Raw genomic sequence first — 47,964 nt, 5'->3', positions numbered from 1 at the left:
TTAGAAATTCTTGGTGGGAAACAGCCCTGAAAATGGAGAGATTTTTGGATTCCGAATCCAAAAATCAACTGACCCAGCGCGAGAAATCATCGGATTTCTCGTGATGTGTCAGTGGGGCTCCATTTTCAGGGCTGTTTCACGCCTAGAATTTCTTAGGTCCGCGGCCGCGTTTTTGAAAGGACATGGATGTTCTCCGGGAGGTTTTCGGCTTTCCCTTTATGGAGCGTCCCCCATCCGCGCCGAAACTAAAGCTCGTCGCTAAATCCCGATGGGGGTTTCAAGAACTTCTTGTTTATGGTACAATATTAAAATATTGTTTCAGGATGACACTACATCTGAAGAAAGGAATACACCATGGCATTTGATGGAATTACCGTGGCCTCTCTGGTCCACGAATTGAAAGAACAGCTGCTCAATGGAAGGATCACCAAAATTGCCCAGCCCGAGACGGACGAACTGCTTCTCACTATTAAGACACCGTCAGGACAGAAAAGGTTGTGTATATCTGCTAGCGCCTCCCTTCCCCTCATATATCTGACGGAGTCCACCAAACCCAGTCCTATGACCGCTCCGAATTTCTGTATGCTCCTGAGAAAGCATATCAGTAATGGGCGGATCGTTGATATTTACCAGCCAAAGCTGGAGCGTATTATTCACTTTACGATTGAACATCTGGATGAACTGGGTGATCTTTGCAGAAAAGATCTCGTCGTAGAGATTATGGGAAAACACAGTAATATTATCTTCTGTAACAATGAGGGCATGATCATCGACAGTATCAAACATGTCTCTGCACAGATGAGTTCGGTGCGCGAAGTGCTTCCGGGGAGGGAATATTTTGTCCCGGATACCATGGACAAGTCGGATCCTTTGTCCACGGTTGAATCTGCTTTTATCGAAAAGATTACGGCGAAGCCCCTGCCCCTGGCAAAAGCTATTTATACCGCCTTTACAGGGGTCAGCCCGGCGGCCGCCACAGAGATCTGCTATTTATCCGGTATGGACTCTTCTGCCTCTTTGGATGACCAAAGCGGAGAGACCCTGCGGAAATTATATGAGCAGTTTTCTATTTACTTTTCTTATGTAAAGGAAGGCTGCTTTACTCCTGCTATCTATTACGACGGCCAGGAACCGAAAGAGTTCTCTGCTCTGCCTATGGCCCATTTTGGAGCATATACCCGGAAAGATTTCACTTCTATGTCCCAGGTGCTGGAGACCTATTATTCTTCTAAAAATACTCTGACCCGCATCCGGCAGAAATCAGCCGATCTGAGGCATATTGTACAGACGGCCCTGGATCGCAGCCGTAAAAAGTGCGATCTGCAGCTCCGGCAGCTGGACGATACAAAGAACCGCGAAAAGTACAGGTTTTACGGGGAGCTGATTCATACTTATGGATACAATCTGGAGGAAGGGGCCCGGCAGCTTGAAGCGCTGAACTACTATACCAATGAGATGGTCACCATTCCTCTGGATGCTGCAAAAACACCCCAGGAGAATGCCCAGCGCTATTTTGATAAATATAATAAGCAGAAAAGGACTTTTGAGGCGCTCTCCAAGTTCGTCCAGGAGACACAGGACGATATCGCTTATTTGGATTCTGTAAGCACAGCCCTGGATATTGCCCGTACGGAGGAAGATCTTGCGGAGATTAAGGAAGAACTGATCGGTTCCGGCTATATGCGCAGGAAGTTTACAAAAAAGAAGGTCAAGATTAAAAATGCGCCGCTGCATTATCTTTCCAGCGACGGATTCCATATGTATGTGGGGAAAAATAATTTTCAGAATGATGAACTCACTTTCGGCTTTGCTGTGGGCAATGACTGGTGGTTCCACGTCAAAGATGCCCCTGGGTCCCATGTCATAGTTAAGTCAAACGGCGCGGAACTTCCCGACAGAACCTTTGAGGAGGCCGGTAGGCTCGCTGCTTATTACTCGAAGGCACGGGGTGGAGAAAAGGTAGAAATTGACTATGTTGAAAAAAAGCATGTGAAGAAGCCCAAGGGTGCCAAGCCAGGATTTGTAGTCTATTATACCAACTACTCACTGATCATTGACAGCGATATCTCCCAAATTCAGGAGCTTTAGGCAGTACGCCCCTGAGAAGCAGGCATATGTTCTTTGGTTCAGATAATGGGGCGTGTATGAAATATCTCAATCGCACACGATCCGGTAAGGCAAAACTGCCCTGACCGAACGGAAAACTGACGCGGATCACCGTCAGCCTTCCACCCAGTCAGGGCTTATTCTTTTTTTATTTTGTATTCTTAATAATCAAAAATCTTCTGTATCTGACACATATTCAGACTATCTATCCTGCCTGGCTGCACACCTGCTGTACTTCCTGAGGCACTTCGATCTTTTCCACCTGATTGAATCCCGTATACGAAAGCTTGATTGTGAAGTCATTTACATTTGTGCTTTTATTATATTTATCATACAGATCATTCATAACGTCCGTCATGTCTACGATAATCCGTGCAGGGAGCATTTCTTCTTTATATATATCGATCGTAATTGGAACCGAAAGTCCTGAGATTGCATCTTCTTCGGGGAGTTCTACCAAGCCAAAGGCTCTCATCATGTCCAGGCCCATAAACTTTAAGAGCTCTTCACCGCTGATATCTCCATACATCTCATAACATTCTTTCTCTTCCACCTGAATCGTTTCCTTAGCTATATGAAAGGATTCGATGGAATCTCCGGCCTCCTGGAACAGATTTCCGTTAAATGTGCTCTTTTGGGAACCAGCCGCCGCTTCCCTGCTCCACTGCCCATACATACTGCTGTATGTGACAAATTCATCCCCTTCCGTCACCTGATAGATCTCCATATCGCTTGCTACCTGCGTGCCGCTGAAATTCACTTCCGCCGACCCTTTCGCATGTCCGGCTTTCGGCTTTGTTGTATTCTCCATCTCCATGTCCATTGAGATTTTTGTTAAATCAAGCACATCTTCCAGCTCAATATCCATCTCCAATGAATTGGAGACTGATTTTACTTCCGCAAGGTTTTCTGTGACTGCTGACATCATCTTTTTCGGCGTCAGTTTCCCGCTGCATCCGGTCACCGTGCCAATACAAACTGCCAGCATTGCCAGTGCGGATACCGTGTATTTTATCCTTTTATTCATGAATTACCTTTCTTTATTCCTGCCCAAGCAGATAATCGATAAACTGCTGCGCTGTCCTTCCTGACAGGCCGCCGTGGGTAAGTTCCCACTGATTTGCCTGAAGAAGCAGTTCATCTTCCGGCATGGCAATCTGATTTTGTTTTGCCAGCTCTTTTACAATCTGCTGATATTCTTTTTTATCGGGAGACCCAAAATAAATTGTCACACCGAATCTTGCGACGAGAGACAGCTTTTCCTGCACCGTATCATTGGTATGCAGTTCCTCATCCCTGTCCGCCTTATCCTTAAATGTTTCGCGCACCAGATGGCGACGGTTTGAGGTGGCGTAAATCAGCACATTATTAGGCTTTTTCTCCAGACCGCCCTCAATGACTGCTTTCAGATACTTATACTCAATCTCAAATTCTTCAAAAGACAAATCATCCATGTATATGATGAATTTATAATTTCTATTTTTAATCTGCGCGATCACGCCGTTCAAATCCTGGAACTGGTGTTTGTAAACTTCAATCATACGCAGGCCCTGTCCATAGTACTGATTCAGTATGGCTTTGATGGAGGAAGACTTGCCGGTTCCGGCATCCCCGTAAAGAAGGCAGTTATTGGCTCTCCGCCCTTCTACAAAGGCTTTCGTATTATCAATCAGTTTTTTCTTTGCAATCTCATAACCCACAAGGTCGTCCAAATGGACATGAGCGATATTGGTGATCGGTACAATCTGCACTCCAGTCTCCTCCGGGTGCTCCACCCGGAAAGCTTTATGAAGTCCCAGCTTCCCAACACCGAATTCTTTATAAAACTGCGTCAGGATCTCCTGGAAAGCTTCCACATCCCCCGCATTCCCCAGGGCGTGACCCAGTCCGCAGATCCTGTCGCGGATCCGCTTGTTAAAAACCTTGCTGTGCTCATTGATATTCTGATAATTCTCCAGGATAGTGAAGCATTTGACATCCAGTTCTTCTTCCATTTTATCGAAATCGTAATCAAACAGCTCTTTAAATACTCCGAAATCATGTTTAGCGATCTCGTTGATACTTCCGCTCACCGGCCCGACGATTTCACAAGACGTACTGTACGCATTTTCATCGCTGGCCAGAAGAAATGCCAGGTATGTATGCCACAGATTGCCCTCGAACCCATGGCTCGCTGAAAGCTCCAGCAGGGCATTCATGCACTCGAAAAACAGGCTCCTCAGATCTTCTCTGTTATAATATTCATTATGAAAATTCTCCATAAGAAAGGTCATATCCTGCAGGATCTCTCCATATTCCATATTCTTATACAGCATTAATTCATTTGTCCGCATTGCATCTTCCTCTTTATATTCTAATAATTACCAAGAATCTTCAGATTTCTGGCCTCTTCTCTTAAACCCCTGATTGCATTTTTGACCGCAGGCTGAGCCATGTTGCCCTCGAAGTCTACAAAGAAACGGTACTCCCAGTTTTTGCCCTCCACCGGACGGGATTCGATTCTGGTCATATTCAGGTCATTATATATAAAATGGGACAGTATACGGTACAATGATCCGCTTTTGTGAGGCACTTCAAAACAAATGCTGATCTTGGAAGCGTCCTGCAGGAAAATCTTTTGATTGGTCACCACAATAAATCTGGTAGAGTTGTTCGGCTCATCGTTGATGTTGTCCTGTAAGACGGACAGCCCGTGCACTTTTGCGGCATATGCGCTGCACACCGCGGCCTGTGTCCTGTCCTGATCCTCTAATATCTTCTTGGCGGCAATGGCTGTATTCACAACGCTGATTTGCTGCCAATTACTATGCTCGTCCAGGAAACGTGAGGTCTGCATCAGCGCCTCCGCCTTGGAATAAACCCTCTCCAGCTGGTTTAAGCTGGTCCCGGGAAGTCCCGACAGCGTATGGGTAATGGGGATGATCGTCTCCCCAACGATAAAGTTTTCAAATTCCACCAAAAGGTCGTACATCTCATTAACGGCCCCTGCAGAAGAATTTTCGATTGGAAGCACGGCATAATCTGCCGACCCTTCCTCGATTGCCTCCATGGCCTCACGGAACGTCCTGACATGAAATCCGTTGCAGTTTTCTCCAAAGTAATGCTGCATTGCGGCCTGGCTGTAAGCTCCCTCTACTCCCTGAAATACCACTCTTGCATTCTGCCCTTCCAGTGATTCCACCTCGATAAACGGCAGTCTGCCCAGGGCCCCGGCCTCCACCAGCAGCTGATACTGGAGTTTCCGGCTCATGGACATGAGCTGTTCAAACAGTTCCTGGATCCCTTTTTTATTGAAATCACCCGTCACCTTGCCGGAGACATCTGTCAGCTTCTCCTTCTCACGCTGCTTATCAAAGACCTTTCTCCCTGTATTTACCTTCAGTTCGCCGACTTCCTTACACACCTGCATCCTGTTTTCATATAGCTTTACAAGCTGGTCGTCAATCTCATCCAACTGCCGCCTCAGTTCTTCCAATGTTGCCATTTTTACTTCTCCTTTGCACAAACTAAGAAACATTATAATACATTTCACGTATAAAATCTACGTTTCTTAAACATACTTTTCATTATGAAGAATAAATTTATTATCTGCGGCACCCTGGGCTGGTGCATGGAAATCATTTTTACGGCCCTCCACTCCTTTAAAAAGAGAGAATTTACGCTCATCGGACGCACCTCCATCTGGATGTTCCCCATTTACGGCGCGGCATGCCTTCTCACTCCTGTCTGCCGGCTGTTAAAGGGGAAAAATCCCCTTCTGAGAGGCGGCGTCTACACCTGCTGTATTTTCTTCGGCGAGTTTCTCTCCGGCAGCTTTCTGAAAAGGCACCATGCGTGTCCCTGGGATTACAGCAAAGCAAAATACAATTTAAAGGGCATCATCCGATTTGATTATGCTCCCCTGTGGTTCGGCGCCGGCCTCCTGTTTGAGAAAATCCTGCGATGAACCGCCAGAGCTCTCTGTTACGGATTACCTCCTGCCGGGACGAACAGGAGCACTCCCTTTCAAAATTCCTGTTGAAAATCAGCCTGTTTTAGTATATGATTAGTTGAAGAGAATTTTGAATAGGGAGGTTTACAAATGAACACTATTGAATGTATTAAGGGTCGAAGAAGCATCCGCCGGTATAAGCCGGATCCCATTGACCATTCTTTGATTGATTCTATTGTTTCTGCAGCATCTTATTCTCCTTCCTGGAAAAACACCCAGATTACCCGTTATATTGCAATTGAAGATTCTTCCGTTATTGAAAAAGTCACAGCTGATTTTACGTTTGAGCACAATGCCAATATTATCCGGCAGGCGCCCATGCTAATTGCGGTTACTTTTCTGAAAGGAAGATCCGGTTTTGAACGCGATGGTTCCTATACTACGAAAAAAGGAGACCGATGGCAGATGTTTGACGCCGGAATCGCCACCCAGTCTTTCTGCCTGGCTGCAAAGGAGTACGGACTTGGCACCGTTATTATGGGAATTTTCGACGAAGACGGTATTTCCGGGCTTCTGGAGCTGCCTGAGGATCAGGAACTAGCCGCATTGATTGCCATCGGCTGGCCTGCCGATGAGCCGGAAGCGCCCACACGTAAATCTGTAGAAGATTTACTGCAATACAGATAGATTAAGAATGCCCCTATTCGGCATATAAGGAGGTTATTTATGAGACACTTAATGAGTCCTCTGGATTTTTCCATTGAGGAGCTGGACGAACTGCTTAGCCTGGCACAGGATATTGAGGCACATCCGGACAAATATGCCCATGCCTGCGACGGGAAAAAGCTTGCGACTTTATTTTACGAACCAAGTACACGTACAAGACTGAGCCATGAGGCGGCTATGCTGAATCTTGGCGGCAGTATCATGGGATTTTCATCCGCCGAATCAAGCTCGGCTGCGAAGGGGGAGAGCGTATCCGATACCATCAGAACGATCTCCTGTTATGCGGATATATGCGCCATGCGTCATCCGAAGGAAGGCGCTCCAATGGTTGCCTGCCAGCATTCTTCGATCCCGGTAATCAACGCCGGTGACGGAGGACATCAGCATCCGACGCAGACTCTTACTGACCTGCTTACGATCTTAAACGTAAAAGGACGTCTGAACAACATGACAATAGGACTCTGCGGGGACTTAAAGTTCGGCCGTACCGTCCACTCCCTGATTCATGCATTAGTGCGTTATGAAGGAATCCGATTTATTCTGATTTCCCCTGAAGAATTACGTCTGCCCGATTACATGCGCCATGATGTGCTGGACAAGCAGAATATTCCTTATCAGGAAGTAGTCCGCCTGGATGATGCGATTCCCAAACTGGATATCCTTTACATGACCAGGGTTCAGAAAGAGCGTTTCTTCAATGAAGAAGACTACGTACGCATGAAAGATTTCTATATACTGGATAAGAAAAAGATGCGTCTCGCACCGGAAGACATGTATGTACTTCATCCGCTCCCAAGAGTAAATGAGATATCTGTTGAGGTGGATGACGATCCAAGGGCTGCCTATTTCAGGCAGATGCAGTACGGAGTTTACGTGCGTATGGCGCTAATACTCACTCTGCTGGACATCCATGTGGATTAAAAGGAGGAGGATATCACTATGGTTAAAAATACTTTAAATGTCGGCCGCATTTCAGAAGGCTTTGTGCTCGACCATATCGAAGCCGGCAAAAGCATGGAAATATACAAATACTTACATCTCGATAAGCTCGACTGCTGTGTTGCCATCATCAAAAATGCAAAGAGCAGCAAGATGGGCAAAAAAGACATTATGAAAATCGAATGCCCGATCGACTTTATGGACCTGGACATTCTGGGCTTTATCGATCACAACATCACGGTCAACATCGTTCAGAACGAGGAAATTGTAGACAAAAAGCGCCTGACACTTCCAAAAGAGATCCGGAATGTCATCCGTTGCAGAAACCCGCGCTGTATCACCTCGATCGAGCAGGGGCTGGATCACGTCTTCGTCCTCACGGATGAAGAAAAACAAATCTACCGCTGTAAGTACTGCGAAGAAAAATACACAGAGAATCAGTAAAAAGACGCAAAGGGGTCTGACCCCTTTGCGTCCCTTATTCAGAATATTCCAACAACTTGTTTATATATTCTTTTTTGCAAAAATCGTATGAATGAGCCAGCATTTCTGCCATCATCTGCTCTTCTTCTGTTTTATCGGCTTTTTTGTTCATCATCCCGGTGAACATCTTCATCATCACTTTGTACTTCAAGCTCATTTTCTCGTAGTTTAGACCGGACTGGAAATAGAATGCCGGAATCTTCTTTTTTTCCTCTGCTGTAAAATTAGCATCCATTGCCCCCTTTATGATCTCTTCTGCCTCCATCGGGGTGGCGCCGGTGCCGAATACAATCAGTCTCAAATCCGGATAGTTTTTCATTTGCTCTTTGATCTTTTTTAACCCTTTGATCTTCCCTGCATAAAAGCCTCCCCCATAGATTATCGTCTGGTAGTCCTCTGGCTTCCTGCTCTTCCACTCTTTTATGTCCATGGCTTCACATTTTAATGTCTCCGCGATCCATCCTGCATATTTTTTTGAAAATCCGGTTTCTGATGTATAAACGACTACTTTATCTTTTCCCTTATTTATGTCCATGTCTATCCTCCACATAATTTTCTATCTCTGAAATATTCTCCTGCAGTTTCATGATTCCCTGATATAACACACTTGTTTCATTATCTGAAAAGCCACGAAATAAAAGTTTCAATACGCCTTGCTGCATTTCTCCGACACGATCCGTATATGCTTTCACTTTCTCATCCAAAACTACGCATACGGCCCTGGAATCACCCTCCCGCCGCTCTAATCTGAGAAATCCTTTCTGCTCAAGGGAGTGGGCAATTTTTTTGACATTCTGCCTGGAACACCCCATCAGCCGGCCCAGATCGGTGAGCGACATGGGGTTTTCTGTGGTTCCTGCCATCGCCAGAAGCAGCCACTGCTTCATAGTGATTTCCTCGTCCAGTTTATCACAGGCTGTCTGCAGGCGGTTTTGTATGATGAAAATGCTTGCAAAGATCCCCTGCCTTCTCATGATTTCACTATCCGCATATTCCTCTATTAATTGTTTTAATTGCATTTTTATCTCCTCTAAAAAGCGCAACAAGTTACTATTATAGTATAGTAACTTGTTGCGCTTTTGTCAACTAGTATATCGTAAAATAAGTAACTGGCTCATAAGCTGAGATAAATTTTCGAGAGTGCTGCTCCACAAACACAGGCGTAGTGGGCTACGCTGAGGCTTGGGGAGCAGTGCTATCGGAAAATCAGGCCAGCGAAACAGTAAGGTATTTATTCTATGTTCCTTTATATGGGCGGCTCAACCTTAATCTTTACAAGTTCATTGGCCTTCACCAGCAGATTGTCTTTGTACTGGCGGTTGTGATATTTTTGTATCTGTGTCTTTGTTATCCCCATCTGCTTTGCCACTTGCCCCGGTCCGGCTCCGTATGCAAACATGGACGTACCGCATGTGGTGCGGATCTTTTCTGCACTGTAAGCAGGAATCCCAGCCTTCTGTGTATATTTTTTCAACATCCGGCAGATATACATTTTATTTAAGGGGCCTCCGTTTCTGTTATAAAACAAATATTCCACCGGCTTCCTCTCATTTATATAGCGTTCTAGTATAACCGCCGCGTCTTCCGGAATATAGCATACAGTCTCTCTTCCCTCAATATATGCAAACGTTCCATTATCATAAACTGCCAGGCTGTCCGGCTTCAGGGACGCGATTTCATTGGAAGACAATCCGGCTCTGTGGATCAAGGATATCATTGTGTAGGCCATCAGATCCTCCTGCACAGCCTGATAGAGCGCATCCATATCTTCTACAGGAACCGAATGGACGAACTTCTCCTGTTGTCTTAGTTTCTTCAGCCAAGGGAAAAAATAATCTTCAAACGCTCCAGGCAGTCCGAACTCTTCTTTATGATCTGCGGCATACGCAGCAAAAGAATGAAGCTCCCAGAACTTTTTGCTCAAGGTACTCATACTCAGCTTACCTGCCGCTTCTTTTTGGCGCATATTTTTATAATACAGCTCGACGTCCTTGCTGCTCATATGAAAGAAATCTGTCATGCGTACATTCTCAAATTCCAAGATCTCCTTCAAATATGCCAATGCAGTATCCTGATTCTTAAAGTGTTTTGCAAATTCTATCCAGACAGCTTGTTCTGCTATCTTGGTTGTCAGATCTGGCATGCCATCCCTCCCTCTTCCTTGTTTGTAACCGCGAAGCGGAATCTTACTTACGTTACCAGTATAATTCCTACTGTAACATAATGCAATGCTTTTTTTGCAAAAATTTCCGAATTCAGTTGTGCCCCGGCTTTCATGTTAAATCTCAAGTTAAATAAAAAACCAGGAAAAAAGTACCTGACCAGATACTTTCATCCTGATTGAAAAACTTCATAAATCTTCTGTCCCGGAAATCCTTTCGGTTCCGATTCACTTCTTGGCTTAACAGCTCTCTGCTATTTTATAAATCAGCGATTCCGTATCTTCCCAGCCCAGACAAGGGTCTGTGATGGATTTTCCGTATTCCCTGTCGCATTCTATACTCTGGCATCCCTCCTGAAGGTAACTCTCAATCATGACACCCTTGATCAGTTTCTTCAGATCAGGATTGTAATTTCGGCTGTGCATCACTTCGCTTACGATTCTGATCTGCTCTTTGAACTGTTTATTTGAATTTGAATGGTTCGCATCGATCACTGCGGCAGGATTCTGGAGATCCTTTTTCCCATACATATCCAGCAGCCTCACGAGATCTTCATAATGGTAGTTGGGAATGCATGTGCCATATTTGTCAACGCCGCCCCTTAAAATCACGTGGGCAAGGTCATTTCCATCTGTTGTAACGTCCATTCCCCGATAGATAAAGTTGTGGGAATTCTGTGCGGCAATTACGGAATTCAGCATAACAGAAAAATCACCGCTGGTTGGATTTTTCATTCCAATCGGAATGTCCATACCGCTGGCCGTCAGACGGTGCTGCTGGTTCTCGACAGAACGGGCTCCGATTGCCTCGTAAGATAAAATATCGTCCAGGTAGCTCCTGTTTTCCGGGTACAGCATCTCATCGGCTGCAGTCAGACCGCTCTCTTCTATTGTCCTGATATGCATTTTCCGGATCGCGATGATTCCCGCAAGAAGATCCGGCGCTTGGTCAGGCTCCGGCTGATGAAGCATTCCCTTGTACCCTTCTCCCGTCGTCCTTGGCTTGTTGGTATAAACCCGCGGGATCAGCACCAGCCTGTCTGAAACTCTTTCATTGACCCGGGACAGCCTGCGCACATATTCGCATACCGCATCTTCATTGTCCGCTGAACAGGGGCCAGCCAGGACAAGAAATTTATCTGATTTTCCGGTGAATACATCGCGGATTTCCTGGTCTCTCTTTTTCTTCAACGCTATGATCTTGTCTGACAGCGGATATTCCGCCTTTAAATCTGCCGGCAGCGGCAGCTCCGCATTTACTTTCATTCCCATTTCACTACCTGCTTTCTTATGGTATCTGTTTTCATTGTTCCTTGCGCGTGTTTAAAAAAGAAATGACGCCTGTAATAGAACGGCGCCATGACTTACTTCCAATTCCTGTACGGCATATCATTTCCGTCAGCCGTTATCATTCCTCTGATTCACATTATCGTTGCAACTTATATCAATACTGTGGTTAAGCAAGACGATAAGCCGGGTTATGTCGTTGGACAATCATCTATCTAGGCCTGATGTCGCCACCAGGCTCGAGCGACCTACCTAAAGCGTGACGGGCCGCCACGTGGCTTTTATTCGGTCTTGCTTCGGATGGGGTTTACATGTGCCCTCTCTGTTACCAGCGAGGCGGTAGTCTCTTACACTGCCTTTCCACCCTTACCGGGTTTCCCCGGCGGTTTATTTCTGTTGCACTGGCCTTGGAGTCACCTCCACCGGACGTTATCCGGCATCCTGCCCTGTGAAGCCCGGACTTTCCTCGTCTGCAGCTTTTCAGCTCCCGCAGCCGCGATTGTCTGTCTTACTTAACACAGTTGTATATTATACTATGGATTTTGATATATGTCCAGAATCTATCCTATAAAAATTTCTGCAGCTAAAGCCCTTCATCCACGATCAGGCCGCTGCCGTCTGCTGCCGTAGTGGCCAGTTCATCGCAGCGTTCATTTTGCGGATGTCCGTCATGTCCTTTTACCCAGTGGAATGTCACTCTATGCTGCGATTTTGCTGCCAGAAGCCGTTTCCATAAATCCACATTTTTTACGGGTTCGTTCTTGCCTCTCTTCCAGCCTTTTTTGAGCCAGCTGTCTACCCAGTGCTGGTTAAAAGCATCCACCACATATTTTGAATCGGAATAAACCTCCACAATACATGGCCTGTTGAGCGCTTCCAGTCCGCTGATCACGGCCATCAGCTCCATCCGGTTGTTTGTAGTCTTTACATACCCCTGAGACAGTTCCTTTGTGTGCAAAACCCCCTTGCTGTCCACATATTCCAGGACGGCTCCATAGCCCCCCGGACCGTCCGGGTTTCCTCTTGCGGCACCGTCTGTAAATAATTTAACCTGCATAATTTCCTATCACTCCATATTTTAGTCTGTTCTTCTGATCTGCCTTCCTTTCGAAGGTTTCTCCTGCTGCATACTATTCCTGACACTTCCCTTAGAGGACCTGCCCGCCTTTTTCCAGTTCAAACACCTGTCCTTCTTTTTCAATCCGGTGTATTTTATCTGCATATTCTCCGGCATTCTTTTCCAGCGCAAGACGGTCAAATATCCCGTAATTGCCCCAGAAATGCATGGGAAATACGGCCCTGGTCTCTGTACGTTTCATAAAGCAGTCCAGCCCCCAATAATACTGCTCCCCAAGCCTGGGGTCAACCGGCACAAACGCAACATCAATCCTAACACCATGCAGCTTATTGATCTCATGCTGATAATTCCGCCGCATCATGGTATTGTAAGCCTTACTTTCTTCCTCCCAATGCCACCAGTTAAGATCTCCGGCATGATATAGAATCCTCCCGTCATACTCCACCAGAAATGCAACGCCTTCATCCGTAGAACGAAGCGTACGAATCTTGCAGCCATCCAAATTCCGCTCTTCATTAGGGCCTATATGCATAACATCCCCGCCCCCATCGGGCTCGGCATCGTTGGACAGGATAAAGTAAACATCCGGCAGATACTCCCTCAGTTTAAAAATATCTTTTTTAAAATGATCGTAATGGGCATGACTGACAAAAACATAAAACTTTTTCCCCGTATTCAGCTCGGGCAGATCTCCTTTGTAATAATCGAACAATAAATATGCTGTTTCCAGCTCCACTAGAAATCCACTGTGGCTTAAATATGTAATCCGCATCATAAACTCAGCATCTCCACAACATGTACTAATTCCGGCAGGATGTACTCCAGGCTCTCCTTTGCCGACTTTGCCCCCTCCGGCAGATTTACCATCAGCGTATGGTTCCGAATCCCCGCCGCTGAGCGGTCCAGAATCGCTTTTTTCGAATACCGTATATTATAAGCGCGGATCGCCTCGGGAATTCCCGGAAGAAGCCTCTCTGAGACTTCTATCACCACGTCCGGCGCACAATCTCTTTTCCGTATTCCCGTTGCCCCGGTAGTCAAAATCAACTCCACTGCCCCCGTGTCTGCCAGCCTCTTCAGTACTGCCAGCGCCACCTTCTTATCCTCCGGCAGGACTCCCGACGCCTTCACCTCAAACCCTACCTGCTCCAACATGCGTTTCAATGCAGTGGCTGCGGCGCTGTCCTTTTTTGCTTTATATAAACCTGTATTTAACGTAAAAATTGCTGCTTTCATCTATAAGTACTCCTTTCCATAGGGGTCTGACCCCTTTGCTGTCCGTTTTCTGAATATTCGCAAAATAAAGAGAATGGTTTTTACCATTCTCTTTATTATACGTGCATTTCTTCTGTTAAGCAACATTTTTTCCTTTGTTATTTCTCTTGTTATTTCTCATCATCTCTTAACATCTGCCATCAATTATCTGATAATTACCCCAAAATGCGCCGTGCAGATTCGTTTGCCCTTGCAAATATTTCTTCTTTTGTTGAGTCCAGGTAATATTTTCCATCTTCGTAAAGTACTTTTCCCGCTACCATAGTAAGCTTCACGTTCTGTTTACTTCCGCTATAGACCAGATTCTTCTCCAGATTCTGGATCGGCTGCATGTTTGGCTGCTGAAGGTCAATGAGGATCAGATCGGCCTTCTTGCCTTCTGCTATAATATCACACTCCGGCAGTCCCATCGCATGTGCGCCGTTTACTGTAGCCATCTTCAGAACTTCCAGGGCAGGAACGACTTCCGCATCATCACAGAGCACCTTCTGAAGCCCCGTTGTAAGGAACATTTCACGGAACATATCCAAGCAGTTGTTGCTCGCCGGCCCATCCGTACCTATGGCTACCGGAATATTCATGTCCAGATACCGTTTTACCGGTGCAATGCCGCTTGCCAGTTTCAAATTGGATGCAGGGTTCGTCACGATATAAAGCCCACGCTCTTTCACAATGTCAAAATCAGCGTCATCCAGGTGTACGCCATGAAACAGCCCGCCGCCGTGCGCAAACAACCCCAGCGAATCCATATAGGCCACAGGCGTCATGCCTGTCCTGCTGCGGCAGTCCTCCACTTCTCTTTTCGTCTCTGAACAATGTACATAAACCGGAATCTTGTACTTTTCGGAAAGCCCTGCCAGCCCCTCCATCATCTCCCGGCCGGTCGTATACTCCGCATGAAATCCCAACTGATAGGAAACCAGCCTGTCCGGATCCTGATTATATCGCTTATAGTCCGCCTCTACCTCTTCCAGCGTCCCGCCGAAATCGTTGATGCTCTCACAGATCACCGTTCTGAATCCTGTATCTACTGCCGCGCGTTCTCCAGCCGGTTTATTGATATACATATCAAAAATAGAAGTAATACCGCTGGTCAGATATTCCATAATTGCCAGCTTATTGAGCCAGTAAATATCTTCGCCCGTCAGCTTGGCCTCTGCCGGAAATACCCTGGTGTTCAGCCATTCATCCAGCTTCATATCGTCCGCATGTGAACGCAGAAATGTCATGGCAGAATGCGTATGTGCATTTTTAAAACCGGGCATCAAAAGATTCCCCTGACCGTCAATCTCCCTGTCCCATGTTTCCTTTGCATCCAGAACAACCGGCCCTGCATAGGCAATCTTATCGCCCTTCACCCATACCTCACCTCTGAAAATGCCTTTTCCTGCTTCCATCGTCAGAATTCTCACATTATAAATTCGAATATTCATATCCTTATCCCTCTTATCTGAAATTTTTCCATCCAATATCTTCTTAATATCCGCTTCACTGGAACCATGTTATATTTTTTCGATTATCTTCGTTACCAGCCGTTCAAACTCCTCGGAGCGCTTGTCCGCCACAGCCTGCACATCCAGATGGCTCAGTTCTTCCCCTGTAATGCCACACGCCATATTTGAAATACAGGAAATCCCACACACCCGCACACCGGCATGGCGCGCAGTAATCGCTTCGCAGGCAGTGCTCATACCGACCGCATCTGCCCCTATGGCCGCAAACATCCTGATCTCAGCAGGACTCTCAAAATTCGGTCCCGAAGACTGCACATAAACCCCTTCCTGAATCTGTATCTTCTCCTCTTCGGCCGTGGCCCGGATGACTTCCATCAGCTCCACATCGTAAATGTGTGTCATATCCGGAAACCGGGTTCCCAGCTCCGCCACATTCTCTCCGATCAAAGGCGAAGGCACAAAATTCGAAATCTGATCCGTAATCATCATAAAATCCCCAACATGGAAGGACCGGTTGATCCCGCCCGAAGCATTCGTGAGAAACAAAACCTCAATCCCCATCATCTTCATCAGCCTGACTGGAAGCACAACATCTTCGATCGAATACCCTTCATAGTAGTGCACCCGTCCCTTCATAACAACAACCGGCACCGTTCCAATATACCCCAGCAGAAACCTCCCGTCATGCCCCTCCACCGTGGACACCGGGAATCCCGGGATATCTCCGTACGGAATCTCACACTCCACCTGCATATTTCTGGCATAATTGCCCAGCCCGGAGCCAAGAATCAATCCCACACGCGGCTTAAATGCTGTTACGGACTGATAGTACTCATAACACTTCATCACCTTTTCAAATTGTCTGCTCATAACGACTCTCCTCATCATTAATCCAAAATAAATACCTGAAAATATTATACCCCGTCCCCCCAAATCCCACAAGAGGAATTTTGGGGAGCTGGACGGCGGAGAAGGCGGTACGCCAGCGGAGAGAGGGACTTCCGAAGGGCAGGAGAACAGGAAGGGGCCCTATCGGGATGCAGTCCATTTGCTAAGAACGGCTAAATGGAAATCCTGCCGGATGTTGAGGCATCAGAGGCATTCACTGCATAATCTTGATGATTATGCAGCTCAGGCCTCTTTGAAATCGGCTTTGTGAGCCGATTTCAGCCTCAACATCCGGCAGGATTTCCATTAAGCCGTTCTAACGCGCATTCTATGCATCCCGATAGGGCCCCTTCTTGTTCTCCTGCCCTTCGGAAGTCCCTCTCCCGCTGGCTATGTGCTTCAAGGCGCGGGGTTAGCTCCACGGGAGGGAATTCTGACGGTAGCAGCGGATTGAGCTGGATATGCGGGTAATAATGCCTCAAGCAAGAATCTTGCTGTCCGCATATCCAGCTCAACGTCCCCAGCCAACTTCCCCCACAAATCCAGTCTGATCCACTGCCCCCGCCTCATGCCCCACGAGGCGGGAAAATCAGTGGTTGGATGAATGTAGCTGTATGGAATAGTAACAGGGCTCTTTTGGATGCGTGTTTCGGGGATTACTGTCCCTTCATCAAAATGAAAGCCGGCATATGAACTTTCCGCAGGACCACCAGTCCTGCGGAAAAGACGACTTATACGGGAATGCATCTTGCATTCCCGTGTTTGTCGTCGGTGTTCATCATGCCGGCTTTCATTTTGATTAGGGACAGTTATCCCCGAAACCCGTATCCAAAAGAGCCCTGTTACGATTCCATACAGCGGCCCCCTTCCTCCACTAACCTCTCCCAGCCATCATATGATAATGCAGACAAGTCCTCCGTTGCTGTCGTTGACTATTTTCTGCATGGTATCCTGCAGTTTTGCCTGGCTTTCGTCGTTGATCATGGTGATTTTGTTACGCATTCCGTCCATGACCAGTTCTTCGATCGATTTTCCGAAGATGTTGGTTCCCCATACGCCCTCGGGGGTCTCGCTTTCTGCTTTGATGTATTCTACCAGATCCTGGGCCTGTTTTTCATTTCCTACAATCGGCGCAATCTCTGTCTCTATGTTGGCTCTTATCATATGGATCGATGGTGCTTCCGAGTGGATCTTCACTCCGTACTTATTGCCCTGCTTGATGATCTGCGGCTCATCCAGTGCAATTTCCTCTTTCTTCGGGCTGACCACCCCGTATCCCTTCATTTTTACGTCTGCAAATGCGTCTTTGATCTGCGTGTACTCTTCTTTCATGGCAGCCAGTTCTTTCATGGCCGAGATCAGTTCATACTCGCCCTTGATGTCTGTGCCTGTCAGCTCGCTGAGTACCTCATAATAATATTGTTCTGCAAAGCCGATCCGTATCTTGACCCTTCCGGTATCCATCTCGATCTTTTCTACATTCACCTGGTCTATGTAGGGGCTATCCGTCTGCGGGGCTTTGCTGGCCGCACTGCGGATATCTTTCATCTCTCCCATAACAGACTTTACATTCTGAAGCAGATCTGCCTTGATCCGATGTTCTCTTGAAAGCATTTCCACCCATTTGGGAATGTAGAACTCCACTTCTGCTATCGGGAACTCGTACAGCACCTGGCGCATAATGTTGTGGATATCCTCTGTCCGAAGCTGCTCACAGTTGGCAGGCAGCACGGATACCCCGTATTTTTCCTCCAGCTCTTCTTTCAGTGCTTTCGCCTCATCTGTATAAGGCTTCTGCGTATTCAGCAATATGATAAATGGTTTGCCGATCGATTGGAGCTCCTTAATTGTCTTTTCTTCTGCCGCTATGTAGTTTTCTCTCGGAAGATCACCGATGCTCCCGTCCGTTGTAACCACAATACCGATCGTCGCATGATCGTGGATTACTTTTTGTGTACCTATGGCTGCCGCTTTGGTAAATGGAATCTCATACTCAAACCAGGGTGTCTTCACCTGTCTCTCTGTATCATTTTCAATATGCCCTGAGGCGCCGTCTACCATATACCCCACACAGTCGATCAGGCGGATCTTGACTTCCACGTCGTCCGACAGCTTGATGGCAGCCGCTTCCTTCGGTACAAATTTGGGTTCCGTAGTCATGATTGTGGTGCCGGACGCGGACTGGGGCAGTTCATCCTTTGTCCTTTCTCTTGCATGTTCATCTGTCATATTGGGGAGTACAAGTAAATCCATAAAACGTTTAATAAAGGTTGACTTGCCTGTCCGAACCGGACCAACCACTCCAATATAAATCTCTCCGTTTGTTCTAGCTTTCATGTCTTTGTATAACTGAAATGAATCCATAAAAATACCCCCTTGTTCTGCTGATACCAATTTATGCGCAGATAAGGGGGTTTATGCATCTTTCTTTTTATACATGCCAAAATTTCTCCGCAGGCGCTACGCCCCGGCTTCGTCTTTCCACTTCCGGTCTGTCCTGCTTCCTGACTGTGCGGCATCCGGACTGAACGTCTTATTTGTCTTCCGGCCACGGCAGAGCCGAATGCTCGCTTTTCTGTTCCCGCAGCATCAGTTCGTCTACCGCCTCCGCAGGGTTCTTGCCCTCAAATAGCACCGCATTAACCTGCGTCACGATCGGAAGCGGCACATCGTATTCAATGGCTAGCTTTGCGGCCGCTTTCGCAGAATACACACCTTCCACGACCATCTTAACTTCTTCCATTGCCTCTTCCATAGTTCTTCCCTGCCCGATCAGATACCCAGCCTTTCTGTTGCGGCTGTGCACGCTGGCACAGGTCACGATCAGGTCGCCGATCCCGGTCAGCCCGGTAAATGTCTCGATCTTGCCTCCCATCTTCACGCCCAGCCTTGCAATTTCCGCAATGCCTCTCGTAATCAGAGCTGCCTTTGTATTATCCCCATAGCCCAGTCCGTCCGCAATACCGGCCGCTAACGCTATGACATTCTTTAAGGAACCACCCAGTTCAATCCCCAGGATATCCGGGCTCGTGTAGACACGGAAGACACGGCTCATAAACATGGACTGGAGATACTCCGCAGTCTTCCTGCTCTTTGCTCCGATCACACAGGTCGTCGGCAGCTTCCTGCCCACTTCCTCCGCATGGCTGGGGCCGGACAGCACCGCCACATCCGCCTGCGGAATCTCCTGCTCAATCTGCTGGGAAAGCGTCATCAGCGTAGTTTCCTCAATCCCCTTGGCGACATCCACAATGATCTGCCCCTCTTTTACGTACGGACTCATCTTCTTTGCCGTAGCCCTTGTAAATGGGGACGGCACCGCCAACACCAGGAAGTCTTTTCCGTCGATTGCCTCTTTTAGTTCATTTGTAACCACCAGATTCTCCGGCAACCTTACGCCCGGAAGCTTTGCTGCATGCTCCCGCTTTTCGGTCAGCATCTTTACTTCCTCTTTGTCGATTGACCACACGGTAACCTGATGCCCGTTCTCGCTGAGCAGAACCGACAGCGCGGTCCCCCAGCTGCCAGCTCCTAATACACCTACATTTGCCATAATGTTCCTCCCTTTTTCATATCTGTTATTTTGCTTCTTTTTTCTTGCCTGAACCAAATCTGTTCTCCGTACCGGCAAGCAGCCGGCCGATATTTGCTTTATGCCTGTACCATGCAAGTATTGTGAGCAGAAGTACTAAGATATACAGCTCATATGTATAAGGGGCAGCCATATGGAATTCACCCAGGTGCCCGAATAATAGTATCTCGAGAAAAAACAGTGAAGATGCAAGTAGTGAGCCCAAAGACACGTATCTTGTAAAAACAGCCGCAATCAGGAACCCCGCAAGCGGAATCGGCACCAGCAGCGGATTCGTCGAAACAACCAGCCCTGCCAGCACAGCAATCCCTTTCCCGCCTTTAAAGCGCAGATAAAATGGAAAATTGTGGCCCAGGGTAGCCCCCAGCCCGGCATACATCGCTAAGAGAGGAAGATACTCGCTTCCCCTGTAAATATAACGGACAATAAAAATCGCAACCATACATTTTACAACATCCCCGGCGAATGTCAGCAGCCCGGCCTTCCACCCCATGACGCGCACCGCGTTGGTGGAGCCGGCGTTGCCGCTTCCCTCTTTTCTGATGTCGATATGATTGATCTTCCCCACAAGATAACCTGTCTGCAGAAGCCCGCAGACATATCCTATGCAAAGGCAGATAATACGTTCCATAACTATTGCTCCTTTTCTTTTCTCTCCCTGACAAAGAATTTCAGCGATGTTCCCCGGAAACCAAATGCCTCCCTGATCTTATTCTCCAGATATCTGGTATAAGAGAAATGCATTAATTCTTTATCATTTACAAATATAACAAATGTCGGCGGCTTTACGGACACCTGCGTAATATAATACAGCTTCAGCCTCTTCCCCTTGTCCGACGGCGGCTGCTGCATAGCCACCGCTTCCGCCATGATCTCATTGAGAACTCCTGTCGCCACTCTCAGAGTCTGGTTTTCGATCACAATGTCAATCATCTCATAGAGCTTGTTCAGACGCTGCCCGGTCTCTGCGGAAACATACATAATCTCCGCGTAAGACAGATAGGATAACACCTGGCGGATCTTATTGTCGTATTCGCGCATCGTCTTATCATTTTTCTCTACAGCATCCCATTTATTTACAACGATAATAATCCCTTTTCCGCGTTCGTGGGCAATCCCTGCAATCTTCGCATCCTGCTCCGTCACGCCCTCTGCGGCATCAATGACCACCAGGACCACATCAGCACGCTCCACTGCAGTAACTGTCCGGATGATGCTGTAGCGCTCCAGCTCTTCCTTGATCCGGCTCTTTCTGCGCAGCCCCGCCGTGTCAATAAAAATATACTCCTTGCCGTCATGAAGAATCTCGGTATCAATGGCATCCCTTGTGGTACCCGCCACGTCAGAAACGATCACCCGGTTCTCGCCCAAAAGTTTATTGATAATAGAAGATTTCCCGACATTCGGCTTGCCCACAATGGCAATCCTCGGCCTGTCATCCTCTTCCTCTTCCCCCGAGCCTTCCGGGAAATGTGCCGCAACTTCATCCAGCATGTCTCCCAGCCCCAGCCTGGAAGCGGCTGAGATCGGAACCGGATCACCGATTCCCAGATTATAGAATTCGTATACATCCGGCATAAACTTGTCAAAATTATCGACTTTATTTACAACAAGGATCACCGGTTTTGCCGACCTGCGCAGCATGTCCGCCACTTTAGAGTCGGAATCTACCAATCCCTGTTTTACATCTGTTATAAAAATAATAACATCCGCCGTGTCAATGGCGATCTGTGCCTGCTCCCGCATCTGTGACAGAATCACATCCTTACTGTCCGGTTCAATTCCTCCGGTGTCAATTAAAGTGAACTCCCGGTCCAGCCAGCTCACATCCGCATAGATACGGTCCCTGGTGACACCAGGCGTATCCTTTACAATCGAAATCATCTCGCCTGCCAGAGCATTGAACAATGTAGATTTTCCAACATTCGGCCTTCCTACAATCGCTACTACTGGTTTACTCATATTTATCTGCTACCTTTCTCATTTTCAAATTATCAGTTTCGGCCCAGAACTGCGTCGATCAGATCCTGCCCGCTTGATTTTACAATATCTACCGGCACTTGTAAAGCCTTCTCCACATCCTTCACGGTAAAATCATCTAGAAATACATCCTCGCCGGTCCTTAACATATTGCAGGGGATCAGCAGTGTATCGCCAAGCTCCCTGCCTTTAAGCTGCGCGGCCAGATCCTGCCCGGTGATCAGCCCGGATACCGTAATCAGTTCTCCGAAAAAGTCATTCCTTACCTCATAGAGGTGCAGGGTTATATTAGGAAACTTCTCTTTTAGTCTGCTTAGCATGCGCTCTAAATAGGGGTAAGCAAGCCGCCCGGTTGCGAATGACAGCTCTCTCTTCCTGTCGTCCCCTTTGATGCGCTCCAGTCCTTCCCCGAATTCATCCATTAGCAGACGCAGCATACCCACGCCGTTCTCCAGCTGGAGATAACCGTCGTATCTTTCCTCCCGGGGCAATTCCTCCCCTGCCAGGATATACCACTCATCCCCTGCATGGATGAAATGAATCCCATGAGCCTCATATATCTGCTCCTGCCACTTATGGATCACCCGGAGGACTTCCTTTGCATCATCCTTCGTAAATGGCTCCAAAGGATACAGACCGTCCCTAAACTTCGTCAGCCCCACAGGCACCACGGAAACACTCTTGAGATACGGCAGATAGCCGGTCAGGTCACGGATGCTTCGCTCCAGCTCTGCCCCGTCATTCACGCCCTTGCAGAGTACAATCTGCCCGTTCATCTCAATCCCTCCCTGATACAGGATATCCACTTTCTTCAGGGCATCGCCTGCAAAACGGTTATGCAGCATCTTACAGCGCAGTTCGGGATTGGTTGTGTGGAATGAGATGTTGATCGGTTCCAGATGGTACTTCACAATCCGCTCCACATCATGATCACTCATATTTGTCAGGGTAATATAATTCCCCTGCAGAAAGGAGAGCCTGGAATCATCGTCCTTAAAATACAGCGTCTCTCTCATTCCTGCGGGCATCTGGTCTATAAAGCAGAACATGCATTTATTCCGGCAGGAACGGTACTCGTCCATCAGGCTCTGCCCGAACTCCAGCCCCAGTCCTTCGTCCTCGTCCTTTTCAATCTCCAGCTCCCACTGTTCTCCGTCGGGTTTCTCTATCAATAATACAATATTTTCATCGTCAACGTAGTAGTGATAATCAAATACATCCTCTATCGTATTGCCGTTGATGGCCAGTAGCCTGTCCCCGGGCTCGATCCCCATCTCTTCCCCAATGCTTCCCGGATGTACGGTACTCACAATATGCTCATGTTTCATCTTCTATCTCCTCAAAGTCCGGAATAGACTTGTCCGGCTCGCTTTTCATCATGTTACTGTTCAAATCCTGCGGGTGCGCACAGTAACCTCATTATATCATAATTCGCGGTTTGCGCAAGCTGTGCTTGAATTTCAGCATAAAAAATGATATAACCATATATAGGTAGCAGGCTGGATTCCAGCCCGTCAAATTCGTCAAACATAGGAGAAAATCATGTCAAATATTGAATTATTAGAAAAAACGCTTCCCGTTGCCCCCCTCAAGCTGGCGGCCATGGAAAGCTGTGAAAAACTGGGGAAAAAGGTCAATGACTACCTCGTATCCTTCCGGGAGAATACGATCTGCGAAGTAAAATCCTCCTCCCCCCTCTATGTGAACTATGAATCACGTAACTATCTGGTGGACTGCTGCTGTCCCCGTTTTGGCTCCGGTGAGGCAAAGGGGGTCCTGAAGGAGACAATCCGGGGCACGGATCTGTTTATCATGACCGATGTATGCAACTACAGCCTTACGTACACGGTCAACGGACATATCAATCACATGTCCCCGGACGATCATTTCCAGGATCTCAAAAGGATCATTTCCGCGGCTACAGGCAAGGCAAAGCGGATCAATGTCATCATGCCATTCATGTATGAGAGCCGTCAGCACAAAAGGACCAAAAGGGAGTCCCTCGACTGTGCCATTGCCCTGGAAGAACTGACCGCCATGGGCGTCACCAACATCGTGACCTTTGACGCGCACGATCCCAGGGTTCAGAACGCGATCCCGCTGAAAGGGTTCGACAGCTTCAATCCGCCCTATCAGTTTATGAAGGCATTGTTCCGCTCAGTGCCAGATTTACGGGTAGATAAGGAACATCTGATGATCATCAGTCCTGACGAGGGAGCCATGCACCGTGCAGTCTACTTCTCCAACATCCTCGGCGTAGAGATGGGTATGTTCTACAAGCGCCGCGACTATTCTACTGTAGTCAACGGCAAGAACCCCATCGTGGCCCACGAATTTCTCGGCGACGATGTAACAGGAAAAGACGTCATCGTCGTAGACGACATGATTTCCTCCGGTGAAAGCATGCTGGATGTAGCCAAACAGCTAAAAGACCGCCACGCGGCCAGAGTCTTCGTCTGCACCACATTCGGCCTCTTCACGGACGGCTTCGAAAAATTCGACGAATACTACGAAAACGGCTACATCGACCGGGTAATCACAACAAACCTCACCTATCTGCCGCCGATCGTAAACGAAAAACCCTACTTCGTAAAAGCAGATATGAGCAAATTCCTGGCACTCATCATAGATTCATTGAACCACGACACCTCCATCGGATCCGTACTGAATCCAACAGACAAAATCCACGCACTCCTCGAAAAAAAGCGCAGGGGGTAGGAGGGTGTCGACTCACGGGGCCGTCTCAGAGAAGGGGCAGGTGTTTTCGGGGACGGAAAGCAGCGGATGTCTACCGGCGGATGCGTATCTATATGCCTAATGCCAGTGTAAATAATGTCTCCAAACCAGACAACCAAGATCCACCTCCCCCGTAAAAGGGTGCGTCGGCTTCAGGATCAGGCATTCCGGCGGGAATGTCCAGCGTCAGTCCTGCTGTGCCGGTGCGGGGGCTTCAGAGGGCTTATTACGTTTTCTTAGCGGAAAAACCGGGCAGGATGCGGACTGAATCGTGATTTCCAAATCACGATTCAAGCTGACCTGAGACGTGAAACCATCCAGGTTTCACGTTGAATGTCAGTGGTGTCCGCATCCTGCCCGGTTTTTCCGCTTAGAAAACGTTCACGCCCGGCCAGCCCCCGCACCGGCACAGCAGGACTGACGCGTCCCCATACCAGCCACATTCCCGCCTTATCTAAGCCTCCCCGTCTCGTACTTGATTTTCATTCGCAGGCAATTGATGACTCCCTCAAACTGCAGTTCGGGTGTTTTTCCTGTTTCTGTGTATCCCAGGCTTTCGGCCGCTGTACTCAGGAAGTGCTGGTTCAGCTCCGCCCTGTGGCGCTGGAGGAACTTAAGTTTTTCTTCATTGGAATCCAGATCCAGGAAGCGGATGATCAGGGGGACTTCTTCTTGTACCGGCTCTTCTTCGGATAACGGCTCCCCTGGCTTTACAATGCCGGTCAGTTCGAAGCGGTATTCCTGGAGGGCATCCGGATATTTTTCATGGTCCACCGGGCTTAGGAACATGTCCAGAGGACGTGCATAGATGCCGTGTCCGCCGTAGAGGGCTTCATACACCACCAGCTCCTCGTTTGTTTCCGTGTGCACTGCTAAGTGCAGTACTTTGTAGCATTTTCCTTTAAAATGTGTGTAAATTTCTCCCTCTTCTGGTCTTTTGCGGCTCATATGAAACTCTCCTTTTCTACTCTTTAATTCCAGTAGTAAGAACTACTGGTTCTTGGACCTTACATCCCGCGGGACAAAAGCAGTGCTACGAAAGTCGGGCCTGCTGTTTATCAAAACTGCCGGCAAATCAATTTACATTCATCTGCCGGCTGCTGCTATTTCAATATCATTTTTTCTTTAGTATAACTTTGCGCTGATCAGTTTCGGACGGAAGCCTTTTTTCTCAAGGGCATTTAGTATCTTATGTTTGTGTTCTGTGCCGAAAGCCTCCATTGTTATACGAAGTTCCACCGCTGCGTTTCTGTTTGTGCTTACAAACTGGTTGTGCTCCAACTTGATCACATTGCCCTGCTCGTCCGCAATTGTAGCGGCCACACTCACCAGCTCACCCGGCTTGTCCGGAAGCAGTACGGATACGGAGAAGATACGGTCTCTTTGGATCAGGCCGTGCTGTACGATGGAAGACATGGTTATGACATCCATGTTGCCGCCGCTCAGAAGGCAGACAACCTTCTTGCCCTTGCACTCGAGCTGTTTTAATGCAGCTACAGAGAGCAGCCCGGAATTCTCCACGATCATTTTGTGGTTCTCCACCATATCCAGAAAGGCGCCGATCAGCTCGTCGTCCTCAACCAGAAGGATATCGTCCACATTTTCCTGTACGTAGGGCAGATTCTGAACTCCGACGGCTTTCACCGCAGTGCCGTCCGCTATTGTGTTGGCGCTCTCCAGTTCCACCACTTCCCCGGCCTGAAGGGCCGCCGTCATGCTGGCTGCCTCCGCCGGCTCCACACCGATCACTTTGATCTTCGGATTCAGCATTTTTGCCAGCGTGGCCACTCCGGATATGAGGCCGCCTCCCCCTATGGGGACGAGGATATAGTCCACCGTCGGCAGTTCCTGGACGATCTCCATGGCAATGGTTCCCTGGCCGGTTGCAACGTCCAGGTCGTCAAATGGATGGACGAAGGTATAGCCGTGCTTTTCGGCCAGTTCTAAGGCATAGGTGCAGGCATCGTCATATACATCCCCGTAAAGAATGACCTCGGCCCCGTAACTCTTTGTGCGGTTTACTTTGATCAGAGGTGTAACTGTCGGCATGACAATCGTTGCCTTGCATCCGTATTTTTTAGCGGCGTAGGCAACTCCCTGGGCATGGTTGCCGGCGGATGCGGTAATCAGGCCTTTCTGCCGGGCTTCCTCAGACAGGGTACTGATCTTGTAATAGGCGCCCCGGAGCTTATATGCACCGGTATGCTGCATATTCTCGGGCTTCAGATATACCTTGCCGCCGCTCGCCTCGCTCAGATAATCGCTGTAGATCAGCTTGGTCTGGTTTGTTACCTGTTTTACGATTTCGCTTGCTTCTTCAAACTTCTCTAATGTTAACATTTTACCCCTTCTTTCTTAGGCTATTCCCCGCTGTTCTCTTCTTTTGAGTCACTATAGAATAGCGCGTTTACAAATTCATCCGCATCAAATTTCTGTAAATCATCTATGGTCTCGCCCACGCCGATATATTTAACGGGGATTCCCAGCTCCGCCTGGATTGCCACTGCAATTCCGCCTTTTGCAGTTCCGTCCATCTTCGTGAGTATGACTCCTGTAATATCGGATACTTCGTTGAATTCTTTTGCCTGCGACAGTGCGTTCTGCCCTGTGGTGGCATCCAGAACAACCAGCGTTTCTTTATGTGCCTCCGGATATTCTCTGTCGATCACCCGGTTGATCTTTTTCAGTTCCTCCATCAGGTTTTTCTTGTTGTGGAGGCGTCCCGCCGTATCACACAGCAGGATATCGGCCTTTCTTGCCCTTGCTGCCGCCACTGCGTCAAAGACTATGGAGGCGGGATCCGCGCCCTCCTGACCGCCTATCATCTCTACCTGCGCCCGGTTCGCCCACTCTTTCAGCTGCTCTCCCGCTGCCGCACGAAATGTATCCGCAGCCGCCAGTATTACTTTCTTGTGCTGCTCACGGAACTTGCCGGCCAGCTTTCCAATTGTAGTTGTCTTGCCGACCCCATTGACCCCAATCACGAATACGACCGAAGTGCGGTTCTCGAATTCGTACGCAGTCTCCCCCACATTCATCTGCTCCTTGATACTTTCAATGAGCAGCTCCCTGCATTCGATTGGTTCTTTGATATGCTTTTCCTTCACTTTTGCTTTCAGGTCTTCCATGATCTCCATGGTCGTGTGGACACCCAGATCTCCCATGATCAGTGTCTCTTCCAGCTCTTCGTAAAAATCATCATCTATTTTTGAAAAGCCATGGAAAATGCTGTCCATGCCGGAGACGATATTATCTCTTGTTTTGGTCAGGCCGGATACCAGCCGTTTAAAAAAACCCTGCTTTTCCTCCATTTTCTTCTCCCTCGCTATCTTTTTTTAACAGTTCAGATAAGTCGGAACTGCTGTCTATTTTTCCAGTTCATCCTCCAGAAGATCCACGGATACCAGCGTGGACACCCCCTTCTCCTGCATGGTGATCCCGTACAGCCTGTCCGCAGAAGTCATGGTTCCTCTTCTGTGGGTAATGACAATGAACTGCGTGTTCCTGGTCAATTTGTGCAGATACTGTGCAAAACGCACTACGTTGTTGTCATCCAGGGCCGCCTCAATCTCATCCAGAAGGCAGAACGGAGAGGGCTTCAGGTTTTGTATCGCAAACAGCAGAGAAATTGCTGTGAGCGCCTTCTCCCCGCCGGAGAGCTGCATCATATTCTGAAGCTTTTTGCCCGGCGGCTGTGCAATGATCCGGATCCCTGCTTCCAGGATATCCTCGTCCTCCATCAGTTCCAGCGTTCCTTTTCCGCCTCCGAAAAGCTGTTTGAATACAATGTCAAACTCCTTGGAAATCAGCGCGAACTGTTCTTCAAACTGCTTTCTCATGGCAGCATCCAGCTCATCTATGATTTTCATCAGCGTCGCTTCCGCCTCCACCAGGTCATCGTGCTGCCCCTTGAGGAACTCGTAGCGCTCCGATACACTTTTATAGTCGTCGATTGCATTGACATTTACGGAACCCAGTTTCTTAATCTCGCCTTTCAGCACCTGGATCTGGCGCTTCATATAGGAGAGATCCGTCAGATTTTCATTGCGCAGCTCCATCGCATGGTTGTAGGTCAGTTCATACTCATCCCACATATAGTTGATCTGCTTCTCAGAGGCCTCCTCATAGGATTCCCTGCGGCTGCTCAGCCGGAAGCACTCCTTATCCAGTTCGGACATGTGTTTGGAGAGTTCCTCCCGCTTTCCGAGAAATGCCTTATGCTTCTGGTTCAGCTCCTCCCGCTTGGCGACCTGGCTCTTGATCTCTGTGTTTATCTCCTCAAACAGCTCTTTTGAATTTTCAATGGTCTCTCTAAGGTCCTGAATCTTGTCCTCTTTTTCCTGAATTTCTTCGGAAGCATTGCCTTTATTGATGTCCAGTTCCTTTAATTCTGTCTCGAACTTTTCCGTCTCTTCCTGAATTCGCGTTATGTTTTCCAGAATAAACGCATTCTGCTGTTCCAGGCTCGCATATGCCAGGTGCACTTCTTCCGAATGTCTCAGCTGGACGGTCTCCTTTTCCTTGTCGGATTCCAGGCTTTCCTGCAGCTCGCCGATCCGGTTGTTCAGTTCCTTCTCCAGGGCTTCTGACGTCTCTAGTTCCATCTGAATGGAGTCCTCATTATCCAGGATCTCCTGCAGCCTTAGTTCTAAGCCCTCCTGCTCCCTGAGATACCCTTCACAGCGTAATTTCGCTTCACGCTGCCGGTTCTGAACCTGCTCCACATTCATCTTCGCAGTGTTCTCTTTGACGGATGCTCTTCTGAGCTTCTGCTGGATCTCATCAATAGCGCTGTAGCATGCGGTACGTTTTGCCTTGATCTCGTTTACCGACTGCTCACAGTCATCCATCTCTTTTTTCAGCATCCTGACCGTTTTTTCGAATTCTTCTATCTCCCGCCTTCTGCTCAACAGGTTGCTGGAATTCTTGAAAGCGCCCCCGGTCATGGATCCTCCGGGATTCATGAGTTCCCCTTCCAGAGTGACAAGCCGGAGCGACTGTTTGTATTTTCTGGCCAGGCGGATTCCATTATCTATGTTATCCACTACAATGGTTCTGCCAAGCAGCTGTTCAGCCAGCCCCATAAATCGGTCTTCAACCTGCACCAGCGTGCTGGCAAGGCCGATCACACCGGGCTCCTTCAGTGCTTCCTGCTGGCGGATCCCGCCGCCTCCATGCATGCTTGTCAGAGGCAGGAACGTGGCACGCCCGAACTTGTTCTGCTTAAGATAGGCGATCATCCGCTTGGCGGTCTCCTCATTGTCGGTGACAATGTTCTGGATATTGCCTCCCAGAGCCGTCTCCACGGCGATCTCATATTCTTTTTCTACTTTAATAATATCCGCAACAACACCGATCAGTCCCTTTTCCCTGTCCTTATTGCTCATGACCCTGCGGATGCTGTTGCCGTATCCGTCATAACGCTCGGTTATGTTCTTTAAGGATTCCAGCCGGGAAGACTCTCTGTGGTAAGCGGTCTGCCCAATACGCAGCTGCTCCTGCTTCCCGGACAGTTCCTGCTGGAGCTTATCGATCTCCTGCTCATTCGTGCTGATCTGTTCCGTATAAGCATGGATTCTCCCGGAAATCTGCTGCAGCTCTTCTTCGTAAGCGGCGAGTACTTCATTCTGTTTCTCCGCCTCTGACGATACCTCCAGGATCAGCCTGCCCAGTTCAGATTTTCTCGTTGTAATCTGCTCCTGTGTCGTTGCATAATGCTGGATTTTAGCCTTTGTGGAAGCCCTGTTATTCAAAAGCTCTATGATCTCAGCCTTACTATGTTCTATCTGCGCCGTACCCGAGGCAATCCGGCTCTGCACATCCACCAGCGCTTCCTTTGCCTGTGCATCGCTCTTTGCAACTTCCGCGAGCCTGGCCCTTACGGAGGTCTGCTCCCTGGCAAGTTCCGCCCGCTGGGCCTGTCTGGTCTCTATCTCCACGCGGATCGTATTGAGACGGTTATCATAGTGCTCGTCATTCATCCGAACCGTATTGATCTGTTCTTTCAGGACATTGATCTGTCCCTCCAGCTGCTGCTTGAGAAGGGTCGTCTCATTGAGCTGGCTCTTTGCCTTTTCAATGGAGAAGTCGATGCTGTCCACTTCCTCCTCAATGGCCTCGTACTCCGTCTTCATCTCTTCATACCGGACGTTTGCTTCTTCAAGCTCGTCCGAAGCGATTTGATACTTACTGTCCAGATCACGAATCTGTTCTTTGATCCGCTCCGTCTCCAGCAGAAACATGTTAATATCGTAAGTCTTGAGTTCTTCCTTTTTCTTAAGATACTCCCTCGCTACCTCGGACTGCCGTTTTAATGGCCCGATCTGTTTTTCAAGCTCTGAGAGAATATCATTGACACGGGTCAGGTTCTGTCTTTCCTCATCCAGTTTTCTGACCGACAGGTTCTTGCGCCGCTTGAACTTAACAATCCCCGCAGCCTCGTCGAACAGCTCTCTTCTCTCCTCCGGCTTTCCGCTCAGAATCTTATCGATCTGCCCCTGTCCGATAATCGAATATCCCTCTTTCCCGATGCCGGTGTCATAAAACATCTCATTGATGTCCTTCAGACGGCATCCTGCGCCATTTATCAGATATTCGCTCTCACCGGACCTGTACAGCTTTCTCGTAACCGTAACCTCCTCGTAGTCTACCGGGAGCTGATGATCCGAATTGTCCAGCGTAATGGCTACCGATGCATAGCTCAGCGGCTTTCGGTTCTCTGTGCCGGAAAAGATGACATCCTGCATGCTCCCGCCCCGAAGCTGCTTTACCCGCTGTTCACCGAGAACCCAGCGTACCGCATCGGCAACGTTGCTCTTGCCGCTGCCGTTCGGGCCGACGATGCCGGTTATTCCGTTGTGGAAGTCGAATTTGATTTTGTTGGCAAAAGACTTAAAGCCCTGTACCTCAATGCTTTTTAAATACATATAACACCTGCTCTATTTTTCTTTTCTCAATGCTAGTATTGCTTTATATGCAGCTTCCTGTTCCGCGGCCTTTTTGGTTCTTCCCTTTCCTATGCCGTAGCCATTTTCCTCAATCATGACCTCCACGAAAAAAGCCTTATTGTGATCAGGCCCTTCTTCCTTGATCAGGCGGTACGAAATACTCCCCGCCATTCTTGCCTGCACAATCTCCTGCAAAATAGTCTTGCTATCGAAAAAGAGCTTTTTATCTTCTAAATCCGTCAGTATAAACCGATGAATAAACTCTTTTGCATTAGTAAAACCACCGTCCAGGTAAATCGCCCCGATCAGGGCTTCCAGTGCGTCCGATGTGATGGAATCCCGGTGCCTTCCGCCGGTTGCCTCTTCTCCCTTGCCAAGCAGCAGATAGGAGCCCAGGTCTATATCCCTTGCACAGAAAGCCAGGGACGGCTCACATACCATGCTGGCCCTTGTCTTTGTCAGTTCCCCCTCCGACACCTTCGGAGATTCCAGGAACAGATATTCGCTGGAAACCAGTTCAAGCACCGCATCTCCAAGGAACTCCAGGCGTTCATTGCAGTGGTACTTCTCAAGATGCTTCTCGTTCGTATAGGAACTGTGCATCATGGCCCGGCGCAGCAGAGAAAAATCCCGGAACTTATAACCGATCTTACTCTCCAGTTCTTTTAAACTATCTTTCATATTTTTCACCTTTCAGTTAAAATGAAAAAGCCCATAGGGGCTTTTTCATCTGTTACCACTTATTCTACAGCCTTTCTAATCTGCTCAACAGCATCTCCCACTGTTGTAATCTTCTCTGCCTCATCGTTGTCAATCTCAATGTCGAATTCTTCCTCAATACCCATGATTATCTGGAAAATGTCCAATGAATCTGCCCCTAAATCATCTACAAATGTTGTTTCCATCGTAATATCCTCAGTAGAAACATTTAATACGTCTGCAATAATTTCCTGTAATTTTTCAAATTCCATAGTCCTCTTCCCTTTCTTCGTTACATTAATTTGTCGTTTTTTCTTCCTGCGCCTGGATGGCAGCCTTTATCTTCTCATTGATCTGCTGCTCCTTAAATGTGACGCATTGAATAATTGAATTACATACTTCTTTTGAAGTAGAGCTTCCATGTGTCTTGACAACTAGTCCGTTTAATCCCAGCAGCGGCGCTCCGCCGTATTCGCTGGCATCAAAGTCTTTCAGTGTGGATTTGAGCGCCGGTTTGACCAGAAGCGCGCCTATCTTTGTCCGCAGTGAGGTCATCATACTTCCCTTAATCTTGCTGATCAGAGTTCCGCCTACGCCTTCAAAGAGCTTCAGGATCACGTTGCCCACAAATGCCTCGCAGACGACTACATCCACAGCTCCCGCCGGTATATCCCTTGCCTCTACGCTCCCCACAAAATTAATATCCCTGCATTCCTTGAGCAGCGGAAAGGTCTCTTTCACAAGAGCATTCCCTTTTTCTTCCTCTGCCCCGATATTCACAATGCCGACGGTGGGGTTCTTCTTTCCGATAATATTCTCCATATAGATGGATCCCATCTTAGCAAACTGGACAAGATGCGACGGCCTTGCATCCACATTGGCCCCGCAGTCTATCAGCAGTGATACGCCCTTTGCAGTCGGGATCAGCGGAGCCAAAGGGGGTCTCTCCACGCCCTTTATGCGACCTACAATCACCTGGCCTCCGACCAGTACCGCACCAGAACTTCCCGCAGATACAAATGCATCTGCCTCGCCCTTTTTCACCAGATTCATGGCTACTACAATGGAAGAGTCTTTCTTCCTGCGAATCGCCATAACCGGTGGTTCTGCAGTCTCAATAACCTCTGTTGCATTCACAATCTCAATCTGATCTGTCGGGTAAGTATATTCTGATAACGTCTTCCTAAGCAGTACCTCCTGTCCCGTAAGCAGAACCTTAATATCTTTCCTCTGCCGGACAGCCTCTACCGCGCCCTTAATCATCTCGCCGGGGGCATTGTCCCCACCCATGGCATCTAACGCGATTCTTGTAATATCAGACATTTTCTTTCCTCCTAACGCTACTGCATTAATTCTACTAGACATCAATCTAAAAATCAACAAGAAATTGGAAATAGTTGTGAGGGGATTCGCTGCTTTTGTGGTCGGAGGGGGACGCTCCCAATGGTCGGCGTACCAGACCCGGATGGGTGCAGTGGATGGGGGTTGGCTGAAATTATTTTAAGCCACACCTTGCATATAGCTCCTTTATGCAAGGAGATTTGTATGCTATATATTGGTCCATATCATACGGGAATAATTGGGCGGCTTTTTCTTTGATCTTGCCATACTTTTTTGCTGCATCCGGATTCCGTCTGAGAAAATCTCTAAATGTGATATGACGGTATAATTCTTCGGATGTTTGCGGACACACATATAAATGGTGGGTTTGCAGATGTGGTTTATCCCAATATCGAAAAGCTTCTCTGTCTTTTATTCCAAGATCGCCTTCATGGATATAGCCGATTGTTTCTAATCTGCTGACAACAACATGAAAAACCGAATAATCCTTGATCATCACATCAATATCAATACAGGGGTTAGCAGAAAGCCCTTCCACTGAAGTGCTGCCAACATGTTCAATGCCAATAATCAAACCGCCAACAGCATCTACAATTTCCTTCCTGATATTTTCAAAATCCGTTTTCCACTTAGCATCATAAGGCAAAACAATAACTCGTGTCATCTCCATACTCAATCTCCCTTCCAACTTCATTCACAGCCAAACTCCTCCTAATCCCCCCATAAAGTCATCCCCATACGCCGCCACGGTCCAAGCTCCCCCGGAGCGCACCCCCTTACCTGCCGCTTGGAAGCACCAACTTACCGACAGCCGTGACGTGCTGAGAAAAGCCCCTGTCCTGTTGGAAATGCTTCCAGCGAGCCTAGCAGCAGTTAGTGGAAATCCGCAGAATCAGCCGGAGAAAAGCTGCTCACCAAAGCAGCTTTTCAGAACACCTGAGCCGCTTAATCATCAGATTAAGCGGTGAATGTGTTCGGTTCCGGCTGATTCTGCGGATTTCCACTTACTGCTGCTTGACGCAGCGGCCTGTATTTCCAACAGGACAGGGGCTTTTCTCAGCACGTCACGGCTGCCGGTAAGCGTCCCCCCCATCCTATCCCTCCCGCTTCCACGATATATTTTGTCTGATATGGATGGAGAGCTCTGTTAAATATTGTTCCGACGGTTCTATCCCCAGCCCGATATAATCATACAAAATCTGCAGCGGCAGTGCACCCTGTTTTTCCGGCTGCTGCCCAATGGTTGCGGCTATGACCCCTCTGTCCATAAAGGGTTTCTGCTTATTGATTACGTCGTTGGTGATCATCTTGATTCTTCTTTCTTTATCCAGCTTTTCGACTTCTTCACATATGCTGTAGTCACCCGGGTTGATGATATACAGCGCATCTAAATCTGCATTTTTTTTCACGACCTCAAGTACATTTGAATATTCTCCCTTTTGAAAGACAATATTCGAATCCCTGTTTACAATCTCGATCTGCGGGTATCCTTCATCCAGCTCCTCTATGAACCCATCCAGCCTCTGGAGAAAGGAAGGCGACTGTTCGTCAAAACTGGTTGCCAGGGCGATCTTCCCCTTTTCACGGGTCACAAGCGCGACCAGACCGGCCGCAACTTTTCCGGAATCATGGTAATTGCATCCAACGTAAGAGAGCCTCCTGGCATCTTCCATATCCAGATTAAAAAAGACCATTGGGATATTTTTCTTATTCATCTTTTGAACAAATTGCCTGATGGAGTCCATATTAAGAGGCACTAATGCGATTCCATCCAGTTCATCGTCCTCTGCTTCCTGAAGAAGGGGCGCAATAAACTGATCCGACAATTCTTTGATCAGATAAAAATGGACGGTGACACCAAAGGTCTTCAGCTCCTCTGCCTTTTTCCTTGCCGCCCGGTAAACATCCGCAAAAAACAAATCCACCGGAGTATCACATACTACGAATCCAAGTCTGATTTTTTTCTTTCTGGCCGCCAGCATCTGCCCGGCCATATTGGGCTCATATCCTAACTTGTCTGCTATTTCCTTGACCTTGTGATAGGTCTCTGCATTTACTCCCGGCCGGTTATTTAATACCCGGTCCACGGTTCCCCTGGATACTCCTGCTATTTCTGCAATCTTTTTAATCGTTACCATAGTTCATTCCTCTTCCGGCCAGTGTACTGACACATTTATATTCTACGATATTAGGCTAACTCTCAATGTGTCAGTACACAGTTCATTTTCTTCAAAATGAATTATACCACGCATTCTGCCAATCTTGTTTATTTATTATACAGATTTTTACAAATATTTCCGAAATCCAGGGTCCCATATTTTCTTTTCAAGGAATCCAGGTTCAGAAGTGTCATGCCGTTTACAAAACCATTGCAGGTATCGTTATCATCTCCTTTATTCTTTGCGGCAGCGCCGGAAAATTCTTTATACTCCGTATCCGCCAGCCAAAGGGAGGTCATATATCCCTCGCACTGGACACCAGGCATGGCATATCCATACATGTCCGCGGGCGTTGACAGCCCCTGCTGCATCCCTCTCGTCACGGCCTCCGCCACTCTTGCCAGCCTGCCGTCATGGCAATACTCTGCAATTCTTAGAAATTCCGGGACAACCTCTTCAAAGGAACAGTCTACGTAACTGCCGGCCGGAATCACGTCACAGCCCGCCCAGCCTGTGGTCCTAAAGCCATGCCTTCCGAGCAGCGTATCCGCATCAAAGGGAATGTCCCACAAATACGTCCAGCCCGCAAGGATTCTGGCCGCATCTGCCGCACCCGAAAGATATACTGCATCGCCGCACTGCTCATATAATGCGAGCATACTTCTCATAACAAACATCACACTCGCGGCATCCATCTTTACGGATTTTTTGTGGGAGGTATCGTTAATGCCGCCAATATATGTGGTGTCCCCGATATATTGGCGAAGGATAAACCCGGCCGCCTTTCTGGCTGATTCCAGATACTTTTCTTCCTTTGTATAGCGGTACACTTCTACCAGAAGCGGTATCGGAAATATCGCCCCTGACCCCTGTTCCTTTTCTGACCGCCCAAACCACTCCTGCGGATGCGCCAAAGGCTCTCCTTCCATCGTATATCCTCGATTCCAGGAACCATTGGCATTCTGTATCCTCAGGAGCCTTTCACAGAAATTCAAAACCGCCTGCAGCCACTCCGGATGCCCCTGTCCATTTTCTTTCTCGATCAGATATGATTTCATCAAATAGAACATCGTATCGGTCATGGATCTGAAGTAATTGCCCTCTACCTTTGCAAGCTCCCCGGCGATATCCATCAAAGCCCCCACAATCTGGTTCCCGAGATAATCTTCCAGCTCTTTTCTGTCATGGGAATATTGGAAAGGAAGCAGAATCCCCGTCCACCAGTAGACAATTTCTTCTTTATCTACAGAATAGAGGCCGATCGGCAGCCCCGATTCCTCTACGCAGTTTTCTACGAAATAGTCCAATGTCTTTCGTGCACTCTCTCTGTATTGCAAAAAACGTTCTGTACCGTGCTGTCCTTTTTCCCATGCAGCCGACAGCATGTCATATGCAAGAAGTGTCTGCGCACCACAGAACCCATATTCGAGCAGATTCTGTTCCCCATAACTCTGACGGGGCGAAAAATGGATAAAGTAACCCGCCGGTCTTCCCTTTTTATCCGGAAATTCCCGGAAACTATTGAGGACCATATCCCTCCTGTACTGTATGGATTCCTCTAAGGTAAATGGAAGAGGCACCTCTTCCTGCAGAAGCCGGTCGATCTGGAGGGACGTGGTCTGCCATGAAGCATCCGTAAGCCTCTCTGCTTCCCCCGCCTGCAGCAGATAGGACATTTGTAATTTTGTTCCCTCTTCCACCCCCTGATAAGCCGCCCATTCGGAGCCGTCCACGTTCAGGCAGAATGTATTTCTTTCATAAAAGGGGTAATCACAGCGCAGAATGCATTCTCCTACATGGTATTCCGAGGGGGCGAGCCCTAAGGATCCGATGTCTGTGTCATGAATAAAATGACGCTTCTGGATCTGCCGACGGGTAATTGTCGTGTCTTTGCATGGGATATCTGCCCTGAGCAGTGATAGAAAACATTGGCTTTTTTGTGCATATGCGGTCACGGACATAGATGGGTTTCTGTCATCCTTGTAATCCTGGCTGTAAGTCCCAAGGTAATCCTCCTCGCCGTCTCCGTCTGTATCATTTTTGTTATAAAAGGCCCCCGGAATCACGAATTGATAATCGTCAAAAGAAGATTCCCTGCTGCCCCTGACCCGAAACTCTGTGGTCAGATGAATCCCTGTTTCTTCGGTAAAGCGGGTACATGCCGCCGTTCTGTCCAGTCTGATCAACTGGTTTTCTATTTTCCAGATATCTCTGATCTTATACTGATTGCCATACCGGTCTTCTGCCTGTGCCTCTCCGTAAAAACCATCCTCATATACACCGCAGGCATCATAGCGGATTTTTTTCTTTGCCCCTTTGATATCCTTTAGCACAACAGGAAAGTCCACAAATACTCTCATATCCGGACTGGACTCTTCTCTGGTCTTCCATATGGATATCATAGGAGAATAGGCCTCAAATTGGCGTATAAATTCCAAGTCTATAAACATGGTACTCCCTCCTTTTTATCATGAAAGGGAATATTGCCTGCAAACACAATACTCCCTCTTTCTTCGTCACTCTTCCTCATCGAGCGGCTGATAAATCATATATTCAAATTCCGCCCTGCAGCGCCGCCCTGAAGTGTCCTGGCAGCACAGAACAAGAAAGGTTCCCGTGAACCTAAGTCCATGCACTGCCTCATCATAATAATCATCCGACAGCTGCGAAGCGTCCAGTATTTCCCCTATATTCTGATACCTTTCCCCGTCGGGCGACCAGCAAAACTGCGCCTCCCTGTTTCTCACTTCGATTCTCAGATATAGTTCCTGTGCACTGCCGGCTGGCTGGCGTTCGCCTTTGCTGACCCTGATCTTTCCATGATCGCAGACAAGCACCGATAAGACTCTCCCTTTTTCCTCGTCCCAGCTCAGATTCAGATAAAAATAATTTGTCGTATCATAATACAGCGCCAGGCCTGCTGCCTGCTGATAGTGGACCGGATCAAACTTAAGCTTCGTCTCAGCTGTAAAGTGAAAGTGTTCCCGCCTCATACCAGCCAGGCTCTGCGTATGCAGTGATTCCATAGACTCTTTCCCATAAAGGATCAGAGACTGCTTTTCTCTGTCAAAATCCATCCACCTGCTGTCCAAAGGGATGCGCAATGTCTGGAATTCATCCGGGAGCCTGCCCGGAAAGACCTTCTTTACACTCTTTTTCTGTACTGGAAAATCGGGCAGTTTTGGAGCCGTTACCGCTTCCTTTGGCAGCCCTGATGTCTGATCCAGTACGAACCAGCCGTCCTCCGTCATTTCCAGCTTCTGAATTGCCGTCTCTCTGCCTAACATACACCGGTTCTGGTTCCCGTTGGGCCGTCCGCACAGATGCGCCATATACCATTCCCCATCCTGCGTGCTGACCAGGCTGCCATGCCCGCATTTCTGCAGCGCCAGTTCCGGATGTCCATAGGATGTCAGCAAGGGATGATAGGGGGAGAGCTCGTAAGGGCCTTCGATGTTCCCTGCACGTGCAACTGTTACTGCATGCTCATAGAAGGTCCCGCCCTCGGCGCAGAAAAGATAGTACATTCCATTGATCTTATACAGATGCGGCCCTTCCGTCAGCCCAATACTGCTTCCCTGGAATATCTTCTGCGGATCTCCTGTCAGACATTGTTTCTCTTCGTCGTATTCCTGCAGAACAATTCCATCAAATGAAGCTGATTTATCCCGATGATCCCACCGCTGGTTCAGCAGATACTTTTTCCCGTCGTCATCATGAAAAAAGGACGGATCAAAACCACTGCTGTTCAGATAAACAGGATCAGACCATGGACCGCAGATGCTCTTGCTGCATGTCAGAAAATTGTCCACATCCTTATAGTAATTCCGGTAGGTCTTTACATTGGAATATATCAGATAGAACATACCCTCGTCGTATGTCAGGCACGGCGCCCATACACCGCCTGAGTCAGGCACTCCCGTCATATCCAGAAGTCTCTTTTCATTTAAAGGCCTGCCTGCAAACTCCCAATGTACTAAATCTCTGCTGTGATAGATTTCTACCCCCGGAAACCACTGAAACGTCGAAACTGCAATATAATAGTCGTCTCCCGCCCTACAGATACAGGGATCCGGATGGAAGCCTTTCAGTACCGGATTTTTAATTATTTCTGCCATATATACCTCCGTCGAAACCGCTCATAGTTCTGAACACTCTTTATCCTTCTTTCACTGTTTGTTCTATGATTGTGTCAAAATCCATCGTATGGTACTTCTGTGATAAATAGTCTAAGTTCAACAGCGCCTGCCCGTTCACCAGTCCATTGCAGGTATCGTTATCATCCCCCTTGTTCTTGGCTGCAGCGCCGGAAAAGCCCTTATACTCCGTATCCGCCAGCCAGAGGGAGGTCATATACCCCTCACACTGTACCCCCGGCATTGCATATCCGTACATATTCTGAGGCATGGACAGGCCGTGCTGCATCCCCCGTGTCACGATTTTCGCCAATACTGCCAGTTCCCGGTCCTTGAGGTATCCGGCGATACGCAGCAGTTCCGGAATAAATTCTACAAATTCACAGTCCACGTAACTGCCCGCAGGTATCACATCGCATACTGCCCACCCTGTCGTTTTAAACCCATGCTTTCCGAGGAGGGTATTTTTATCGAAGGGGATGTCCCAAAGGTAAGTCCAGCTTGCCAGTATACGGGCGGCATCCCTTGCCCCTGTAAGAAGCTTCTCATCCTTTGTCTGCTCGTACACCACCAGCATGGTGCGCATGGCAAACATCACGCCGACTGCGTCTATTTTCACCGACTTTTTATGTGTCGTATCGTTGAGGCCGCCGATATATTCCACCTGGGAAGCGTAATTGCCGTACACAAAATACGCGGCTCTTTCGGCAGACTTCAAGTACTTCTCCGACTTTGTAAGCGAATACAGTGCTGTCAGAATCTGGGCCGGGAAGATTGCCCCGGAACCCTGCTCCTTTTTGGACGCCCCGAACCACTGCGGCGGATTTGTAAGCGGTGCTCCCTCCATCGAATATCCGCGGTTCCAGGAACCGTCTTCATTTTGTATCTCAACCAGCTTATCGCAGAATTTGATTACGGCTTCCAGCCATTTCGGATGTTCATTTCCTTGTTCCTTTTCGAACAAATAGCACCGCAGCAAATAGTACATGGAATCGACCATAGACCTGCAGTAGTTACCCTTTACCTTTTTCAGCTCCTCTGCGATTTCCATCAAAGAGCTTACCACCTGGCTGCCAAGATACCCCTCCAGTTCCTCCCTGTCATCCGAGTACTGGAACGGAAACAGGATTCCCGTCCACCAGTATACATACTCCTCCTTATCCACATTGTAAATCCCGTTCGGCAGTCCCGATTCCTCGATACAGTGATCCACAAAATAATCGACTGTTTTAAGCGCCCTTTCCCTGTATTCTCCGGAGCCATTGTCCTTTGCCGCCGCCAGCATGTCCAGGCTCAGGAGCGTCTGTGCCCCGCAGAAGCCATATTCCAGAAGATTTTGTTCCCCATAATTGCTGCGTGGAGAAAAATGTACGAAATACCCCGCCGGCGCTCCCTTCTTTTCCGGGAACTCCCGGAAGCTGTTGTGGATCATTTCACGCCTGTAATACTGCGCCTCCTCTAAGGTAAAGGGCAGTGCTGTCTCCTGATCCAAAATTCTGTCCATCTGAAGAAGTGTCGTATTCCAGGATGCCTCTGTCAGGCTTTCTGCCTCCCCTATGCAGAGCAGATATGTCATGGAAAATTCCTGGCTTTCTCCAATCTCTTTGTAGGCCGACCACTCGGAACCATCTACATTGAGACAGAAAGAATTTCTTTCATAGAAGGGATAATCACACCTCAGGATAAATTCCTGCGTCCGATACTGGGATGGTGCGATTCCCAGAGAACCTATATCCGTATGATGAATAAAATGGCGGGCTTTGATCTGCTCCCGGGTGATGGTCTCATCCTCCTGCGGTAAATCACCTCTGATCAGAGATACCGACCAATTTCCTTTTTTTCCATAAGCTGTGACCGCAAGAGCCGGATTTCTGTCGTCCTTATAGTCCTGGCTGAATGTTCCCAGATAATCGTCTACCCCGTCCCCGTCCGTATCATTATGGTTATACAGGGCCCCGGGTATAATAAATTCATAGTCGTTAAAAGATGCTGCCTTTAAATCCCTGCACCGGAATTCCGAAGTCAGGCGGATCCCCGTCTGCTCTTTTACCTCTTTGCAGGACACTTTTCGTTCCAGTTTATAGCTGCCCTTCTCTGCCGTCCATACGTCCGTGATGGTATAACAGTTTCCATATAAATCCCTGGCTTCTATCCCAGCCTGATATCCCTGTTTTGTACTTTCATAACGGTCGTACCTAAGCTTTGTTTTCGCGCCGGAAATGTCCTGCATAACCACGGGAAAATCGAGAAATATTTCCAGCCCCGGTTCCCCCTTCCCGCAGTTTCCTTTCATCAGCACGGAATATTTTTCATACTGTCTTATAAATTCTATTTCTGTATACATGCCTATCCCCTTTTCTTAATATGTAATCGCTTGTTATTCCTCAGAGTATCCAGATACACTGCCAATAATATAAGAAGTCCTTTTACAATAATCTGCCAGTAGGAGGTGACATGCAGCATATTCAGTCCATTATTCATAAACCCGATAATCAGCACGCCGATCATCACGCCTCCTGCCGTTCCAATTCCCCCGTTAAAGCTGACGCCGCCTAAAACCGCTGCCGCAATCGCATTGCATTCATATCCCGCACCGGATGCAGGCTGCGCCGAATACACTCTCGATGCCAGCATAATGCCAGCCATTGCGCTCATGATGCCGGTAAATATAAAGACGCTGGCGGTTATTTTTTTCACCTTGATTCCTGCATATACAGCCGCGCTTCTGTTCCCTCCTATTGCATACATGCCTCTTCCGAATTTTGTCTTATTAAGCAGGATGCTGGTAAATACAAGGCATACAATAATGACGATCCCCAAAATTGGGACAGGTCCTATATATCCGGTCCCGATCGCACTGAACGTCTCATCATAGCACATGATTGATTTTCCGTTTGTCATAAGATATGCCGCGCCTCTGAAGCACTGCTGCGTGGCAAGGGTTATAATAAAACTCGGAATGGTTGTAAATGTTGCAAGCAGGCCATTGATGATCCCGCAGAAGGCCCCGAATACCAGCGTAATGATAACTGCCGCAGCCGTAGGGATGCCGCTTTCAATCATAGAAACGCAGACACAGCCGCTCAGGGCAAGAACGCTGCCTACGGACAGGTCAATGCATCCGATAATCAATACCATTGCCATTCCAAACGCCAGCACGGAATCCACGCTGATCTGCCGTGTAACGGACAAAATATTATCGGCTGTTAAAAATGTATCTGTGAAAACCGAAAGAGCCAGTACAATCAGCAGCAGCGCGATTAATATCATAAAGTTGCGCTTCAAAAATTTACTAAGGCTCTGACTGACCGGGCTTTTATTGGTGATAAATTTCATGTTCATATCCTCCTGTTGCATAATGCATGATCTGTTCCTGGGTGACTTCTTCCTTCTTCGGATGAAAAAACCTGACCAGTTTTCCCTCACACATGACACCGATTCTGGAGCTCATATTCATAACCTCGGGCAGCTCCGAAGAGATTAAGATGATTGCCACGCCCCGCTCTGCAATCTGACAGATTAAATGGTATATATCTGACTTTGCGCCTACATCTACCCCCCTGGTCGGTTCGTCCAGGATTAAGATCTTCGGGTTCGACGCCAGCCATTTCGATATTACTACCTTTTGCTGGTTTCCTCCGCTGAGTTCAACCGCAAGCTGCTCGGTATCCGCCATCTTTATTTCAAGCTGGTTTACATATTCATCTAAGATCTGCTGCTCCTTTTTGGCGTCTACGGAGATTCCCTTTATAAATTCATCCATTACTGTGACTGTCATATTAAAGGAAATTGAATTTTCCAAAAACAGGCCGTTTTCTTTTCTGTCTTCCGGGACAAGCGCTATCTTCTTTTGGATTGCTTCCCGCGGTGATTTTATGATACATTTTTCACCCTCCAGATAGATACTGCCGGCCTGAACTTCGTCTAAGCCAAACAAAGCTTTTGCAAGCTCTGTCCTTCCTGCCCCCATGAGACCTGTTATCCCAAGAATTTCCCCTTCAAAAAGTGAAAAATTAATATTTTCTACCTTTTCCGTTGTCAAATTTTCAACCCTGAGCACTTCTTTTCCCAATGTCACATCATAATCAGGGTAATAGTCTTCTATTTTATGCCCCACCATATTCTGGATGATCTGCTCATAGCTGATCTCTCTGATAGGAGCTGTTACAATATGGCGGCCATCCCGCATGATCGTGATACTGTCCGCAATCTGATTGATTTCGTCCATCTTGTGGGATATGTAGATAATCGATACCCCTTTTTCACTCAGTGATTTTATTTGTCCAAACAAAAATTCCACTTCTCTGTCGGTCAGCGATGAAGTCGGCTCGTCCATAACGATAATCCTGGCATCAGTGGAAAGTGCTTTCGCAATCTCCACCATCTGCTTCTGTGATATGCTGAGTTCTCTGACTATTGTATCCGGCTTCAGGGTTGAGAGGCCGATCCTTTCCAATATTTCCGCCGCTTTCTTGTACATCTGATGATAGTCCACAAAGCCTGCTTTTGTCTGAAACTCTCTTCCCAAAAAAATATTTTCACCGACTGTCATATCCTGCACAAGCACGATTTCCTGATGAATGACTGCTATACCATGTTTTTGCGCCTCTTCGACAGAACCCAGGCCAATTGGCACACCGTCGATGATCACCTCACCTGTATCACAGTCATAGATCCCTCCCAGTATCTTCATTAAAGTAGACTTTCCCGCGCCATTTTCTCCCGCGAGCGCCCTCACTTCCCCTGCGTGCATGGAAAAATCCACATCATGCAATACCTGCACGCCGCCGAAGCTCTTATTGATGCCCTTCATCTGCAGAATGTTTTCTTCATTCATCATCTATGTCTCCTTTATGGCTGCACACGATGTACCAGTACATCGTGTGCGCTGCCGCAAGTATATATTACGCACCTGTATTTACTCAATTCCCCAATACTCTTTGTATGTATCCAGGTCATCTATTGTACAAAGGCTGAATTTTAAGCGCGGATCCTCACCGCATTTTCCGGTTTCCAGGACCTCAACCGCCTTATCTGCTGCTTCTGCCGCCAGTTCCTTCATCGGGTATACCGCTGTGATATCCAGGGCCCCGTCTTCCATGTTTCTGATATCCCCTGAAAGTCCATCTACATTTGCAACTAAAATATCATCCGTCTTGCCGGCCGATCTGACCGCCGCCGCAATCCCGACTCCGCAGTTCGAATTATTTCCAAAGATTGCCGTAACGTCCGGGTACTGCTGCAGCCAGTCTTCCGTCTTTTTCATGGCGGCATCTTCCGTACACACACCGTCAAAGACTTCCAGTACCTCGATCCCCTCATTTTCGGCCATGGCAGCCTTGAAGCCGTCGCCTCTCTCCCTGCATACAAATGCTACATCGTAGGTCAGAATGCATACCTTGCCTTTTCCGCCAAGTTTTTTGGCTACTTCCTGTCCCACTTCATATCCTGCCGTATAATTGTCACTTGTAACGGAGCCCACCACAAGTTCCAGCAGATCATCTCCCAATACCTGGTTCACACTCAGAACAGGGATATCTGCCTTGTTGCACAATTCAAATGCAGATTTTACGCCCACGGAATCACATGCCTCTACAATAATCAGCTTGGCCCCCTGGCTTATGAAATCCTCTACATCCTTTGTCTGCTGGGCCTGATCCAGGTTTGCATCCTTTATGACTGCCTGATAGCCCTCTTCTTCTACTTTCTCTTTAATTGTGTCACACATGATCGTGAGACCTTCGTTGGTGTACATTGATGTGGTAATCCCGATTAAACCTTTGCTCTCTCCTTCTGTTTTCTTGGGCGCTTCCTCCGCTTTCTTTTCCCCCGGACTGCATGCACACATGGCCGCGGCCATACCAATACATAGCAGCATACAAAGAGTTTTTTTCATAATACTTTCTCCTTTCAAATGAATATTCTGATAACTTTGTTATTGTGCCCGTGCACGGACTTTCTTTTTCTCAGAATATCACCTGTATATTTAATTGTCAATCGCTTTTTGCTCTTCACTTTATTTTTGTATATTTTCGCTATTTATAACTTGAAAATTTCTCTGTTTTTACTAAAAAGAAAACACCTGGAAATACCTTTATGATTTCCAGATGTCCACTGACTCATTGATCTATTTTATTGTATTTGTCCGGCTGCCGTTCATTTTTTGCTGTTTGATCCCGGTTACCGCCCCTACATACTGGACGGACACAGCCGCGCAGTGTGTGCCGTAATCACAGCATTTTCTTAAGTCCCACCCACACAGCAGCCCGTGAATAAATCCGGCCACAAAATTATCTCCGGCCCCTGTGGAGTCCACTGCCTTAACCTTTCTGGCGGGAATCTGAAAACTCCCGTTCCCGCTGACTGCCGTGCATCCTTTCTCTCCGGTCTTTATGATCACATTCTTCACGCCATATTGAAGGAAGACACTGCCCATTCCGGCAAGGGTTCTCTGCTCCTCCCCCGTCATAATGCGACAGTAATAGGAGGCTTCGTTTTCATTCGGGAACAGATAGTCTATGTAAGGCAGGATTTCTAAGAGATCCTCCCTGAAAATCTCCCTGTATGTGGGCATTTTGGTATCCGCACAGACGACTGCGCCTTCGGCTTTGGCCGCCTTCATCAACCGAAGAATACTTTCTCTTTTGTCCAGCGGCGCCCGGAACAAACTGGCAAATGATACGGCCTCTGCCCCGCGAAAGGCACGTTCGTCCGGCTCGTATCCCGTCAGCATGGTTGCAGGGCTGTTAGCGGACTGCCGGCTCCCGTTTTTTTGTACCATCAGGTTAGCCACCGGGGTTGTGATACTTTCTGATACCGCCGCATGGGATACATCTACCCCGTTGCTCCTGGCCGTATGAAGCACGATGTGGCCTGCCAGGTCATCTCCCACTGCGCACACCAGGCTGACCTGGTGCCCCAGATGGGATAGGACAATGGACTCGTTTAAGGCATCACCTCCTGTATTTAACGAGATTGAATCCGCCCGGTATACATTTTTCTTATAAGGCTTCTCTTCCATCCCTCTGGTGATGCAGTCAACTAATGCCTGCCCAACACATACAACATGCTTTTGGTGTTCCATCATACGACCTCCCTGATTTTATTCATCCTGTAAAAGATATGGCTCCGTCAAAATGATCGTTCCATCCTCCCCTTGGAAAATCAAACGACATGCCCCATATATTTCTTAATTTTACGATGTACTGGTTCTGTATTTATGATTTTACTTCTATGTTATTATACCTAAAATACGCGCTTTTTAACACCCCTTGTACATCGAAAATTTCGGTCAGTTTAACAGTAAATTACTTATTTTTCGATGTACTAATATAAGAACTTACAACACTTAATTAGAATCCATATCAGGATTCCCCCTGTTCCCGGCGGCCATAAAAATGTACCGAGTGTCAGTATTGCTATAAAACGCATCGAACAGATTTTTACTCTGCCGAACACATAAATCAGTATCATAGAGAAAACTAATCCCATCGAAACCTCCTGCCTCCTTAATCTTTTGTTTAAGACTTGCTTGTTACCATTATTTATTTACTTACTTTTTGAATGACCTGCATTCCATATAGATATGTTTAACTTTGTCTCTTATTTAAGAGGTTTCTAAGGTGTCTTTCGGTATATCCGTACTCTCTCGCCAGAGCCTTCAGATTTTTACCGTCATACCGTTCATTTACTATTTTAGATATGTAGTCAGTTCTGTAAAGCCGCATGGGGAAGGTTATTTGCTGTCCCTTCATGTTTTTATAGATCTCTTCCGTATTTTCTATGCCCACAAGATCAACCAGCTGATTGTATATCTCTGCCAGGCCTTCTCGTTTATCTGCTGTGATTAGCAAGCCAATCCCTCCTTCCTGCGGTAACTATACAGAAAATTCAATATTTTATCATCTGCTTATTACATTGAATTATTCCTTATATATTTCCATATTTTTACATGCTCCTGAAACCTTTATGATTATTCCGGGCGATTAGCCCATGCGCTGAAGCGCGTTCAGCGCACGGGTATCGCCGTTTAGCAAAGGCTGGTCG

41 protein-coding genes and 1 other RNA gene are annotated in these 47,964 nt (G+C 47.8%); 6 read left to right on the top strand and 36 right to left on the bottom strand.

Annotation, left to right across the window (positions count from 1 at the left end; genetic code table 11):
• Nucleotides 1–354: 354 nt before the first annotated feature.
• On the top strand, nucleotides 355–2,088 hold the full coding sequence (locus tag GKG43_RS13315) for an NFACT RNA binding domain-containing protein (protein ID WP_055151264.1): 1,734 nt from the start codon (nucleotides 355–357) through the stop codon (nucleotides 2,086–2,088).
• Nucleotides 2,089–2,311: 223 nt separating this feature from the next.
• Here GKG43_RS13315 and GKG43_RS13310 read toward each other — a convergent pair whose 3' ends face one another.
• The 3 genes from GKG43_RS13310 to pheA are packed head-to-tail and all read right to left on the bottom strand — an operon-like array spanning nucleotide 2,312 to nucleotide 5,590.
• Complete coding sequence (locus GKG43_RS13310) at nucleotides 2,312–3,133, bottom strand: DUF6612 family protein (RefSeq protein ID WP_050642460.1); 822 nt, start codon at nucleotides 3,131–3,133, stop codon at nucleotides 2,312–2,314.
• A gap of 13 nt (nucleotides 3,134–3,146) precedes the next feature.
• Complete coding sequence (locus GKG43_RS13305) at nucleotides 3,147–4,439, bottom strand: ATP-binding protein (RefSeq protein ID WP_055151267.1); 1,293 nt, start codon at nucleotides 4,437–4,439, stop codon at nucleotides 3,147–3,149.
• 20 nt (nucleotides 4,440–4,459) lie between these two features.
• The gene (gene pheA / locus GKG43_RS13300) at nucleotides 4,460–5,590 is read right to left on the bottom strand and encodes a prephenate dehydratase (protein ID WP_050642462.1); all 1,131 of its coding nucleotides are present in this window, start codon (nucleotides 5,588–5,590) and stop codon (nucleotides 4,460–4,462) included.
• Nucleotides 5,591–5,674: 84 nt separating this feature from the next.
• Here pheA and GKG43_RS13295 point away from each other — a divergent pair, with 84 nt between their 5' ends.
• From GKG43_RS13295 to GKG43_RS13280, 4 genes are all read left to right on the top strand, one after another.
• Entirely contained in the window at nucleotides 5,675–6,052 is a 378-nt protein-coding gene (locus GKG43_RS13295; protein WP_082203097.1) for a hypothetical protein, read from the top strand.
• Nucleotides 6,053–6,187: 135 nt separating this feature from the next.
• Entirely contained in the window at nucleotides 6,188–6,724 is a 537-nt protein-coding gene (locus GKG43_RS13290) for a nitroreductase family protein (protein ID WP_055151270.1), read from the top strand.
• Between the two features lie 39 nt (nucleotides 6,725–6,763).
• Nucleotides 6,764–7,684 carry an aspartate carbamoyltransferase gene (gene pyrB / locus GKG43_RS13285; protein WP_025657646.1) on the top strand — a complete coding sequence of 307 codons (921 nt, stop codon included), beginning with the start codon at nucleotides 6,764–6,766 and terminating at the stop codon, nucleotides 7,682–7,684.
• 18 nt (nucleotides 7,685–7,702) lie between these two features.
• Nucleotides 7,703–8,146, top strand: coding sequence for an aspartate carbamoyltransferase regulatory subunit (locus GKG43_RS13280; protein ID WP_050642464.1), 444 nt, complete (start codon nucleotides 7,703–7,705; stop codon nucleotides 8,144–8,146).
• Nucleotides 8,147–8,180: 34 nt separating this feature from the next.
• On the opposite strand, the gene GKG43_RS13275 is transcribed toward GKG43_RS13280, so the two are convergent.
• From GKG43_RS13275 to GKG43_RS13205, 15 genes are all read right to left on the bottom strand, one after another.
• Nucleotides 8,181–8,720 carry a flavodoxin domain-containing protein gene (locus GKG43_RS13275; RefSeq protein WP_055151273.1) on the bottom strand — a complete coding sequence of 180 codons (540 nt, stop codon included), beginning with the start codon at nucleotides 8,718–8,720 and terminating at the stop codon, nucleotides 8,181–8,183.
• Nucleotides 8,707–9,204, bottom strand: a complete 498-nt coding sequence (locus tag GKG43_RS13270; protein ID WP_050642466.1) for a MarR family transcriptional regulator — start codon at nucleotides 9,202–9,204, stop codon at nucleotides 8,707–8,709. The genes GKG43_RS13275 and GKG43_RS13270 overlap by 14 nt, the downstream gene beginning before the upstream one ends.
• 227 nt (nucleotides 9,205–9,431) lie before the next feature.
• The gene (locus GKG43_RS13265) at nucleotides 9,432–10,328 is read right to left on the bottom strand and encodes a site-specific integrase (protein WP_055151276.1); all 897 of its coding nucleotides are present in this window, start codon (nucleotides 10,326–10,328) and stop codon (nucleotides 9,432–9,434) included.
• A gap of 258 nt (nucleotides 10,329–10,586) precedes the next feature.
• Nucleotides 10,587–11,618: a 3-deoxy-7-phosphoheptulonate synthase gene (locus GKG43_RS13260; RefSeq protein ID WP_050642468.1), complete on the bottom strand. Its 1,032-nt coding sequence runs from the start codon at nucleotides 11,616–11,618 to the stop codon at nucleotides 10,587–10,589.
• A 181-nt stretch (nucleotides 11,619–11,799) separates the two neighbouring features.
• An RNA gene (gene rnpB, locus GKG43_RS13255) (RNase P RNA component class A) lies at nucleotides 11,800–12,148 on the bottom strand.
• Nucleotides 12,149–12,216: 68 nt separating this feature from the next.
• On the bottom strand, nucleotides 12,217–12,690 hold the full coding sequence (rnhA, locus tag GKG43_RS13250; RefSeq protein WP_055151278.1) for a ribonuclease HI: 474 nt from the start codon (nucleotides 12,688–12,690) through the stop codon (nucleotides 12,217–12,219).
• Between the two features lie 91 nt (nucleotides 12,691–12,781).
• Nucleotides 12,782–13,486 carry an MBL fold metallo-hydrolase gene (locus GKG43_RS13245; RefSeq protein ID WP_055151281.1) on the bottom strand — a complete coding sequence of 235 codons (705 nt, stop codon included), beginning with the start codon at nucleotides 13,484–13,486 and terminating at the stop codon, nucleotides 12,782–12,784.
• Nucleotides 13,483–13,947 carry a molybdopterin-binding protein gene (locus GKG43_RS13240; protein WP_055151283.1) on the bottom strand — a complete coding sequence of 155 codons (465 nt, stop codon included), beginning with the start codon at nucleotides 13,945–13,947 and terminating at the stop codon, nucleotides 13,483–13,485. Before GKG43_RS13240 ends, GKG43_RS13245 begins: the two co-directional genes overlap by 4 nt.
• Nucleotides 13,948–14,141: 194 nt before the next feature.
• Entirely contained in the window at nucleotides 14,142–15,419 is a 1,278-nt protein-coding gene (locus tag GKG43_RS13235; RefSeq protein ID WP_050642472.1) for an amidohydrolase, read from the bottom strand.
• Nucleotides 15,420–15,488: 69 nt separating this feature from the next.
• Nucleotides 15,489–16,310, bottom strand: a complete 822-nt coding sequence (locus GKG43_RS13230; RefSeq protein ID WP_050642473.1) for a purine-nucleoside phosphorylase — start codon at nucleotides 16,308–16,310, stop codon at nucleotides 15,489–15,491.
• A 909-nt stretch (nucleotides 16,311–17,219) separates the two neighbouring features.
• Nucleotides 17,220–18,692 (bottom strand): stage IV sporulation protein A, encoded by a 1,473-nt coding sequence (gene spoIVA / locus GKG43_RS13225; RefSeq protein WP_025657656.1) that lies wholly within the window; start codon nucleotides 18,690–18,692, stop codon nucleotides 17,220–17,222.
• A 169-nt stretch (nucleotides 18,693–18,861) separates the two neighbouring features.
• Entirely contained in the window at nucleotides 18,862–19,881 is a 1,020-nt protein-coding gene (locus GKG43_RS13220) for an NAD(P)H-dependent glycerol-3-phosphate dehydrogenase (protein ID WP_050642804.1), read from the bottom strand.
• Nucleotides 19,882–19,906: 25 nt separating this feature from the next.
• Entirely contained in the window at nucleotides 19,907–20,551 is a 645-nt protein-coding gene (gene plsY, locus GKG43_RS13215) for a glycerol-3-phosphate 1-O-acyltransferase PlsY (RefSeq protein WP_055151286.1), read from the bottom strand.
• Between the two features lie 2 nt (nucleotides 20,552–20,553).
• On the bottom strand, nucleotides 20,554–21,882 hold the full coding sequence (gene der, locus GKG43_RS13210; protein WP_050642477.1) for a ribosome biogenesis GTPase Der: 1,329 nt from the start codon (nucleotides 21,880–21,882) through the stop codon (nucleotides 20,554–20,556).
• A 32-nt stretch (nucleotides 21,883–21,914) separates the two neighbouring features.
• Complete coding sequence (locus tag GKG43_RS13205; protein WP_055151290.1) at nucleotides 21,915–23,228, bottom strand: DUF512 domain-containing protein; 1,314 nt, start codon at nucleotides 23,226–23,228, stop codon at nucleotides 21,915–21,917.
• A 214-nt stretch (nucleotides 23,229–23,442) separates the two neighbouring features.
• Here GKG43_RS13205 and GKG43_RS13200 point away from each other — a divergent pair, with 214 nt between their 5' ends.
• A complete protein-coding gene (locus GKG43_RS13200) occupies nucleotides 23,443–24,618 on the top strand; it encodes a ribose-phosphate pyrophosphokinase (protein ID WP_050642479.1) in 1,176 nt (391 codons plus the stop codon).
• A gap of 468 nt (nucleotides 24,619–25,086) precedes the next feature.
• On the opposite strand, the gene GKG43_RS13195 is transcribed toward GKG43_RS13200, so the two are convergent.
• The 18 genes from GKG43_RS13195 to GKG43_RS13110 form a co-directional block, all read right to left on the bottom strand.
• Complete coding sequence (locus tag GKG43_RS13195; protein WP_055151293.1) at nucleotides 25,087–25,584, bottom strand: DUF1653 domain-containing protein; 498 nt, start codon at nucleotides 25,582–25,584, stop codon at nucleotides 25,087–25,089.
• A 177-nt stretch (nucleotides 25,585–25,761) separates the two neighbouring features.
• Entirely contained in the window at nucleotides 25,762–26,976 is a 1,215-nt protein-coding gene (gene ilvA, locus GKG43_RS13190) for a threonine ammonia-lyase (protein WP_055151296.1), read from the bottom strand.
• Nucleotides 26,977–26,996: 20 nt separating this feature from the next.
• Nucleotides 26,997–27,947, bottom strand: coding sequence for a signal recognition particle-docking protein FtsY (gene ftsY / locus GKG43_RS13185; protein WP_050642482.1), 951 nt, complete (start codon nucleotides 27,945–27,947; stop codon nucleotides 26,997–26,999).
• 54 nt (nucleotides 27,948–28,001) lie between these two features.
• Nucleotides 28,002–31,562 carry a chromosome segregation protein SMC gene (gene smc, locus GKG43_RS13180; RefSeq protein ID WP_055151299.1) on the bottom strand — a complete coding sequence of 1,187 codons (3,561 nt, stop codon included), beginning with the start codon at nucleotides 31,560–31,562 and terminating at the stop codon, nucleotides 28,002–28,004.
• A 12-nt stretch (nucleotides 31,563–31,574) separates the two neighbouring features.
• The gene (gene rnc / locus GKG43_RS13175) at nucleotides 31,575–32,264 is read right to left on the bottom strand and encodes a ribonuclease III (RefSeq protein WP_050642484.1); all 690 of its coding nucleotides are present in this window, start codon (nucleotides 32,262–32,264) and stop codon (nucleotides 31,575–31,577) included.
• 59 nt (nucleotides 32,265–32,323) lie between these two features.
• On the bottom strand, nucleotides 32,324–32,554 hold the full coding sequence (acpP, locus tag GKG43_RS13170; RefSeq protein WP_025657667.1) for an acyl carrier protein: 231 nt from the start codon (nucleotides 32,552–32,554) through the stop codon (nucleotides 32,324–32,326).
• A gap of 25 nt (nucleotides 32,555–32,579) precedes the next feature.
• Complete coding sequence (plsX, locus tag GKG43_RS13165; RefSeq protein WP_055151302.1) at nucleotides 32,580–33,605, bottom strand: phosphate acyltransferase PlsX; 1,026 nt, start codon at nucleotides 33,603–33,605, stop codon at nucleotides 32,580–32,582.
• Nucleotides 33,606–33,777: 172 nt separating this feature from the next.
• Nucleotides 33,778–34,293 (bottom strand): GrpB family protein, encoded by a 516-nt coding sequence (locus GKG43_RS13160; protein WP_055151347.1) that lies wholly within the window; start codon nucleotides 34,291–34,293, stop codon nucleotides 33,778–33,780.
• Between the two features lie 424 nt (nucleotides 34,294–34,717).
• A complete protein-coding gene (locus GKG43_RS13155; RefSeq protein ID WP_055151308.1) occupies nucleotides 34,718–35,761 on the bottom strand; it encodes a LacI family DNA-binding transcriptional regulator in 1,044 nt (347 codons plus the stop codon).
• 128 nt (nucleotides 35,762–35,889) lie between these two features.
• Complete coding sequence (locus GKG43_RS13150; RefSeq protein ID WP_055151310.1) at nucleotides 35,890–38,232, bottom strand: hypothetical protein; 2,343 nt, start codon at nucleotides 38,230–38,232, stop codon at nucleotides 35,890–35,892.
• A gap of 66 nt (nucleotides 38,233–38,298) precedes the next feature.
• On the bottom strand, nucleotides 38,299–39,900 hold the full coding sequence (locus tag GKG43_RS13145) for a glycoside hydrolase family 43 protein (protein ID WP_050642489.1): 1,602 nt from the start codon (nucleotides 39,898–39,900) through the stop codon (nucleotides 38,299–38,301).
• 40 nt (nucleotides 39,901–39,940) lie between these two features.
• Entirely contained in the window at nucleotides 39,941–42,262 is a 2,322-nt protein-coding gene (locus GKG43_RS13140) for a hypothetical protein (protein WP_055151313.1), read from the bottom strand.
• A gap of 2 nt (nucleotides 42,263–42,264) precedes the next feature.
• On the bottom strand, nucleotides 42,265–43,254 hold the full coding sequence (locus GKG43_RS13135) for an ABC transporter permease (protein ID WP_050642491.1): 990 nt from the start codon (nucleotides 43,252–43,254) through the stop codon (nucleotides 42,265–42,267).
• Entirely contained in the window at nucleotides 43,235–44,758 is a 1,524-nt protein-coding gene (locus GKG43_RS13130; protein WP_242857523.1) for a sugar ABC transporter ATP-binding protein, read from the bottom strand. Before GKG43_RS13130 ends, GKG43_RS13135 begins: the two co-directional genes overlap by 20 nt.
• Nucleotides 44,759–44,836: 78 nt before the next feature.
• Nucleotides 44,837–45,814 carry a sugar ABC transporter substrate-binding protein gene (locus GKG43_RS13125; RefSeq protein WP_055151319.1) on the bottom strand — a complete coding sequence of 326 codons (978 nt, stop codon included), beginning with the start codon at nucleotides 45,812–45,814 and terminating at the stop codon, nucleotides 44,837–44,839.
• Nucleotides 45,815–46,045: 231 nt separating this feature from the next.
• Nucleotides 46,046–47,002: a carbohydrate kinase family protein gene (locus GKG43_RS13120; RefSeq protein WP_055151322.1), complete on the bottom strand. Its 957-nt coding sequence runs from the start codon at nucleotides 47,000–47,002 to the stop codon at nucleotides 46,046–46,048.
• Between the two features lie 242 nt (nucleotides 47,003–47,244).
• Complete coding sequence (locus GKG43_RS13115) at nucleotides 47,245–47,409, bottom strand: hypothetical protein (RefSeq protein ID WP_154253325.1); 165 nt, start codon at nucleotides 47,407–47,409, stop codon at nucleotides 47,245–47,247.
• A 98-nt stretch (nucleotides 47,410–47,507) separates the two neighbouring features.
• On the bottom strand, nucleotides 47,508–47,771 hold the full coding sequence (locus GKG43_RS13110; RefSeq protein WP_050642495.1) for a Mor transcription activator family protein: 264 nt from the start codon (nucleotides 47,769–47,771) through the stop codon (nucleotides 47,508–47,510).
• Nucleotides 47,772–47,964 lie beyond the last annotated feature (193 nt).

Source organism: Eubacterium sp. BIOML-A2, assembly GCF_009680135.1.
Taxonomy (GTDB): Bacteria; Bacillota; Clostridia; order Lachnospirales; family Lachnospiraceae; genus Faecalicatena; species Faecalicatena contortus_B.
This window is presented reverse-complemented; position numbering and strand designations above follow the sequence as displayed.

Excerpts from the sequence above, each read along its gene's own strand:
- GKG43_RS13315 (WP_055151264.1), top strand. The coding sequence starts at position 355 with ATGGCATTTGATGGAATTACCGTGGCCTCTCTGGTCCACGAATTGAAA.
- GKG43_RS13310 (WP_050642460.1), bottom strand. The coding sequence starts at position 3,133 with ATGAATAAAAGGATAAAATACACGGTATCCGCACTGGCAATGCTGGCA.
- GKG43_RS13305 (WP_055151267.1), bottom strand. The coding sequence starts at position 4,439 with ATGCGGACAAATGAATTAATGCTGTATAAGAATATGGAATATGGAGAG.
- pheA (WP_050642462.1), bottom strand. The coding sequence starts at position 5,590 with ATGGCAACATTGGAAGAACTGAGGCGGCAGTTGGATGAGATTGACGAC.
- GKG43_RS13295 (WP_082203097.1), top strand. The coding sequence starts at position 5,675 with ATGAAGAATAAATTTATTATCTGCGGCACCCTGGGCTGGTGCATGGAA.
- GKG43_RS13290 (WP_055151270.1), top strand. The coding sequence starts at position 6,188 with ATGAACACTATTGAATGTATTAAGGGTCGAAGAAGCATCCGCCGGTAT.
- pyrB (WP_025657646.1), top strand. The coding sequence starts at position 6,764 with ATGAGACACTTAATGAGTCCTCTGGATTTTTCCATTGAGGAGCTGGAC.
- GKG43_RS13280 (WP_050642464.1), top strand. The coding sequence starts at position 7,703 with ATGGTTAAAAATACTTTAAATGTCGGCCGCATTTCAGAAGGCTTTGTG.
- GKG43_RS13275 (WP_055151273.1), bottom strand. The coding sequence starts at position 8,720 with ATGGACATAAATAAGGGAAAAGATAAAGTAGTCGTTTATACATCAGAA.
- GKG43_RS13270 (WP_050642466.1), bottom strand. The coding sequence starts at position 9,204 with ATGCAATTAAAACAATTAATAGAGGAATATGCGGATAGTGAAATCATG.
- GKG43_RS13265 (WP_055151276.1), bottom strand. The coding sequence starts at position 10,328 with ATGCCAGATCTGACAACCAAGATAGCAGAACAAGCTGTCTGGATAGAA.
- GKG43_RS13260 (WP_050642468.1), bottom strand. The coding sequence starts at position 11,618 with ATGGGAATGAAAGTAAATGCGGAGCTGCCGCTGCCGGCAGATTTAAAG.
- rnhA (WP_055151278.1), bottom strand. The coding sequence starts at position 12,690 with ATGCAGGTTAAATTATTTACAGACGGTGCCGCAAGAGGAAACCCGGAC.
- GKG43_RS13245 (WP_055151281.1), bottom strand. The coding sequence starts at position 13,486 with ATGATGCGGATTACATATTTAAGCCACAGTGGATTTCTAGTGGAGCTG.
- GKG43_RS13240 (WP_055151283.1), bottom strand. The coding sequence starts at position 13,947 with ATGAAAGCAGCAATTTTTACGTTAAATACAGGTTTATATAAAGCAAAA.
- GKG43_RS13235 (WP_050642472.1), bottom strand. The coding sequence starts at position 15,419 with ATGAATATTCGAATTTATAATGTGAGAATTCTGACGATGGAAGCAGGA.
- GKG43_RS13230 (WP_050642473.1), bottom strand. The coding sequence starts at position 16,310 with ATGAGCAGACAATTTGAAAAGGTGATGAAGTGTTATGAGTACTATCAG.
- spoIVA (WP_025657656.1), bottom strand. The coding sequence starts at position 18,692 with ATGGATTCATTTCAGTTATACAAAGACATGAAAGCTAGAACAAACGGA.
- GKG43_RS13220 (WP_050642804.1), bottom strand. The coding sequence starts at position 19,881 with ATGGCAAATGTAGGTGTATTAGGAGCTGGCAGCTGGGGGACCGCGCTG.
- plsY (WP_055151286.1), bottom strand. The coding sequence starts at position 20,551 with ATGGAACGTATTATCTGCCTTTGCATAGGATATGTCTGCGGGCTTCTG.
- der (WP_050642477.1), bottom strand. The coding sequence starts at position 21,882 with ATGAGTAAACCAGTAGTAGCGATTGTAGGAAGGCCGAATGTTGGAAAA.
- GKG43_RS13205 (WP_055151290.1), bottom strand. The coding sequence starts at position 23,228 with ATGAAACATGAGCATATTGTGAGTACCGTACATCCGGGAAGCATTGGG.
- GKG43_RS13200 (WP_050642479.1), top strand. The coding sequence starts at position 23,443 with ATGTCAAATATTGAATTATTAGAAAAAACGCTTCCCGTTGCCCCCCTC.
- GKG43_RS13195 (WP_055151293.1), bottom strand. The coding sequence starts at position 25,584 with ATGAGCCGCAAAAGACCAGAAGAGGGAGAAATTTACACACATTTTAAA.
- ilvA (WP_055151296.1), bottom strand. The coding sequence starts at position 26,976 with ATGTTAACATTAGAGAAGTTTGAAGAAGCAAGCGAAATCGTAAAACAG.
- ftsY (WP_050642482.1), bottom strand. The coding sequence starts at position 27,947 with ATGGAGGAAAAGCAGGGTTTTTTTAAACGGCTGGTATCCGGCCTGACC.
- smc (WP_055151299.1), bottom strand. The coding sequence starts at position 31,562 with ATGTATTTAAAAAGCATTGAGGTACAGGGCTTTAAGTCTTTTGCCAAC.
- rnc (WP_050642484.1), bottom strand. The coding sequence starts at position 32,264 with ATGAAAGATAGTTTAAAAGAACTGGAGAGTAAGATCGGTTATAAGTTC.
- acpP (WP_025657667.1), bottom strand. The coding sequence starts at position 32,554 with ATGGAATTTGAAAAATTACAGGAAATTATTGCAGACGTATTAAATGTT.
- plsX (WP_055151302.1), bottom strand. The coding sequence starts at position 33,605 with ATGTCTGATATTACAAGAATCGCGTTAGATGCCATGGGTGGGGACAAT.
- GKG43_RS13160 (WP_055151347.1), bottom strand. The coding sequence starts at position 34,293 with ATGGAGATGACACGAGTTATTGTTTTGCCTTATGATGCTAAGTGGAAA.
- GKG43_RS13155 (WP_055151308.1), bottom strand. The coding sequence starts at position 35,761 with ATGGTAACGATTAAAAAGATTGCAGAAATAGCAGGAGTATCCAGGGGA.
- GKG43_RS13150 (WP_055151310.1), bottom strand. The coding sequence starts at position 38,232 with ATGTTTATAGACTTGGAATTTATACGCCAATTTGAGGCCTATTCTCCT.
- GKG43_RS13145 (WP_050642489.1), bottom strand. The coding sequence starts at position 39,900 with ATGGCAGAAATAATTAAAAATCCGGTACTGAAAGGCTTCCATCCGGAT.
- GKG43_RS13140 (WP_055151313.1), bottom strand. The coding sequence starts at position 42,262 with ATGTATACAGAAATAGAATTTATAAGACAGTATGAAAAATATTCCGTG.
- GKG43_RS13135 (WP_050642491.1), bottom strand. The coding sequence starts at position 43,254 with ATGAAATTTATCACCAATAAAAGCCCGGTCAGTCAGAGCCTTAGTAAA.
- GKG43_RS13130 (WP_242857523.1), bottom strand. The coding sequence starts at position 44,758 with ATGATGAATGAAGAAAACATTCTGCAGATGAAGGGCATCAATAAGAGC.
- GKG43_RS13125 (WP_055151319.1), bottom strand. The coding sequence starts at position 45,814 with ATGAAAAAAACTCTTTGTATGCTGCTATGTATTGGTATGGCCGCGGCC.
- GKG43_RS13120 (WP_055151322.1), bottom strand. The coding sequence starts at position 47,002 with ATGGAACACCAAAAGCATGTTGTATGTGTTGGGCAGGCATTAGTTGAC.
- GKG43_RS13115 (WP_154253325.1), bottom strand. The coding sequence starts at position 47,409 with ATGGGATTAGTTTTCTCTATGATACTGATTTATGTGTTCGGCAGAGTA.